The following is a 55,605-nucleotide window of genomic DNA, read 5'->3' on the forward strand; positions in this document are numbered from 1 at the left end:
CTGCGGCGTGCTCGAGGCCTGCGTCGAGGGCGGTATCCCGATCCTGCTCCTGTCGGCCGGCCAGGCCGGCGCGACAGCCCCCGCCGCGATCGCCGGCGCCGTCGTGCAGGCGGTGGCGGAAGTGCTGATGGGCCTGGTCTATGTCAACGCGATAAAACCCGGTCATCCGGCCATCTTCGGCACCTGGCCGTTCGTCTCCGACCTCAGGACCGGCGCCATGTCCGGCGGCTCGGCCGAGCAGGCGGTGCTGACCGCAGCCTGTGCGCAGATGGCGCAATATTACGACCTGCCCGGCGGCTCGGCCGCCGGCATGACGGACTCGAAGCTGCCAGACATCCAGTCCGGCTACGAGAAGGGCATCACCAATGTGATGGCAGGCCTCTCCGGCCTGAACCTTGTCTATGAATCGGCCGGCATGCACGCCTCGCTGCTCGGCTTCTGCCTCGAAAGCCTGATCATCGACAACGACATGCTCGGCCACTGCCTGCGCTGCGTGCGCGGCATCGAGGTGACCGACGAGGCGCTGTCGATCGACACGATCGCCGATGTCTGCCTCAAGGGTCCGGGTCACTATCTCGGCAACGAGCAGACGCTGAAGCTGATGCAGACCGAATATTTCTATCCTGCCGTCGGCGACCGTTTCTCGCCGAAGGAATGGAACGAGAAAGGTCGGCCCGACATATTGCAGCGGGCGATCGCCGAGAAGAAGCGCGTTCTGGCCGAGCGCTTCCCACGCCATGTGTCGCGACTCGTCGACGACAAGCTGCGCGCCCGCTTCGGCGAGATGATCAAGCTGCCTCGCAATAGGATGGGCGGCTGATCGCTGCGCTCTCGCAGCTCACTCCGCGCTCAACTCGTACCGCTCGACCACGTCGGCGTTGATCAGCTTCGCATGCAGCGTCATCAGCACGATCTGCGCATCGAAGCTGTCGCCGGCTTCGAGCGCGGCCTCGATGCGGCGCTCGGCCTCCAGCGTGCGCTCCCTGCCGTTGGCCTGCTCGAACACGTCCGGTCCAGCAACGCAATAGCTGCACAGTTGCGCCACCGATGAATAGGCTGCAGGCGGCGGCTCCTCCGGCCAGCGGTCGTTCATCAGATTGACGATGGTAAGCTTCACCCCTTCCGGCACCAGCGCCGGATGCAGATCGGCCGCGCGCAGGGCGTCGTCGAGCTGGCGCAGATCGCCAGAGCGGCCGAACATGCCGAGGAAGCCGAAGGAAGAGCGCCGTTTCGCCATAAAGGTCCCGTGTTCTCAGCCTGCCGGTATGACGCCTATCTGGATGCGCCGTGCGGCCGATACAAGGGCAAAAAGAAGGGGCGGCCCGCTCGTCGCAAGCCGCCCCTCGATTTCGCTAATCGCTAAACTCAGTGATTGTCGCGCGGCACGCCGCTGGTGTGCGCGACGTCCTGGTACTTCACCGCCGGCTTCAGCACCATGCCGGCCGAGAACTGGTCGACCATGCCGCGCTGGATCTCCTGCCACGGCGTCTGGTGCTTGGGATAGTGGTAGCCGCCGTTGGCCTGCAGCGCCGCGCGCCGTTTGGCGATCTCCTCGTCGCTGACGAGGATGTTGGCGGTGCCCTTCCTCAGGTCGATCCGAACGCGGTCGCCCGTCTTGAGCAGGGCGAGGCCGCCGCCGACGGCCGCCTCCGGAGAGGCGTTGAGGATCGACGGCGAGCCGGACGTGCCGGACTGGCGGCCGTCGCCGATGCAGGCCAGCGAATGGATGCCCTTCTTGATAAGGTAGGCCGGCGGCTGCATGTTGACCACCTCGGCGCCGCCCGGATAGCCGACCGGACCCGCGCCGCGCATGAACAGGATGGTGTGCTCGTCGATGCCTTGCGCCGGATCGTCAATGCGGGCGTGGTAATCCTCCGGGCCGTCGAAGACCATGGCGTTGCCTTCGAATGCCTCAGGGTCGTTCGGGTTGGAGAGATAGCGCTCGCGGAATTCCGGCGAGATGCCGCTAGTCTTCATGATCGCGGAATCGAACAGATTGCCCTTGAGGTTGATGAAGCCGGCATTGGCCTTGAGCGGCTTGGTGACGCTGCTGATCACGTCCGGGTTCTCGTTGACGGCGTCCTTGCAATTGTCGCCCATGGTCTTGCCGTTGACGGTGATCGCGTCGGGATGCGGCAACAGGGCGCCTTTCATCAGCTCGGCCACCACCACCGGCACGCCGCCGGCATGGTGATAGTCCTCGCCGAGATATTCGCCCGTCGGCTGGAGGTTGACCAGAAGCGGCACGTTGAGGCCGATATTCTGCCAGTCGTCATTGTCGAGCGGCACGCCGAGATGACGGGCAATGGCGTTGAGGTGGATCGGCGCGTTGGTCGAGCCGCCGATGGCCGAGTTGACGACGATGGCGTTCTCGAACGCCTTGCGGGTCATGATGTCTGAGGGCTTCAGATCCTCATGCACCATGTCGACGATGCGCTTGCCCGTCTCGTAGGCGATCTGGCCGCGCTCGCGATAGGGCGCGGGAATCGCGGCCGAGCCCGGCAACTGCATGCCGAGCGCCTCGGCCAGCGAGTTCATCGTGGTGGCGGTGCCCATGGTGTTGCAGTAGCCGGTCGACGGCGCCGATGAGGCTACGATGTCCATGAACTCGTTATAGTCGATCTCGCCGGCCGACAGGCGCTGGCGCGATTCCCAGACGATGGTGCCGGAACCGGTGCGCTTACCCTTGTGCCAGCCATTGAGCATCGGGCCGACCGAAAGCGCGATCGCCGGGATGTTGACGGTAGCCGCCGCCATCAGCAGCGCCGGCGTGGTCTTGTCGCAACCGATGGTGAGCACGACGCCGTCGAGCGGATAGCCGTAGAGCACCTCGACGAGGCTGAGATAGGCGAGGTTGCGGTCGAGCGCCGCGGTCGGGCGCTTGCCGGTCTCCTGGATCGGGTGGCACGGGAACTCAAACGGAATACCGCCCATCGACACGATGCCTTCGCGCACGCGCTTGGCGAGTTCAAGGTGATGCCGGTTGCAGGGCGAGAGGTCGGAGCCGGTTTGGGCGATGCCGATCAGCGGCTTGCCCGACATCAGCTCGGCGCGGGTCAGCCCGTAATTGAGGTAACGCTCGAGATAGAGCGCCGTCATGCCCGGATTGTCGGGATTGTCGAACCACTCCTGCGAGCGAAATTTCTTCTTCTTGGTGGGGGCGCCTGCCATCGTGGTCTCCGTATTTGTATGACAAATCGATATGACAATGCGTTCATGCAGGCAAGAGGCAGGTGCGTCGCGGACCCGGACTTTGGTGCGATAGACTTGTTTGAGGCCGCGCGCTACGACCAATCGACATCAGCAATCCGGGAGGTTTTGATGGCTTTGTTGATCGAAGGCGAGGAGCGGATCGCCGCACCCGTTGAGAAAGTGTGGAAAGCCCTCAACGATCCGGACATTCTCAAAGAGGCGATCCCCGGCTGCAAGAGCCTGGAAAAGAAATCCGACACCGAGATGTCCGCCACCGTGGTGCTCAAGATCGGACCGATAAAGGCGACCTTCAACGGCGAGGTGACGCTGAAGAACCTCAAGCCGCCGCACTCCTATACCATCCAGGGCGAAGGCAAGGGCGGCATCGCCGGCTTCGCCAAGGGCGGCGCCGATGTGACGCTCACCGCCGACGGCGCCGACACGACGGTGCTGAAATACGCCGCCAAGGCCGATGTCGGCGGCAAGATCGCGCAGCTCGGTAGCCGGCTGATCGAATCGACCTCGAAGAAGCTGGCCGGGCAGTTCTTCTCGACGTTCGGCGAGAAAGTCGGCGCCGCTTAGCTGGCGCCGCGCCTGAACAACACTCGGTTATCTAGCGCGGGCCGCCCTCATCCGCCGGCCAGGCAGGCCTACTCGAACACGATCGAGGGCACCGCGGCTTCGGCCGCGCCGCGCTCCTCCTGGACCCTGTCCCAGACCTTCGAGGCGATGTCGCGATAGATCTTGGCCTCGGCGCCATCCGGCTTGGAGGCGACGACTGGAGTGCCGGCGTCCGAGCTTTCGCGGATGCCCATTTCGAGCGGCACTTCGCCGAGGAAGGTGACGCCGAGGCGCTCGGCCTCGCGGCGCGCGCCGCCATGGCCGAAAATGTCGTAGCGCTTGCCGGTGTCGGGAGCGAGGAAGTAGCTCATGTTCTCGACGATGCCGAGCAGCGGCACGTCGACCTTCTTGAACATGTTCAGGCCCTTGCGCGCATCAATCAGCGCCAGATCCTGCGGCGTCGAGACTATGACGGCGCCGGCGAGCGGCACCTGCTGGGCCATGGTGAGCTGGGCGTCGCCGGTGCCGGGCGGCATGTCGACCACCAGCACGTCGAGCGGCCCCCACTCGACCTCGCGCAGCATCTGGGTGAGGGCCGACATCACCATCGGGCCGCGCCAGATCATCGGCGTCTCTTCGTCGACCAGGAAGCCCATCGACATGACCTTGAGGCCGTAATTCTGCATCGGCTTCAGGACCTTGCCGTCGACGGTCTGCGGCCGGCCATGGATGTTGAGCAGCCTCGGCATCGAGGGCCCGTAGATGTCGGCATCGAGCACACCGACCTTCAGGCCGTTGGCAGCAAGACCGAGCGCCAGGTTGACGGCGGTGGTCGACTTGCCGACGCCGCCCTTGCCGGAGGCGACGGCGATGATCGCGTCGATGCCGGGCACGCCGCGCTTGCCGTGGCTGTGGGAGGCGGGCGCCTGCGGGGCGGGACGCTGCGGCGCTGCCTGCGGGGCAGGCCTCGACGGCGCTGCCTGCGAAGACTGGCGCGGCGGAACCGGCGCTTCCATGCCGCCACCCTTCTTCTCCGCCGTCAGCGCGACGACCGCATTGGCGACGCCCGGTATGGCCTTGACCACACGCTCGGCGGCGGCGCGCAGCGGCTCCATCTCCTGGGCGCGGGCCGCGGGAACGGTGATCGAGAAGAACACCTTGGAGTCTGCGATGAAAATCTCGGAGACCAAGCCAAGGTCGACGATATTGCCGGTGAAGTCCGGCCCGTTCACCGTCTTCAGGCGCTCGATGACGATTTCTTTGGTGACGGCCATGATTTTTTCCTCGGGGTTTGGCGTCCAGATAGTGCAGTTTCCCGGCAGAACCAAGCCGTGGAGCAATGGCTCGCCCTGTGTGCTCCGGAAAACGACGGCTGGTGTCGGGTTTGCCGATCGGGACCCAGAACCCGAACCGGGGCTGGAGCTTGATCATGGCCAAACATGTCGCTCGCGCTATGTCGGTTACCATCAAGCATCAGCACGAACCGAAGAAGGAGACGGGTCATGCTCGAAAACAGCAATGCGACAGCCAATCTCGCGGTGAAGGACCTGGAGAAGGCCAAGGCCTTCTATGAAGGCATGCTCGGTCTCAGCCAAGTGGACGACATCGACGGCGAACTGATCGTCTACAAAAGCGGTGACACGCTCATCAACGTCTATCGTTCGCAATTCGCCGGCACCAACAAGGCGACGGCCGCAACCTGGGCAGTCGGCGACCAGATCGAGCCCATCGTCAAGTCGCTGAGGTCGAAGGGTGTCACCTTCGAGCACTACAATATGCCCGGCCTTGCGCTCGAGGGCGATATTCACGTCGGCTCCGGCGTGAAGGTCGCATGGTTCAAGGATCCCGACGGCAACATCCTGAACCTGGTCGGCGAATAGCTGCCGCTGTCAGGCGGATCCGGATCGTCTCATCCGGCCAATCGCGTAGCGAGATAGGTCAGCGCCGAGATCGCCGCCGTCGCCGGCAGCGTGATCACCCATGCCACGACGATGTTGCCGGCAATGCCCCAGCGCACGGCGGAGACTCGGCGCGCGGCGCCGACGCCGATGATGGCGCCAGTGATGGTGTGCGTCGTCGACACCGGGACGCCGAGCCAGGTGGCGGCAAAGAGGGTTATGGCGCCGCCGGTCTCGGCGCAAAAACCCTGCATCGGGTTCAGCCGGGTAATCTTGGAGCCCATGGTGTGAACGATGCGCCAGCCGCCGAGCAACGTGCCCAGCGCCAGTGCCGACTGGCAGGTGATGACCACCCACAGCGGCACGTAGAAGCTCTGGCCGAGCATGCCTTGCGAATAGAGCAGCACGGCGATGATGCCCATGGTCTTCTGCGCGTCGTTGCCGCCGTGTCCCAGCGAATAGAGCGAAGCCGAGAAGAACTGCAGCACGCGGAAGGCGTTGTCGACGGCGAACGGAGTCTGGCGCAAGAACAGCCAGGAGACGATGAGAACGAGCACGAGCGCCAGCACGAATCCGGTGGCCGGCGAGAGCACGATCGCCGCGACCGTCTTGCCCAGCCCGGACCAGACGATGGCGCCCGTGCCCGCCTTGGCGACGCCGGCGCCAACCAGTCCGCCGATCAGCGCATGCGAGCTGCTCGACGGAATGCCGGCGATCCAGGTGACGATGTTCCAGACGATGGCGCCGACAAGCGCGGCGAAGATCACCGCCGGCGTGACGATCTCCGCGTTGACGATGCCCTTCCCCACCGTCTCCGCGACATGCAGGCCGAAGAACAGGAAGGCGATGAAATTGAAGAACGCCGCCCAGAACACGGCGTAGTGCGGCCTGAGCACGCGGGTGGAGACGATGGTCGCGATCGAGTTGGCGGCATCGTGCAGGCCGTTGAGGAAATCGAAGAACAGCGCCACGGCGACAAGGCCGATCAGCAGGGGAAAGGCGATAGTGGCGTCCATCGCTACACGTTCTCGATGACGATGCCGCTGATCTCGTTGGCGACGTCCTCGAAGCGGTCGACGACCTTCTCCAGCTGGCCATAGATCTCCGAGCCGATCAGATAGGCCATGGCATCGCCGTTGCCGTGCTTCCTGAAGAGATCCTTCAAGCCCTGCTCATGCAGATCGTCAGCGCGCCCCTCGACGCGCATGACCTCCTCGGCGATGGCATTGAGGCGCGCGGCGTTCGCGCCGACCTTGCCGAGCAGCGGTATCGCCTCGGCGACCAGGCGGGCGGCCTGGACGATGACGCCGCCCATTTCCCGCATCAACGGATCGAACTCCCTCATCTCGAACAGCTTCACGGTCTTGACGGCCTTGTGCATCGTGTCGATGGCGTCATCCATCGACTGGATCAGATCCTTGATGTCGCCGCGGTCGAACGGCGTGATGAACGAGCGCCTGACGGCAAGCAGAACCTCCGCGGTGATGACGTCCGCCTCATTCTCGAGTTCGACGATCTTCTGGCTCCAACGCTCGACGTCGTTGCCGGCAAGCAATTGCTCCAAGGCTTCGGCGCCGCCGACGACAGTGCGCGAATGCCGCTCGAACAGATCGAAGAAGCGATCCTCGCGCGGCAACAACTTGCGAAACCAACCCAGCATCTCGTCCTCCTTACCGCGTTTCATCCACATAACCCCATGCAGAGCACGGGAAAACAGGTGAGCCGGCTTAAAAATGTGGACGAGACCCGATTTTGGTTGTGCCTTGCGAAGCGAGGCGATTTCTCCGACCTTGGACGAACCGTGGCGGATCGTATGGCATGATCGACAAGCTGGAATTCTTTATCGCTCTGGCCAAGGAGGAGCATTTCGGCCGCGCGGCCGAAGTGTGCGGCGTCACCCAGCCGACGCTGTCGGCCGGCATAAAGCAGCTCGAGGAGCAGTTGGGCGTCATGCTGGTGCTGCGCGGCTCGCGCTTCCAAGGCCTGACGCCGGAAGGCATGCAGGTGCTGGAGTGGGCGCGCCGCATCGTCGGCGACGCAAGGGCGATGAAGGAAGAGATGCGGGCGGCGCGTCGCGGTCTGTCGGGGCGCATCCGCATCGCGGCAGTCCCCACCGCTTTGGCCATGGTCGCGCGGCTGACGACGCCGTTTCGCGAAAAGCATCCCGGCGTCACCTTTTCGATCCTGTCGCGCACCTCGATCGAGGTGCTGACGCTGCTCGGCAATCTCGACATCGATGCCGGCATCACCTATCTCGACAACGAGCCGCTCGGGCGGGTGATTAGCGTGCCGCTCTATGAGGAGCGCTACCAACTGATCACCGCGATCGGGAACCCCTATTCCGACCGCGACAAAGTGACGTGGGCCGAGATCAGCCAGTTGCCGCTCTGCCTGCTGACGCCGGACATGCAGAACCGGCGCATCATCGACCAGCACCTGGCGGAAGCCGGGGTGCAGGTGCGGCCAACGCTGGAATCCAACTCGATGATCGTGCTGTTCTCGCATATCCGGACCGGCAAATGGTCATCGATCATGCCGCTCAACCTCGCGGAAACATTCGGCTTTTCGGAACCCATCCGGGCCATCCCGATCGTCGAGCCGGATGCCAGCCACACGGTCGGGCTGGTGGCGGCGCCGCGCGAGCCGCACACGCCGCTGGTGCAGGCGCTGCTGGACGAGGCAATGGCGCTGGCAGACGATTTCCGCGCCCACCGCTAGGCTAGACAATGCGGACCGATCGTCGTTGATAGAAATTTTCTATCGAGCAACGAAACGGCTTTATTGATTTCAGGGGTTTCCTCTGATTTCGTAAGGACTTAGCGATATTGCGCCCGGTGCATGCCATTACCCCGAAACCGCTCTATATCTAGGGGGTGACATACATTGGGTCGCCACGACCAGGGAGGGCGCTGCATGCCGATGCAGCCTGCAAGTACCGAGATCGCGTCGCGCACGGCGGCGATCATCGAGGAGTTGAAGGACCTCGAAGGTCCGCTGTTGCCGATCCTCCATGAGATCCAGGAAGAGTTCGGCCATGTGCCGCAGGCAGCACTCCCGGTCATCGCCGACGGGCTGAACCTCTCCAGGGCCGAAGTGCACGGCGTGGTCAGCTTCTATCACGATTTCCGCGGCCAGCCGGCCGGCCGGCATGTGCTGAAGCTCTGCCAGGCGGAAGCCTGCCAGTCGATGGGTTCGGAGGCTGTCGCCGCCAAGGTCAAGCAATTGCTCGGCATCGATTTCCACGGGACCACGCGCGACGGATCGGTTACACTGGAGCCGGTCTACTGCCTCGGGCTGTGTGCCTGCTCGCCGTCGGCGATGCTGGACGGCGAAGTAATCGGCCGGCTCGACGACGAGAAGATCGAAGAGATCGTCGCGGAGGTGCGTTCATGATCCCGCGCATCTACGTCCCTGCCGATTCCGGTGCTTTGGCGCTCGGCGCCGAGAAGGTCGCCAGGGCGATCGAGAAGGAGCTCAAGGAGCGCGGCGTCGAGGCCAAGATCGTGCGCAACGGCTCGCGCGGCGCCTATTTCCTTGAGCCGATGGTCGAGGTGGCGACCGCCGAGGGCCGCGTCGCCTACGGACCGGTCAAGCCGTCGGACGTCAAGGGCCTGTTCGACAGCGGCTTCCTCAAGGGCGGCCCGCACAAGCGCTGGCTTGGCGCGCCGGACAAGATTCCCTTCCTGGCCAAGCAGACGCGGTTGACCTTCGCGCGTTGCGGCGTCATCGATCCGCTCTCGCTCGACAGCTACAAGTCGCATGGCGGCCTGAACGGTCTACAGAAAGCTGTGGCGATGACGCCCGCCGACATCGTCAGCCAAGTGACGGAATCCGGCCTGCGCGGCCGCGGCGGCGCCGGCTTCCCGACAGGCATTAAGTGGAAGACGGTGCTGGATACGGCGGGTGACCGCAAATACATCGTCTGCAACGCCGACGAGGGCGACAGCGCCACTTTCGCCGACCGCATGATCATGGAAGGCGATCCCTTCGTGCTGATCGAAGGCATGGCGATCGCCGGCATCGCGACCGGCGCGACCAAGGGCTTCGTCTATATCCGCTCGGAATATCCGCATGCGGTGGCGACGATGAACAAGGCGGTCGCGATCGCCCGCAAGGCGGGCGTTCTCGGCGCCAACGTGCTGGGCTCCCCCAATACTTTCGACATGGAGATCCGCGTCGGCGCCGGCGCCTATGTCTGCGGCGAGGAAACCTCGCTCTTGAACAGCCTGGAAGGCAAGCGCGGCGTGGTGCGCGCCAAGCCGCCGCTGCCGGCGATCCAAGGATTGTTCGGCAAGCCGACGGTGATCAACAACGTCATCAGCCTGGCCTCGGTGCCGATCATCATGGACAAGGGCGCCGCCTACTACAAGGATTTCGGCATGGGCCGCTCGCGCGGCACGATCCCGATCCAGATCGCCGGAAACGTCAAGCATGGCGGCCTGTTCGAGACGGCCTTCGGCATGACGCTGGGCGAGATCGTCGACGAGATCGGCGGCGGCACGGCGTCGGGGCGTCCGGTGAAGGCGGTGCAGGTCGGCGGCCCGCTCGGCGCCTATTTCCCGCGCGCTCTGTTCGACACGCCGTTCGACTACGAGGCCTTCGCCGCCAAGGACGGGCTGATCGGCCATGCCGGCATCACCGTGTTCGACGACTCGGCCGACATGATGAAGCAGGCGCGCTTCGCCATGGAGTTCTGCGCCATCGAGAGCTGCGGCAAGTGCACGCCCTGCCGCATCGGCTCGACGCGCGGCATGGAGGTTCTCGACAAGGTCGCAGCAGGGATCGAAGCGGAGAAGAACCTCGCTCTGGTCACCGACCTCTGCAACACGATGAAGTTCGGATCGCTCTGCGCGCTGGGCGGCTTCACACCCTACCCGGTGATGAGCTCGATCACGCATTTCCCCGAGGATTTCAAGCCTGCGCCGGCGCGCGTGGCTGCTGAATAGGAGCTGGCAGATGAACATCAAGGCCGACTTCCCGACGCTCATCGAAGAGATCGATTACGGCACGCCGGAGTCGAAAGCGACGAAGCAGGTCACGCTGACCGTCGACGGGCAAAGCATTACCGTGCCGGAAGGCACCTCGATCATGCGCGCGGCGATGGAAGGCGGGGTCGAGATCCCGAAGCTGTGCGCCACCGACATGCTGGACTCCTTCGGCTCCTGCCGCGTCTGCCTGGTCGAGATCGAAGGCCGCGGCGGCACGCCGGCGTCCTGCACGACGCCGGTCGGCGAAGGCATGGTGGTGCGCACGCAGTCCGACCGGCTCGACGCCATCCGCCGCGGCGTCATGGAACTCTACGTCTCCGACCACCCGACCGGCTGGCACGAGAAGGCCGGCACCGGCGCCAGCGAGTTCGACGCGGTGGCGAAGTCGGTCGGCCTGACCGAGAACCGCTACGGCGTCGAGGGCCGCAACCACGTCAAGGAAGAAGGCGGCGTTGCGCCCGGCCATGGCTCGCTGGCCGTCGACTATATCGCCCGCGACGACTCCAACCCCTATTTCACCTATGATCCGGCGCAGTGCATCGTCTGCTCGCGCTGCGTGCGCGCCTGCGAGGAGGTGCAGGGCACCTTCGCGCTGACCATCGAGGGACGCGGCTTCGAGTCGCGCATGGTCGCCGGCATGCATGAGGATTTCATCGCTTCCGAATGCGTCTCCTGCGGCGCCTGCGTGCAGGCCTGCCCGACCGACGCGCTGCGCGAGAAGACGGTGCTCGAGAAGGGCATGCCGGAGCGCTCGGCCGTCACCACCTGCGCCTATTGCGGCGTCGGCTGCTCGTTCAAGGCGGAGGTGAAGGGTGACGAGGTCATCCGCATGATGCCCTACAAGGACGGCAAGGCGAACCACGGCCATTCCTGCGTGAAGGGCCGCTTCGCCTATGGCTACGCCACTCACAAGGACCGCATCCTGTCGCCGATGATCCGCGAGAAGATCAGCGATCCGTGGCGCGAAGTGAGCTGGGAAGAGGCGATCGCCCATACCGCCAAGGAATTCCGCCGCATCCAGTATCAGTATGGACGCGGCTCGATCGGCGGCATCACCTCGTCGCGCTGCACGAACGAGGAGACGTATCTCGTCCAGAAGCTGGTGCGGCAGGGCTTCCGCAACAACAATGTCGACACCTGCGCGCGCGTCTGCCATTCGCCGACCGGCTACGGCCTCGGCCAGACCTACGGAACCTCGGCCGGCACGCAGGATTTCGACTCGGTCGAGTTCACCGACGTCGCCGTCATCATCGGCGCCAATCCGGCGTCGGCGCACCCGGTATTCGCCTCGCGGCTGAAGAAGCGGCTGCGCCAGGGCGCCAAGCTGATCGTGCTCGATCCGCGCCGCACCGAGATGGTGAAGTCGGCGCATGTCGAGGCGGATTACCACCTGCCGCTGAAGCCCGGCACCAATGTCGCGGTGCTGACGGCGCTGGCGCATGTCATCGTCACCGAGGGCCTGTTCGACGAAGCCTTCATCCGCGAGCGGTGCGACTGGGCCGAATTCCAGGACTGGGCATCGTTCGTCGCCCTGCCGGAGAACAGCCCCGAGACCGTCGGCAAGCTGTCCGGCGTCGATCCTGAACTGATCCGCGGCGCGGCTAGGCTTTACGCCAAGGGCGGCAATGGCGCGATCTATTACGGTCTTGGCGTCACCGAGCACAGCCAGGGCTCGACCACGGTGATGGCGATCGCCAACCTTGCCATGGCCACCGGCAATATCGGCCGCCCCGGCGTCGGCGTGAACCCGCTGCGCGGCCAGAACAATGTGCAGGGCTCGTGCGACATGGGTTCCTTCCCGCATGAGCTGCCCGGCTATCGCCACATCTCGGGCGAGGCCGTGCGCGACATCTATGAGAGCCTGTGGGGCGTGAAGCTGGACAACGAACCAGGCCTGCGCATCCCCAACATGCTGGATGCCGCCGTCGACGGCTCGTTCAAGGGCATCTACATCCAGGGTGAGGACATCCTGCAGTCCGACCCCGACACCCAGCATGTCGCCGCCGGCCTCGCCGCGATGGAATGCGTCGTCGTGCACGACCTCTTCCTCAACGAGACGGCGAACTACGCGCATGTCTTCCTGCCGGGCTCGACCTTCCTCGAGAAGGACGGCACCTTCACCAATGCCGAGCGCCGCATCAACATGGTGCGCAAGGTGCTGGAGCCGAAGGCGCGTTACGCCGACTGGGAGGCGACGCAGGAACTTGCACGCGCCATCGGGCTCGACTGGAACTATACGCATCCGTCGCAGATCATGGACGAGATCGCCAAGACGACGCCGAGCTTCGCCGGCGTCTCCTTCGACCTGCTCGACCGTGTCGGATCGGTGCAGTGGCCCTGCAACGAGAAGTCGCCGCTCGGCACGCCGATCATGCATGTCGACGGCTTCGTGCGCGGCAAGGGCAAGTTCATCCGCACCGAATATGTGGCGACGGACGAACGGACCGGACCGCGCTACCCGCTGCTGCTCACCACCGGCCGGATCCTGTCGCAGTACAATGTCGGCGCGCAGACGAGGCGCACCGAGAACGTCATGTGGCATGCCGAAGACCGGCTGGAGATCCATCCGCACGACGCCGAAAACCGCGGCATCCGCGACGGCGACTGGGTGCGGCTGGCGAGCCGTTCCGGCGAGACCACGCTGCGCGCGCAGATCACCGACCGCGTCTCGCCGGGCGTCGTCTACACGACCTTCCACCACCCGGACACGCAGGCCAACGTGATCACCACCGACTTCTCGGACTGGGCGACCAACTGTCCGGAATACAAGGTCACCGCCGTGCAGGTGGCGCCGTCCAACGGCCCGACCGACTGGCAGAAGGACTATAACGAGCAGGCCCGGCAGAGCCGGCGCATCGCTCCGCTGCAGGCGGCGGAGTAGGACTTGGTCGCGCGCCGCAAGGCCACGACGCAGATCTCGCGGCTGGCGCACCGTGCCGGCGGCACCGCGGCCGCGAACCGCATGGTGCCGGAGGAGACGCCGGTGGCGTTCTCCTATGCCGGCACCACGCATGCGGTGATGATGGCGAGCCCCGCCGATTTCGAGGATTTCGCGCTCGGCTTCTCGCTGACTGAGGGCATAGTTTCCGCAGCGGACGAGATCGAGGCGATCGAGGTGGAGGACCTCGGTGCCGGCATCGACATCCAGATAAGGCTGAAGGACAAGGCCAACACGCGTTTCGAGGCGCGGCGGCGCCGGCTTGCCGGACCGGTGGGCTGCGGCTTGTGCGGCATCGAATCCATCGAGGAAGCGATGCGCTCGGTCGATGCGGTCGGTTCGTCAAAGCTTACGCTTGACGCCGAAGACGTCACCCGTTCGGTCAAGCTGCTGTCCAAGCTGCAGCCGCTGCACACGGAAACCGGCGCGGTGCATGCCGCAGGTTTCTACGTGCCCGGCAAGGGCATCGTGATGGCACGCGAGGATGTTGGCCGGCACAACGCGCTGGACAAGCTGGCCGGCGCGCTGGCGAAAGCCGGCATCGACGGCCCAAGCGGCGCCGTCGTGGTGACCTCGCGCGTGTCAGTGGAGATGGTGCAGAAGACTGCCGCCATCGGCGCGCCGATCATCATGGCCGTTTCGGCGCCGACGGCACTCGCCATCCGCACGGCCGAGGCCGCCGGCATGACGCTGGTGGCGCTGGTGCGCGGCGACGATTTTGATGTTTTCACCCACCCCGACCGGGTGGCTTCCGGAGTTGCCAAGCATGTCGCATGACGAAGACCACATCACCAGCACCAGGGAAAAGTTGGTGCGCATGGCCAACCAGATCGCCACCTTCTTCCATTCGAAGCCGCGTGAGGAAGGCATTACCGGCGTCGCCGAGCACGTCAACAAATTCTGGGACCCCAGGATGCGGCGGCAGTTGTTCGAAATGCTGGACGGCGACCCGGAGGATTTCGACGATCTGGTGATCGCCGCCTCGGCCAGGATCAAGCGGCCGCTGACGCCCGAACAGGCCGACAAGAGCCTCGGCTACGCAAGGCCGGCGGAGGCCGAGGGCGCCGTTCCGCACAAATAGCGCGGGAAGCGCCATCGGCGCCGAAGGTCTTACACCTCAGCTCTAAAGTTTGGCTGCCTTGAGCGGCACCGTTCTGCTATGGTCGACGACAGGAAGTCGTCTGGCCGGGCGGGGTAGCTTGCGTGAGGCCGATCGAGACCAGATACGCCCGCAGCGGCGATGTGCGGATCGCCTATCAGGTGATCGGCCAAGGCTCGTTCGATCTCGTCTTCGTGCCGGGCTTCATCTCCAATCTCGACTTGCAGTGGGAAGACGAAGGCTACAGCCGCCTCTTGAAACGGCTCTCCACCTTCTCGCGGCTGATCCTGTTCGACAAGCGCGGCACCGGGCTTTCCGACCGCGTCGACAGCCGTCACCTGCCCAGCCTGGAGACCCGCATGGACGACGTGCGCGCGGTGATGGACGCCGCCGGCAGCGGCCGCGCGGCGCTGCTTGGAGCCTCGGAAGGCGCGCCGATGGCGATGCTGTTCGCCGCAACCTATCCGGAGCGGACGCGGGCACTCGTGCTTTATGGCGGTTATGCGCATTTCCACAAATGGGTGATGCCGCCGGAGCGCCTGGAGGCCTTCATCGAAACGGTGGAAACCTCATGGGGCACCGGTGCGACCTTGCCCAATTTCGCGCCGGGTCGGGTGGACGACCTGTATTTTGCCCAATGGTGGGGACGGTTCGAGCGGCTGTCGGCCAGCCCGACCGCCGCGGCTTCCCTTGCGCGCATGAATGCCGGGATCGACGTGCGCGGCATTCTCTCCACAATCGCCGCGCCGACGCTGCTCATTCATCGCCGCAACGACACGCGCGTCGACCCGGAGGCCAGCCGCTTCCTCGCCAGGAAGATCCATGACGCACGCCTGGTCGAGATACCCGGGCGAGACCACCCGATCTGGACCGGGGATGTCGACCGCGTGGCCGACCTGATCGAGGAGTTCCTGACCGGCCAGCCGGCGGTCGCAGACACCGAGCGCGTGCTGGCAGCGCTGCTGGTGACGCGCATCTATGACACGGCCAAGCTCGGCGACCGCATGTGGAGCGAGCGGAGCCAGCGCTTCCAGGAGACATGGCGGCTGCTGGTCGGTCGCCACGGCGGGCGTGTCGCCGGCACGCAGGGTGAATTGATGATGTCACGCTTCGACGGACCGGCGCGCGCAATTCGCTGCGCGGCGGCGCTGCGCGACGCGGCGCAGCAGATCGGCGTGGCGAGCGCTCAAGGGGTGCATGTCGGCGAGATCGAGATGCGCGGCGCGCCGGCCGGCCTGACGGCGCGAGTTGCCATGCAGCTCGCAACCAATGCCGGACGCGGCGATATCCTGGCTTCGCGACTGGTCGCCGAACTTGCGATCGGCTCCGGCCTGCATTTCGCCGATGCCGGCCGCATCAGTCTTGACGAGCTGGGCGAGCCGCTGCCGGTGGTCCAGGCGACGTCGGAACAGCATCTGGAACCGGCCTGCCGCCCCAAACCCAAGGCCATGGAGCCGGCGGCGCTGACGGCGCGGGAGAGCGAGGTGGTGAGCCTGATCGCGGACGGCATGAGCAATGCGGCGATCGCCGCCGAGCTGAAGCTCAGCGAGCATACGGTCAAGCGGCACGTCGCCAACATATTGCTCAAGCTCGACCTGCCGTCGCGGGCGGCTGCGGCGGCCTTTTCGGCCAGGCATGCTGGCCCGGACGGGCCATGAGAGCCATGGCGCTTTCGAGCGAAGCGGTGAAGGCCGCTTGAGGATTACGAATTCTCCCATGCAGGCCAGGGCGATGTCGCCGTGAGGGCACTGCGAATGGAGGATGAAATGCTGACACTGAAAGGCAGGATCGGATTGCTGGCATTTGCTGCAGGCGCGTTGCTGGCCATCACCCCGGTGCGGGCCGAAGACGCTTCCGCCACCACCGCCTACAAGGACATCCAGGCAACGCTCGGCTCGGTGCCCGACATGTTCAAGACGCTGCCGGACGTCGCCGTTGCCGGCGCCTGGGCCGAGATCAAGGGCGTGCAGCTCAATCCCAAGACAGCGCTTGACGGCAAGACCAAGGAACTGATGGGCCTGGCGGTCGCTTCGCAGATCCCCTGCCAGTACTGCATCTATTTCCACACGCTGGCGGCCAAGGCCAACGGCGCGAGCGACGAGGAGATCAAGGAGGCGGTGGCGATGGCGGCGATCGTGCGCCACTGGTCGACCATGCTCAACGGCAGCCAGGTCGACCTCGCCACCTTCAAGAAGCAGACCGACGACCTGTTCGCGGCCGTCAAGGCGAAGTCGCAGTGAGAAGCTCCTGCCCGGCGATGTTCCGCCGGGCGGGGTTTCGCCCATCAACCGCCCGAAGAACGGGCACATGGAGGATGAAATGCTGACCAAGACGCAGACCGTGGACGGCGCAGCGATCAAGAAGGCGATCGAAGGCCGCGACGGCAAGATGCTGTCGAGCTTCTACAGCGACGATGCGGTCGTACGGGTGATCGACCGCAACAATCCGCCGAGCAAGCCGCGCGAGATCCGTGGCCGTGCGGCCATCAGCACCTTCTGGGACGACATCTGCAGCCGGGCGATGATCCATAAGGTCGATACCACCATCGCCGAGGGCGACAGCCTCGCCTTCACCCAGGCCTGCGCCTATCCGGACGGCACGAAGGTGTTCTGCGCTGCGATGCTGGAGCTGAAGAACGGCCGCATCGCGCGGCAGACGGTCGTGCAGGCCTGGGACGAGTAGGTCAAGAACGGACTTTATCTGCGAAACAGGGAGGAGAACCAAGATGTTCAGCGCAAGATGGCAGATCGACGCCAGGTTCGGTCACAAGCAGACCGCGCTCGAGCTGATGCGGAAATGGGAGCGCGAGATCGGCTCGCAGGTCGGGCTCGCCGACCTGAAGTTCCAACTCATGACCGGTTCTGTCGGCGCGCGCGAAGCGACGATCGAAGCCCACCACCAGGTCGAAAGCCTGGCCCAGTTGGAGGCGTTCTTCGCCAAGATCGCGAAGATCGACGCGCACGCCAAATGGGGCAAGGAGCTGGAGCCCTATGTCGTGTCCGGCACCAGCCTGTGGAATATCTACCGCATCGTCGAGTAATGGCCTGCGTTCTTCTCCCCGTTTCACGGGGAGAAGATGGCGGCAGCCAGATGAGGGGTAGAGCCAGCCTCCGCAAGGTTTGCGCCGCCCTCATCCGGCCCTTCGGGCCACCTTCTCCCCGTGGAGCGGGGAGAAGGATAAGCCACCGCGGCCTACATCAGGCCAAGCTGCTTGTAGAAGCCGAGTGCGTCGTAATAGTCGCTCTGGGTCGCGATCTTGCCGTCCTTGACCTGGAACATCGAGGCGCCGGTGAAGGAGAATTTCTTGCCGGTCGCGGCGGTTCCGTCTCCCCAGGCGCCCGTGTTGGTGCCGGAGAACTCCCATTCGAAAGAGACGCGGTCGCCGTCGACCAACGGCTTGCCCTTCATCGTCCAGACGGCGTCGGGGACGGCCTTGAGGAAGTTGTCGATGACGCCGGTCTTGGCGGCGTCCTTGCCCGCCACCGGCTTGCCTACGGACGCGTCGTAATAGGTGACGTCGTCGGCGAAGTAGCCGGCGGCCTTGGCCGAGTCATGCGCGTTCCAGGCTGCGACATAGGCCTCGACCACCGACTGCGCGGTGTCGGCAGCAAAGGACGGCGCCACAGCGAGAAGCGTGGCGGCGACGGCTGCTGATGTCAGAAACTGGCGGCGTTGCATTGTTGTTTTCCTCCCAGGTTGAATGCTTGCCTTCCTTCCTGTGCTTAGCCGTGCGCCACCATCACGTGGCGAACGGCGGTGTAATCCTCCAGCGCGTAGAGCGACATGTCCTTGCCGTAGCCGGACTGTTTCAGTCCGCCATGCGGCATCTCGTTGGTCAGCATGAAGTGGGTGTTGATCCAGGTGCAGCCATATTGCAGGCGGGCGGCCGTCGTCATGGCGCGCGAGACGTCCTTGGTCCAAACCGACGAAGCAAGGCCGTAGTCGCTGTCGTTGGCCCAGTTCACCGCTTCATCGACCTCCGAGAAACGAGTGATCGAGACGACCGGGCCGAACACCTCACGGCGCACGATCTCGTCTTCCTGCAGTGCGCCGGCGACGACCGTCGGCTGGTAGTAGAAGCCCGAGCCCTCGCCCGGCTTGCCGCCGGTGGTGATCTCGATGTGCTTCAGCTCCGAGGCGCGCTCGACGAAGCTCGACACGCGATCGCGCTGGCGGCGCGAGATCAGCGGCCCGATCTCGTTCTCGGTGTCGTCTGGCAAATTGTACCTGATGGTCGAGACCGCCGAGGAGAGATCGGCGACCAGCTTGTCGTAGATCTTCTTGCCGGCATAGATGCGGCAGGCCGCGGTGCAGTCCTGGCCTGCATTGTAATAGCCGAAGGCGCGCAGGCCACCCACCACGGCGCCGAGGTCGGCGTCGTCGAAGACGACAACCGGCGCCTTGCCGCCGAGTTCGAGATGCGTGCGCTTGACCGACTTGGCGGCCGCCTGCAGCACCTTCTTACCGGTAGCGACGTCGCCGGTGATCGAGATCATGTTGACCTTCGGGTGATTGATCAGCGTGTTGCCGACGCTCTCGCCGCGGCCGAGAACAACGTTGACGACGCCCTCGGGCAGGATCTCCGACAGGATCTTTGCCAGCTTCAGTGCCGTCAGCGGCGTCTGCTCGGACGGTTTGAAGACGACCGTGTTGCCGCCGCCGATCGCCGGCGCCAGCTTCCAGGCCATCATCATCAGCGGATAGTTCCACGGCGCGATCGAGGCGACGATGCCGATCGGATCGCGCCGGACCATGGAAGTGTGACCGGGCAGATATTCGCCGGCCACCTGGCCGGGCATGGAACGGACCGCGCCGGCGAAGAAGCGGTAGCAGTCGACGATCGCCGGGATCTCGTCATTGAGCACAGCGTTGATCGGCTTGCCGCAGTTCAGCGCCTCGAGCGCGGCGAATTCCTTTGCCTCGGCCTCGATGCGGTCGGCGATCTTCAGAAGATAGCCCGAACGCTGCGCCGGCGTGGTGCGCGACCAGCTGGCGAAGGCTTTTTCGGCTGCCAGCACCGCGGCATCGATCTGCGCCGGGCTCGCTTCCGGTAGGTTGAGAATGGTCGCCCCGGTCTTCGGATTGAGGATCGGCTCCTCGGTTTCAGTGCCCTTCTGGAATTTCGAGCCGAGCAGCATCTGGGTGTCCATGGACGTCACTCCCTTACGAACTTAGTTATTTGCCCGAACCGGCGATCTGGTCGCCGTCGCGGGTCAGGTAATAGGCGAGAAGGATCGGCAGCAGCGTCACCAGCACGACGACCATAGCCACGACATTGGTGACCGGGCGCTGGCGCGGACGGATCAGTTCTTCCAGCATCCAGATCGGTACGGTCTGCTGCTGGCCGGCGGTGAAGGTGGTGACGATGACCTCGTCGAAGGACAGCGCGAACGCGAGCATGCCGCCGGCAAGGAGTGCTGTGGCGATGTTGGGCAGCACCACATGCCTGAACGTCTGGAAACCGTCGGCGCCGAGATCCATCGAGGCCTCGATCATCGACCCGGACGTGCGGCGGAAGCGGGCGACGGCATTGTTGTAGACCACGACCACGCAGAAGGTGGCGTGGCCGAGCACGATCGTCCAGAACGAGAACGGGATGTCGGCGAGCGCGAAGGCGGAGCGCAGCGCAATGCCGGTGATGATGCCGGGCAGAGCGATCGGCAGGATAACGAGCAGCGAGATGGTCTCGCGGCCGAAGAAGCGGGTTTGCGAAACCGCGGCAGCGCAGAGCGTGCCGAGCACCAGCGCGATCGCCGTCGAGATGGCGGCGACGCGGATCGACAGCGACAGTGCCTCCCACACGTCCGGCCGGTTCCAGGTCACGGCGAACCATTGGGTGGTGAGCCCCGGCGGCGGCCAGACGAAGCTCTTCTCCTCGGTGGTGAAGGCATAGACGAAGATCAAGAGGATCGGCAGGTGCAGGAAGAGCAGGCCGCAGGCTGCGGCGATTTTCAGGCCGAGCGGAGCGGACTGGCCACGGTCAGAGCGCATCGAAGGCCCCCATGCGCTTGGCGCCCCAGAGGTAGAAGCCCATGATGACGATCGGCACGACAGTGAAGGCGGCGGCTAAAGGGATGTTGCCGGCGGTGCCCTGCTGCGAATAGACGGCCTGGCCGATGAACAGGCGCGAGGTGCCGATGATCTGCGGGATGATGTAGTCGCCGAGCGTCAGCGAGAAGGTGAAGATCGAGCCGGCGACGATGCCGGGCAGCGCCAGCGGGAACAGCACGTTGCTGAAGGTCTGGCCGGGCGAGGCGCCGAGATCGGACGAGGCTTCGACAAGATTGCCGGGCACGCGCTCCAAGGCCGCTTGCACCGGCAGGATCATGAAGGGCAGCCAGACATAGACGAAGACGATGAAGGTGCCGGTGAAGGACACAGAGAGCGAGTTGCCGCCGACGATGGGCAGCGAAAGCCAGCCATCGAGCACCCACAATAGGTTCAGCTTGCCGAGCAGCCAGGTAAGGATGCCTTCCTTGGCGAGGATGAGCTTCCAGGCATAGACCTTGACCAGGTAGCTCGACCACAGCGGCAGCATGACGCCGAGATAGAACAGCGCCTTCCAGCGGCCGCGCGCATAGCGCGCCGCATAGTAGGCGATCGGAAAGGCGATGACTGCGGAGGCCAGCGTGACGAGTGCGGCCATCGTCACCGTGCGCAGGATGATGTCGAGATTGGCCGCCTGCAACAGGTCGCCATAGGTCTTCAGCGTGAACTCCCGGTTGATGAGGCCGGAGAACTCGTCGATCGAGAAGAAGCTCTGCAAAAGCAGCGCGAACAGCGAGCCGATGTAGACGATGCCGAGCCACAGCACCGGCGGCAGCAGCATCAGGAGCAACAGGAGTTTCGGCCGGCGCCAGAAGAGGTCGGAGAACGCGCCGCGCAGGCCGCCGCTGCCCGGCAGGATGGCGGGCGCCGTGGCGCGTGGCATGGCGGCATCGAGGCTCATGCCGGCTCGTCCATCAGATGCAGGTGCTCGCGGTTGAAGGTGAGCGTGACGGCTTCACCCTCCGCCGGCAGCGCCGTGCCGGCCGGCACCATGGCGTGGAGCCTGAGCCCATCGACATCGAGCGCCAGCCTGGTCGTGGCGCCGAGATAGTTGGTCCCGACCAGGCGGGCGGCGACGCCGTCGCCGCTCGTCGCGCCCGAAACGCGGATGGATTCGGGGCGCAGGCTGCCCCAGCGGTGCTGGCCGGAGTAGCGCTGGACGAAATCCGGCGGCAGCACGTTGGAGGAGCCGACGAAGTCGGCGACGAAGCGCGTCTTCGGCCGCTGGTAGATATCCTCCGGCGTACCGACCTGCATGATCCTGCCGTCGTTGAAGACGGCAACGCGGTCGGCCATGGAGAGCGCCTCGCCCTGGTCGTGGGTGACGAAGACGAAGGTGATGCCGAGCACCTTCTGCAGCGACTTCAGCTCTTCCTGCATGTTCTCGCGCAGCTTGAGGTCGAGCGCGCCGAGCGGCTCGTCGAGCAGCAGCACCTTGGGCTGATTGACCAGGGCGCGGGCAAGCGCGACGCGCTGGCGCTGGCCGCCGGAGAGCTGGCCGGGGCGGCGGGCGCCGTAGCCCGGAAGCCGGACCATCGACAACGCCTCTTCCGCCGCCTTCAATCTCTCCGCCTTGCCGACGCCCTTGACCATCAGGCCGTAAGCGACGTTGTCCAGCACGTTGAGATGTGGAAACAGCGCGTAGTCCTGGAAGACGGTGTTGACGTTGCGGCGATAGGGCGGGACGCCCCCGGCGCGCTCGCCGAAGATCGAGATCGAGCCGGACGTCGGCTGCTCGAAGCCGGCGATCAGGCGCAGGCAGGTCGTCTTGCCGGAGCCGGACGGCCCGAGCATGGCGAAGAATTCGCCCGGCACGATCTCGAGATCGACCGCGTCGACCGCGCGCACGCTGCCGAAATGGCGCGAGACTTGTTTGAAGGAAACGGCGGAGGTCATGGGTCCTGTTAGTCAGTTACCGGGTCAGCGAAGGCGGGTTCGCACGACGCCCTGCCTCCCCTTGCGGGGAAGCCGCGGGTGGGGTTGCCCCCACCCCGACGCCGTGTGTCGACCCTCCCCGTGAGAGGGAGGGTTTAGAAACTCACCGCCCGCCGATGACGCCGATGTAATCCGACACCCAGCGATAGTAAGGCACGCACTGGTCGTTCTGGCTGGCGCATTTCGACACCGGCGTCTTCCAGAACTTGATCTTCTCGAAATTGTCGTAGCCGTTGGTCTTGCAGCCCTCGTCGCCGAGCAGTTCATTGCCCTTGCAGGCGGCGGGCACGACCGGCAGCGAGCCGAACCAGGACGACACATCGCCCTGGACCTTGGGCGACAGCGAGTGCTCGATCCACATATAGGCGCAGTTCGGGTGGGCGGCGTCGGCTTCCATCATGGTAGTGTCGGCCCAGCCGGTGACGCCCTCTTCCGGCACGGTCGAGGCGACCGGCTTCTTGGCGGCGACCAGCGTGTTCACCTGGTAGGGCCACGAGCCAGAGGCGACGACGCCTTCGTTCTGGAAGTCGTCGACCTGGATGGCGGCGTCATGCCAGTAACGGCCGACCAGCGTGCGCTGGGTGCGCAGCAGTTCGAGCGCCGCCTTGTACTGGTCTTCGCTGAGTTCGTAGGGGTCCTTGATGCCGAGCTCCGGCTTGTGGAACATCAGGTAGTTGGCGGCATCCGCGATATGGATCGGCCCGTCATAGGCCTGGACGCGGCCCTTGTTCGACTTCCCGTCGGGCAGCTTCATCTCCTCGAAGACGACGTTCCAGCTCTTGGGCGCTTCCTTGAAGACATCGGTGTTGTACATCAGGATGTTCGGCCCCCACTGGTAGGGAACGCCGTAGTGCACCTTGTCGACGGTGAACCAGGGCGCGTCCTTCAGGCGGTCGTCGACCGTCTTCCAGCTCTTGATGAGATCGGTATTGATCGGCTGCACGCGCTTGCCGGCGACCAGGCGCAGCGAAGCATCCCCCGAAGCTGTGACGAGATCGAAGCCGCCTTCGTTCATCAGCGAGACCATCTCGTCCGACGTGTTGGCGGTCTTGACGTTGACCTTGCAGCCGGTCTCCTTCTCGAAGGCCGTCACCCAGTCATAGTTCTTGTCGGTCTCGCCGCGCTCGATATAGCCCGGCCAGGCGACGATGTTCAGCTCGCCCTCGCCCTTGCCGAGCTCCTTGACCTGGGCGATTGCCTGACCCGAAAAGGTCAGCGCAACCGTCAACGCCGTGCATGACTTCAGGAATGCATTCATCATCGATCTCCCATTTGCGCGCATGACCCCGAAGCCGGTTCGGTTTCGGAATGGACCATGCGCAAACCCGAACGCCAGAGCATCATGTGCCCGGCCAGCCGCGTTCCCGAGCAGCTTTGTTCCCTGTGCGGAAAGTGCTGTGAAAAATCCGGTTTCGCAAATTCATTTATCAGAAAGCCGATATCGGTTTTTCCGATATTTCTCCCTTCAAGCCAGCGCCGTCACCAGCCAGCAAGCGGCATTGAAGCGAGCCTCGCCTTCCTCGACGAAAGGCGCAAACGCAGCAGGCAACACCGTGGTGATTTTTTCGGCCGTTGCCTGGTCAACCTCGCGCAGGGCGGCGCCGAGCGGCCCTAGCCGGGTAATATATGTCATCAGATCGCCTTCGGCGATCCGACAAAGGACGTCCGCCTTTGCGACTTCGATTGACGACCAGCCACTCGCTTCAAGGATCCGCTTCACCTTGGCGCCGTCGGCAAAGGCAAACTGCCCTGGCGCGTCCGGGTCTGGCAAAGGTGCGGGCAGAAGGAAATGCGCAGCCGCCCGCGCGGCGGTCGTCATGAAATCATTCTCAACCGGACTGCGCCAAGCAACAAAGGCGAGTTTGCCACTGCACCTTGCTGCCTGTCTTATGTTGGTGAACGCGGCCACGGGATCATCGAAAAACATGACACCAAAGCGCGAGACAACAGCGTCGAAGTGCCCGGATTCGAACGCATACGCCTGGGCATCGCCCACTTCAAAACTTGCGTTCGCTACCTTTTCCACCCGCGCCCGCTCCGACGCCAGTGCGACAAGCGCCCGCGAGATGTCGAGCCCAACACAACGTCCGTCGTTGCCAACGCGGCGCGCCATCGCCAGAGTTGTGGCGCCGGCGCCGCAGCCGATGTCCAGGACATCGCCTCCTTCCCCGGGATAGCCGGCATCCACGACCAGCCCCTCGAACGGCGCCAGTACTTCGTCGAGGATCGGCCGCAGCTCGACCCAGGCCTTTCCGCTGACGTCGTTCCAGAGCGCGGCTTGCCGTGTGTTTGGCTGCGCGGATTGCGGCATAACGGACCTCGCTTTCTATTGCTCTTACCGATCGTCGCAAGCACTCTACGAGTTCAAGCCGACTTGAGGTCAAGCATGAAAGATATGGACATTGTCGAGGTGTCGCGCCGCACCGGCGTGCCCGCCTCGACACTTCGCTACTACGAGGAGAAAGGCCTGATTGCCTCGATCGGCCGTCGCGGCCTGCGCCGTCTGTTCGATCCGGCCATCCTGGAACGGCTCGCCATGATCGCGCTTGGACGCGCTGGTGGATTCGCACTGGACGAGATTTCCGCGATGCTGACGCCCGACGGCCTGCCGAAAATGGATCAACGGCGCCTGGATGCCAAGGCGAACGAACTGGACAATACCATCCGGCGCCTGACGGCGATCCGAGAGGCTTTGCGTCACGCCGCCCGATGTCCGGCCGCCCGGCCAATGGAGTGTCCGACGTTCCGCCGAGCCGTCAGGCTTGCCGGCGCCGGGCGCTTCGAGGTTGCGCCGATCGGGCCGTTCAAGGCGGAGGTGGTTTCCGTCACAGGGCGCAAGCGCAAGTCTGGCGACGTCAGCCCGGAGTAGGCCACGCCAGAGCTATCGGCGAACCGTGCGCTGCGACTGGGCAAGGCCGATGAAGTCGCGCGCGGCCTGCGGCAGGCTGGAACCGCGGCGCCAGACCATGCCGACCTGGACGACCGGAAGCGACCCGGAAATATCGCGGGATTCGATGCGGTCGCCTTCGAGCGACCAGGGGCGGTAGACGAGATCGGGCAAGAGTGCCACGCCGGCACCGGTGGCGACCAGGCTGCGCACGGCTTCGACCGAGCGGGTGCGGAATGCGACATGGGGTCTCGCGCCGATCGCCGACAAGAGCTTGCCGGTGTTCTCCTCGATCTCGTCGACGGTCAGCATGATCAGCGGCTCGGACGCGATATCGCCGATCGAAATGATGTCGGCGCTGGCGAGCTTGTGGCTGAGCGGCAGCCAGAGCCGGTAAGCGGAGACCTCGAGGATCTCGGACTGCAGCGCAGTGCGGTCGCGCAGGTTGGAGGTGACCATGACGGCGATGTCGAGCTTGCCGCCGACCAGGAGGTGCTCGAGATAGTCGCCATTGTCCTCTATGGCCGAAACCTCGACGCTCGGATAGGCGCGGCGGTAGCGGGCCAGCAGATCGGAGAGCACATAGCCGGCAACCAACGAGGTGACGCCGAGCTGCAGCCGTCCGCCGGCCGTCAGCTGGTCGCCGAGGAAGGCGCGGCGCGCGTCGGAGACATCGGCCAGGATCTTGGTGGCGTGGCGCAGGAACTGGTGGCCCTTGTGGGTGATGTTCAAGCCCCGCGGATGGCGCTCGAACAATTCGACGCCGAGATCGCTCTCCAGCTCCTTGATCGCCTCTGTGACCGAGGATTGCGAGATGGAGAGGTTCTGCGCGGCGCCCGACACCGTGCCCTGCTCGGCGACGGCGACAAAGAACTGGAGCTGACGGATGGTGAAGGCCATTGGCGGACTAAACACTGACGCAGCGTAGAAGAAAAGCTGGTCGCGCCCTTGTCCGCTTTGTCCAGGTCTAGCCACGCGCCGATCCGAAGCGCGACCACCACAGGTGCCGGTAGCGCAGCCCAAGCAGCGCCGTCATTTCCAGGAGAACAACGATGACGATGATGCGAAAGGCGACGGCAAGCAAGTCGTGGCCGCTGTCGCGCATCGAATAGCCCGCGATCAGAAATCCGCTGTTCCAAATGGTCGCACCAAGCAGCGTGGCAAGGGCGAACGGCATGGCCGAGAGGCGCAACGCGCCGGCCAGGACGGGCAGATAGTTGCGCACGGTGGGCACGAACTGCGCGACGAGCGAGGCCCTGACGTGGTTGCGGCGGTAGGCTCGGGCGAGGCCGGCATAGGTGGCGTGGCGAAGAAACATGTATCTGCCGAAACGTCCGACTAGCGCGTCGGCACGCGCCGGCCCCAGCCAGCGCCCCATCGCGTACCAGAACAGGCAGCCCGTCATGGACCCGAACGTCGTCACCGCCAGCAAGATGCCGAGCATCGCAAGGTCCGGAACCCTGGTCATGCCCAGGAACAGCAGCAGCACATGCGACGGCGGCGCGGGCAGGATCCTTTCGGCGAATGCAAGGCAGGCGGCGCCGAACAGGCCAAGGCCCAGCAACGCCGACAAAGGATCGGTCATGAGAAGCGCCAGTCATAGGTGCTGAGGTTCTTGATCCTGGAAACCCGGTAGACCGTCGCCGGCGGGAAGTTGCGGAACGTGCGGCCGATGCGCACCGCCTCCAGGTCGAGCCTGTCGAGGATCGTCTGATCGAAGGGGCAACGGCCGCCGAACGTAAACTGGTAAAGTGCCCCGCCCGGCCGTAGATTGGCAAAGACACCTTCCAGTATCGCGAAGGTTCTGCGCGGCGATATCAGCCGGAACGGCAGCCCGCTGACCGCCGCGCCGACGACCGGGCCGTCGAACAGCGTCAGGTGGCGCAGGCCGACCGCATCCATTTCGAATATGCGGGCAGCCGGGAAGCGGCGCGTCAGCAAAGAGGCGAAGTCCGGATCGGCCTCGACCAGCGTCAGGTTCCGTTCCTGAACGCCGCGCGCCAGCAATGCGCGCGTGAACGGACCCGTGCCCGGTCCGAGCTCCAGCACCGGCCCCGTCTCGGGGCCGATCTCGCGGGTGATCAGCGACGCGAGGCTGGGGCTGGAGGGCGCGACAGAGCCGACCCGGAATGGCGCCAGCGTCCAGGCCCTGAGGAAAGACAAAGCGTCATTTGCAAGCATATTGACCTCATTTCTGTGCGGGCGATTCGCCTGCCCGGCATTCGGCAAGGTGCTGCTTGCTGCGACCGGATTGCATGGACATTGCGAAAGTCAAAGCCTCGCAAAAGAAAGCGCCGGCGGCCGCCTGCGCGGGTTGGCGCCATGTTTACGCAATCTTGGCGCGATAGCCGGCCACCAACTGCTGTTAAGAGGTGACGAATGCGAATCCTGCTGGTCGAGGACGAGCCGGAAATGGTTTCAGCGCTGCGGTCGGCGCTGAAGCGGCATGACATGGTGGTCGACCATGCGGCCTCGCTGCAGGCGGCAGAAGGTTTCGTCGCCGCCGATGGCTACGACGCCATCCTGCTCGACCGCCAGTTGCCGGACGGAGACGGGCTGGCGCTGGTGCCGCGCCTGCGCAAGGCCAGGAACACGACACCTGTGCTGATGCTGACGGCCAGGGGCGACACCGCCGACAAGGTCGACGGGCTCGACATGGGCGCGGACGACTACCTGGCAAAGCCCTTTGCCTTCGAGGAGTTGCTGGCGCGGCTGCGGGCGCTGCTCAGGCGTCCGGCGACGATCGAGACACAGGCGATTCGCGCCGGCCATCTGACGCTCGACGTCGGCCATCGCGAGGCTTCGATCCGCGGCGAACCGTTCACCTTGCCGCGCCGGGAACTGCTGGTGCTGGAGACGCTGATGCGGCGCACCGGGCGCATGGTGCAGCGCGAGGCCCTGATGGAAGCGGTGTTCGGGCTCGACGACGAGATCCAGTCCAACGCGCTCGACACCCATGTCTCGCGCCTGCGCCGCAAGCTGACGGAGGCCGACAGCGGCGTCGCGATCAACGGCATCCGCGGCGTCGGCTATCTGCTACGAGAGATCACATGAGCCTCAGCCGGCCGCGTTCGCTGAAATGGAGCCTGGTGCTGCGCATCGCCGTGCTGCAATGCGTGATGCTGACGCTGATCATCGCCGGCATCATCGGCGCCATGCTGGCCACTGGAATCATCCCGAACGATTACGAGGACGGCACGATGGACGTGCTGGCGGATGCGCTGGCGCGCGACGCCAAGGGCACGCTCGTGCTCAAGGACACGTCCGACCTGGCAAAGCTAAGGTCGAGCGTTCCGGACCTCTGGTTCATCATCCGCGACAAGCAAGGGCATCGACTGCAGGAAGGGGCCGTGCCGACTGCCTACCAGCCCTTTGTCGGTCTGCTGGACAACATCAGCGACGCCCGCATCGATCCCTCTATAGGCGAAGCCTCGCCGCCCGGCGGCAAGGTCCGCTGGACCGATACGGCGGCCGGCAATGTCCAGATCATGTGCGGCACGAAGGGCGAGCTTTCCTTGCTTCGCGTACTTGGACAGGCGCCAAATCTGTTCCTCGCGGGGATATTGCCGCTGGCGGGTCTGATGGCGCTGGCAACGCTGTTCGTGACTCCCTGGGTGGTGCGCGGCGCCCTTTCCAGCCTGGGGCGCGCGGCCACCGCGGCCGGTCAGATCGACATCGACAAGCGCGGCGTGCAACTGCCTCTGGAGGGCGTGCCAAAGGAAGTCATGCTGCTGGTCACCGCCGTCAACGCCGCGCTGGCGCGGCTCGACGCGGGCTATGAGCGCCATAAGCGCTTCCTGACTGATGCCGCGCACGAGCTCCGAACGCCCGTCGCCATCCTCAACACGCGGCTGGCCTCGCTGCCGGCGACGCCGGAGCGGGCACGGCTGCTGCAGGATGCCGCCCGGCTGTCGACGCTTGCCGACCAGTTGCTCGACCTGCAGCGCCTCGACCGCCAGGCCGAGCATTTCCGGCCGGTCGACCTGGTCGCCGTGGCGCGCAATGTCATGGTCGACCTGGCGCCGATGGCGTTCGCGGCCGGCTACGAGATGTCGTTCGAGCCTACGAAGGACAAGCTCGCCGTGCGCGGCGACCGCACGGCAATCGAGCGCGCCGTGACGAATCTCGTCCAGAACGCCATCGACCATGGCGGCAATGCCGGCCTCATCACCGTCAGCGTCCGCTCGCCCGCCGTGATCGAGGTGCTGGACGAGGGCGGCGGCGTGCCGGCCGCGGAACGGGAGCGCATCTTCGAGCCGTTCTACCGGCTGCGCCCGCAGGACCATGGCGCCGGCCTCGGCCTCAACCTGGTCCGAGACCTGATGCTGCGGCATGGCGGCAAGGTGGAGGTGCTCGACGGCAAGGCAGGCGGGGCCTGCTTCAGGATGATTTTCCCGCCCGCGCCGCGTGACTGAGACGAGGCCGGATCGCCATTGCAGCTTGAGGAATTGACATCGGTGCTATTTGTAACTAACTAAGTTACATGAAACGCAACAGCCGACTGTCTTCCACCCTGCACATTCTCGTCCACATGGCGGAAGCGCCGGAGCGGGCGCTGACCTCCGAGCAGCTTGCCACCTTCATCCATACCAACCCGGTCGTCGTGCGCCGCACGATCGCCGGCCTGCGCGAGGCGGGCATCGTCAGCTCCTCGCGGGGCCATGGCGGCGGCTGGCAGCTCGGCCGCGCGCCGGAAGAGATTTCGCTGGCCGAAATCAGCGTCGCGCTCGGCGAGACGCTGCTGCCGTTCAGCACCGAGCCGGAAAGTCCCGGATGCCTGGTCGAGCAGGCGGTGATTGCCGTGCTCGACGATTTTCGCCTCGAAGCGGAAAGGCTGCTCGCCGAAAAGCTCAGCCACATCACGCTGGCCGACCTGACGGCCGATTTCCGCCGCCGCTACGACCTGATCGGAGTTTCGAGCCATGCACTATGATGTCATCGTCGTTGGCGGCAGCTTCGCCGGGCTCTCCGCCGCCATGCAGCCGGCGCGGGCGCGGCGCAAAGTGCTGGTGATCGATGCCGGCGAGCCGAGGAACCGGTTTGCCGGGCATTCGCATGGTTTTCTCGGCCAGGACGGACGCACGCCATCCGCCATTCTCGACGAAGCCAGGCGGCAATTGCTCGCCTACCCTACCGCCAGGATCATTCCCGGACGTGCTGAACGGGCCGCCATCACCGGAAACGGCTTCGAGGTCCGGACGGAGGATGGAGAGACATTCGAGGCGACGCGGCTAGTGCTCGCCACCGGCGTGCGCGACATCCTGCCGAATGTTCCGGGGCTGGCCGGCTTGTGGGGCAGGAAAGTGCTGCACTGTCCGTACTGCCATGGCTACGAGGTGGCCGGCGGCCCGCTCGGCGTGCTGGCAACCGGGCCGATGTCGATGCATCAGGCGGAGCTGATCTCGGACTGGGGCGCCGTCACACTTTTCGCCAATGGCCAGTTCGAGCCGGACGTCGACCAGAGGCGAACCTTGGAAAACCGCAACATCCTCTTCGAGCAGTCGAAGGTGATCGAGCTGCAGGAGAATGACGCAGGCGGGCTCGTCGTCCGGCTGGATGACGGTCGGAGCGCTGGTGTGCGGGCGGTCTTCACCGCGCCGCACAACGTGATGGCGAGCCCACTCGCCGAACAGCTGGGCTGCGCCTTCAACGAAGGCCCGCTCGGCCGGGCGATCGTGGTTGACGACAAGCAGCAGACGTCCGTGCCCGGTGTCTTCGCGGCCGGCGACGCGGCCCGGCTGATGCACAACATCGCTTTCGCGGTATCCGGCGGCGCCATGGCCGGGGTCGCCGCGCATCAATCGCTGGTCTTCGGCTAGGCCGCGGCGATGCTGAGCCGCGCCCCAGCCTGGCTGAGCGCGGCGGCGATGTCCGCCGGCGGCGGCTGGTCGGTGGCGAGTTCGGAAAAGCCGTCGAAGCCGCAGACCTGAACCAGCCCCTGCCTGCCGAACTTGGTGTGATCGGTGATGACCAGCGAGCGCTGGCCGCGCGACAGCACCATGCGGGCGAATTCGGCCTCCTCCAGCTCATAATCGGTGAGGCCGGCGACGGCATCGACGGCGCCGATGGAGATGACGGCGTGGCTGACCGAGAACCGGCTGACGAAATCGATCGCGGTGACGCCGAAGGCCGCGCCTGAATCGCTGCGCAGCTCGCCGCCTGCCATATAGACCTTGTTGCCGTTCACCGTCGCCAGCGTGCGGGCGATGTCGGACGAGTTGGTGACCACAGTCAGGCGGCGATGGCCAAGCAGCTCGCGCGCCAGGAACGAAGTGGTGGTGCCGGTGTCGAGCATGATCGACTCGCCGTCGCGGATGGTGGCCGCGACCATGCGGGCAATCAGGCGCTTGGCCTCGGCATTCTCGCGCATGCGGCGCTCGAACGGTGCCTCGCCGGCCATCGACGGCAGGCTGACGGCGCCATGCATCTTGAGCAACGCCCCGTCATCGGTGAGCGGTTTGACGTCGCGGCGAACGGTCTCCAGCGACACGCCGAGCCGCTCTGCCAGGCTGGCAATGGTGATGGTGCCCTCCTCGTTGAGGAGCCGCAGGATCTCGCCATGCCGTTTCGAGTGGATCATGTGGATGCCCAGGTTCTTGACCGATTCTAAGGCATTCCTAACGCTTTTAAAGAAATTGCTTCTATATTCGGGCAAAACACCCAAAAAAGGTCACAGCGCTTTATTGACAGCAATGTCTCGCTGGCGTGAGATTGACGAAGTGACAGGCTCGGAACTGCCCCGGGAGGACGATGGCAGAACCACAATCGACCGACCAGATCTTCTGGAACGTGCCTGGCGCGAGCTTTTTTCGAATCCGCGGGGGCGGATGCCGGGATCCTGAACCTGGCCAAGGGGCTCGTCGGTGCGGTGCGGGATATCGATCCCGGCGTCCCGCACCGACGAGGCTCCTCTGTTCTCTCATCGCTTTGTCGAAAACCGGCGCCTCGTCAAAAGCCGGCTGAAGCAGGAAAGGCTCCGTGAACGCCCCCGTGATCGCCGAAGACCGCATCCGCGCCCTGCCCTGCTGGAACGGCAGCATCGAGATCGAGCCGCTGCCGGGAGGCTTGAGCAACGCCAACTACGTGGTCACGGACGCCGCCGGGCGGCATGTCGTGCGCTTCGGCCAGGACTTTCCGTTCCACCATGTGTACCGCGAGCGCGAGGTGATGACGGCGCGGGCGGCACATGCGGCGGGCTTTGCGCCTGCCGTGCATTTTGCCGAGCCCGGCATTCTGGTGACCGCGTTTCTCGGCGCCCGGACCCTCCTTGCCGAGGATGTGCGCGCCGATCTCGGCCGCGTGGCGGCGCTGCTGCGCGGCTTCCATCGCGAGATGCCCAACCACGTCTCCGGCGCCGGCTTCATGTTCTGGGTGTTCCACGTCATCCGCGACTACGCCCGCACGCTGTACGAAGGCGGCAGCCGCAAGAGGGGCGAGCTGCCACGTTATCTGGCTCTGGCCGACGAGCTCGAACGGGCGCAGAAGCTCCTGCCGATCGTCTTCGGCCACAACGATCTTTTGCCGGCGAACATCCTCGACGACGGCAAGCGGCTGTGGCTGATCGATTTCGAATATGCCGGCTTCAACACGGCAATGTTCGATCTCGCGGGCGTCGCGTCCAATGCCAGCATGAGCGATGACGAGTCCTTCGCCTTCCTGACCGCCTATTTCATGAAGGAGCCGGATGGCGAGATCCGCCGGTCGCATGCCGCCATGCAATGCGCTTCGCTGCTGCGCGAGGCGATGTGGAGCATGGTCTCCGAGCTCTATCTCGACGCGCCCGGCATCGACTACGTCGCCTACACCGAAGAGAACCTGGTGCGGCTCGACGCGGCGCTGGACAACTACCGGACGAAATACGGGACCAAGCCATGACGTTGCCCAGCCATGCCGGGGTCGTCGTCATCGGCGGCGGCATCATCGGCTGCTCGACCGCCTATCATCTGGCGCGCGACCATAAGGCCGACGTGGTGCTGCTGGAGCAGGGCAAGCTGACCTCGGGCTCGACATGGCACGCAGCCGGCCTGGTCGGGCAGTTGCGCTCTTCGGCCTCGATCACGCGCGTGCTCAAATATTCGGTCGAGCTCTACAAGGGCCTCGAGGCCGAGACCGGGCTTGCCACCGGCTGGAAGATGACCGGGTGCCTCAGGCTCGCCACCAACGCCGACCGCTGGACCGAGTTCAAGCGGCTGGCGACGACGGCAAAAAGCTTCGGCATGGACATGCAGCTTCTGTCGCCGGCCGAGGTGAAGCGCATGTGGCCGCTGATGGAAACCGGCGACCTCGTCGGCGCCTCCTGGCTGCCGACCGACGGCCAGGCGAGCCCCTGCGACATCACCCAGTCGCTCGCCAAAGGCGCGCGCATGTACGGCGCGAAGCTCTACGAGGATGTGCGCGTCACCGGTTTCGAGATGAAGGACGGCCGCATCACGGCGGTGAAGACCGAGAAAGGCGACATCGCCTGCGACAAGGTGGTGAACTGCGCCGGACAATGGGCGAGGCAGGTCGGCGCGATGGCCGGCATCAACGTGCCGCTGCAGCCGGTCAAGCACCAATACATCATCACCGAGAAGATCGAAGGGCTCGCCAACGACGCGCCGACGATCCGCGATCCCGACCGCCGCACGTATTTCAAGGAGGAGGTCGGCGGGCTGGTGATGGGTGGCTACGAGGCGAACCCGCAGGCCTGGGCCACCGGTCATCCCGGAGGCGACGTGCCCAGCGACTGGGAGTTCCGCCTGTTCGACGACGATTACGATCACTTCGAACAGCATATGCATCAAGCGATCGAGCGCGTGCCCGCGCTGGCCGATGTCGGCGTCAAGCAGATGATCAACGGGCCGGAAAGCTTCACGCCTGACGGCAATTTCATCCTCGGCGCAGCACCGGAATGCTCCAACATGTTCGTCGGCGCCGGCTTCAACGCCTTCGGCATCGCATCGGGCGGCGGCGCCGGCTGGGTGCTGGCGCAGTGGGTGGTCGATGGCGAGGCGCCGCTCGATCTGTGGGTGGTCGATATCCGGCGCTTTTCCAACCTGCACCGCGACCGCGACTGGGTCCGCGACCGCACGCTTGAAGCCTATAGCAAGCACTACACGATCGGTTTCCCGCACGAGGAGTATCTCTCGGGCCGGCCGCGCATCGTCTCGCCGCTCTTTGAGCGGCTGAAGGCGCACCGCGCCGTGTTCGGCTCCAAGCTCGGCTGGGAGCGGCCGAACTGGTTCGCTCCCGACGGGATGGAGCCCGAAGACATCTATTCGATGGAGCGGCAGAACTGGTTTTCGCCCGTTGGCGACGAACACCGGCATGTGCGCGAGAAGGTCGGCATCTTCGACCAGTCCTCGTTCGCCAAATACGAGATGACCGGCACTGATGCGCTAAAGGCGCTCGACTGGATCTGCGCCAACGATGTCGACAAGCCGGTCGGACGGCTGACCTACACGCAGCTTCTCAACACGCGCGGCGGCATCGAGGCGGACCTCACCGTGGCGCGGCTTGGCGAGGACCGGTTCTACATCGTTACCGGCACCGGCTTCCGCACCCATGATATGTCATGGATCGGCGACCATATCGGCGAAGGTCTCGAGGCCAGGCTGAAAGACGTCACCGAGGAGTTCGGCACGCTGTCGCTGATGGGGCCGCGCGCCCGCGATGTGCTGTCGGCGGTGACGGACGCCGATGTCGCCAATGCTGCCTTCCCCTTCGGCCACGCGCGCGAGATCCAAATTGCCGGCCACACGGTGCGGGCGCTGCGCGTGACCTATGTCGGCGAGCTTGGCTGGGAACTGCATGTGCCGATCGCCGCCACCGGCGAGATCTTCGACGCGCTGATGGCGGCAGGAGAACAAGACGGCATCCGGCCGGTCGGCTACCGGGCGCTGGAATCGCTTCGGCTGGAGAAAGGCTATCGCGCCTGGGGGTCGGACATCACGCCAAACGACACGCCGCAGGAAGCAGGTCTCGGCTGGGCGGTGAAGCTTCGCAAGAACACCGATTTCGTCGGGCGGCGGGCGCTGGAGGCGGCCGCCGGTAAGCCGCTGACAAAACGCTTTGCCGGCTTCACGGTCGACGATCCGGATATCGTTCTGGTCGGACGCGAGACGATCCTGCGCAATGGCGAGCCGGTCGGCTATCTCACCAGTGGCGGCTACGGGTACACGCTCGCGAAGAACATCGGCTACGGCTATGTCCGCAACCCCGACGGCGTCGGCGACGATTTCCTTGCCTTGGGCGACTACGAGCTGGTGGTGGCGATGGAGCGCACGCCGGCAAAAATCCATCTCGAGCCGATGTATGACCCGGGTGGTGAGAAGATAAAGGCCTGATCCGCGGAAGGCAGGTCAGGCGACGCGCAGCACCAGGCCACGGCTCGGCACCGTGTCGGCCTCACCGGGCATCGAGGCGTAGGGCCGCGACTCCTCGACGCGCGTTATGACGCCCCGTTTCTCCAGGTCGGCGATGCGCTCGGCAAAGCCGGCCTGCCAGAGCGTGTTCTTCACCGTCAGCACGATGATGCCACCTGGACGGCAGATACGGATAAGCTCGTCCAGCCCCTCAACGCCGACATGGCCCGAGGTGAAGACGCCGGCCGAGACGATGCCGGCATAGGCGCCGTCGGCGAAGGGCAAGGCCGCGCCCAGCGCCAGGCGATGCAGCGCCGTATACACGCCTTTGGCGGCCGCCTTGTCCAGCATGCCTTGCGAGATGTCGAGCGCCTCGACTTGCGGGTAGCCGGTGATGGCCAGCCACTCGCCGATCAGGCCGGTGCCGGCGCCGGCATCGAGCACAGGCTCGGCGCCGCGCGGCAGATGGCGGGCGAGCAGCGCGAGACAGATCGTTGGGTGGCGATAACCGGCGGCCGACATGTCGGCGTCATAGGTCTCGGACCACCTGTCGTAGATCGCCGCCACTTCGTCCGGCCGGGTTGACGCATAGGCGGCGCTCAGCGCGCTGTTGTGCTTGCCGTCCGTCATTGCCCCTCCGCGCCCCTCCACCGATTCGCGTCCCCCATGGTAGCCAAGCGGCGAAAACTGTGGAACCGTTCCGCCATTAAAGATGGCGTGATGGTAAAGGGGGATGACGATGGACGACGCGCGCGCGGCGCTGGCCGCCATTCCAGCGCTGGCCGGTTATGACGGACCGCTGGAGCGGCTGGGTGGCCTGACCAACCTCGTCTACAGGGCGGGTGACATCTGCCTGCGCATTCCCGGCAAGGGCACGGAGGAATACATCAACCGCGCCAATGAGGCGGTCGCGGCGTACGAGGCGGCGAAGGCCGGCGTCAGCCCGGAGGTGCTGCATGTCGATGCCGCAAGCGGCATTATGGCGACGCGCTTCATCGCCGGCGCCGAGACGATGTCGCCGGAGAAGTTCAAAACGCGCAAGGGGAGCCCGGCCCGCGCGGGCGAGGCCTTCCGCAAGCTGCACAACTCGGGCGCCGTCTTTCCTTTCCGCTTCGAGCTGTTCGCGATGATCGACGACTATCTGAAGGTGCTGTCCACCAAGGATGTCGCGCTGCCTCCCGGCTATCACGACGTGGTGCGCGAAGCCGCAGTGGTGCGCGAAGCACTTGCCGCCCATCCGATCCAGCTTGCGGCCTGCCATTGCGATCCGCTCTGCGAGAATTTCCTCGATACCGGCGAGCGGATGTGGATCGTCGACTGGGAATATTCCGGCATGAACGATCCGCTGTGGGATCTCGGCGACCTCTCCGTCGAAGGCGGGTTCGACGTCGTCCAGGACGAAGAGATGATGCGCGCCTATTTCGGCGGCAAGGCGAAGCCGGCCGAGCGCGGCCGCATCGTCATCTACAAGGCGATGTGCGATCTTCTGTGGACGCTGTGGGGTCTGATCCAGCTTGCCAACAACAACCCGGTCGACGATTTCAGAGCGTATGCCGACGGACGCTTCGCCCGCTGCAAGGCGCTGATGGAGACGAAGGAATTCTCGCTCCATCTGGCGGCAATACGAGAGGGCTAGTTGACGCCCTTCGGGACGTTCTCCGGCGGAACCGCGGTTTCCACCACCTTCTGACGGTGGAAGATGAAGATGCCGGCGAGCACGACGATCGCCGAGCCGGCCAGTAAGCGCGGGCTGGGCATATCGCCGAAGAAGACCAGACCGAAGACAATGGCCCACAGAAGCAGGCTGTAATGCAGCGGCGCCAGCGTCGAGGCAGGCGCCAGCTTCAGCGCCCGGGTGATCATTAGATGGGCGGCGCAGGAGACGACGCCGAGCAAAAGCATGGCGCCGAAATCGAGCGCGGTGGGGGTTCGCCAGGCGCCGATGGTGAGAACGCCGCCGACAATCAGCGTGCCGATGGTCTGCCAGGTGACAAGTGTCGTGTCGCTCGTTCCACGCAAGCGCCGGCCGAGGATGATGGCGAAGCCGAAGGCGATGCTGCCGATCAGCGCATAGGTCGACGACAGCGAGAACGCCGCCGGCGAAGGCTTCAGGATGATCAGCACGCCGCAGAAGCCGACCAGGATCGCCAGCCAGCGGCGCCAGCCGACCTTCTCGCCGAGCAGGAGGTGGGAGAGCGCCGCGACATAGATCGGCCCGGCCATGTAGAAGCTCATCACGTCGGCGAGCGGCAGATAGACGACGGCGGCGTAGAAGAGCCCGGTGTCGAGCGTGGTTGCGACAACGCGCAGGAGCTGCAGCATCGGCTTCTCAATGTCGAACAGCTTGCCCGCACCCTGGCTGGCGATCATCGGGCCAAGCACGATGAAGGCGCCGATGGAGCGGATCAGCACCACCTGGCCGACGGAGAAGGAAGCAACCAGCCATTTGCCCATCGCGTCGTTGAGCGCAAACATGAAGTCGCCGGCCAGCATCAAAAGGATGCCGGCGAGCAGGACGTTCCTGATCGTGAAATTGCGGGCGAAGGACTGAGCCATGCCGGCTCCCTAGCCGCAAGCCGGCGATTTGACGAGCGAAATCCGGAGGAACCGGTAAGACCAGCGCCGGAAATCGGCTGGTTCTAGCCGGCCCTGTGCCGCCTGTTCACCTGTGCCGGGCGACCGGCGATCGACAGCCGCGTCTCCTGCTTCGTCCGTTCGGCAACCACCTTTCCCCTGGCGATGACGCAGAGACGCTCGGGGCGCAGGCGCACGGCCTCGATCGGGTTGCCGGCATCGAGTACGACGAGGCTGGCCCGCTTGCCGACCGCCAGCCCGAGGTGATCGAGGCCCATGATGGCGGCGTTGACATTGGTGACCATGTCGAAGCAGCGCGCCATGTCGGCGGGACTCGACATCTGGGCGACATGCAGGCCCATGAAGGCGACGTCGAGCATGTCGGCGGTGCCCAGCGAATACCAGGGGTCGAGCACGCAATCCTGGCCCCAGCCGACGCGGATGCCGAGCGCCAGCATCTCCTTCACCCGGGTCATGCCGCGACGCTTGGGGAAGGTGTCGTGGCGCCCTTGCAGCATGATGTTGATCAGCGGGTTTGGGATAGCCGATACGCCGGCCTCGGCGATCAGCGGCAGGAGCTTCGAGACGTAGTAATTGTCCATCGAATGCATGGAGGTGAGGTGCGAGCCGGCCACCCTGCCCTGCAGCCCGAGCCGCTGCGTCTCATAGGCGAGCTGCTCGATGTGGCGCGACAGCGGGTCGTCGGTCTCGTCGCAATGCATGTCGACCATCAGGCTGCGCTCGGCGGCGATCTCGCAAAGCTCCGTCACCGAGCGCGCGCCGTCGGCCATGGTGCGCTCGAAATGCGGGATGCCGCCGACAATGTCGACGCCCATGTCCAGCGCGCGGATGGTGTTTTCGCGCGCCGTCGGCGAGCGATAAAGCCCGTCCTGCGGAAAGGCGACCAATTGCAGGTCGATATGGGGCGCGACCGTCTTCTTCACGTCGAGCAGCGCCTCGACGGCGAGCAGCCGGTCGTCGCAGACATCGACATGGCTGCGGATGGCGAGCAGGCCCATCGACACTGCCCAGTCGCAATAGGCGAGCGCGCGGTCGCGCACGGCCTCATGCGTCAAAAGCGGCTTCAGCTCGCCCCACAGCGCGATGCCTTCGAGCAGCGTGCCCGACGCATTGATGCGCGGGATGCCGTAGGACAGCGTAGCGTCCATATGGAAATGCGGATCGACGAAGGGCGGCGAGACGAGATTGCCGCGCGCGTCGATCGCGGCACCCGCGGTGACATTGAGCTCGGGCTCGATGGCCACGATCGTCTCACCGGCAATGCCGATATCGGCAACCCTGCCGTCCGGCAGCGTGCCGCCGCGCACGATGAGGTCGAAATCCATCTGTCGTCGTCCCTCCATAGAATCGGCCGCTATCGTGGCCGAAAAGACATCCCGCCATAGCCACTTGCTTGTCTTGGCGGCGAACGGTTCCATCCGTCGGCAACACGCTCTATAAGCCGCCTCTCGCCCTCGTGGCGAATCCGAAATTCATAGCCATGGGATCGGCCGTTTGTTTCGTTTCTTCCGTTCGACGGAAAACCAGCGCCTCGTCGCGAGGCTGGTGAGGGAATCTTTCCGGGAGCACAAGTTCGGCTATGGCGCCGCTATTGTGTCGATGCTGGTAGTGGCCGCCATGACCGGCGCCAGCGCCTGGATCCTGCGCGAGATCACCAACGAATTCGTGATCTACAAGAGACTCGACCGCGTCAATATGATTGCGCTCGGGGTCGCGGTGATCTTCGTCCTCAAGGGCGTCGCCAATTTCGTCCAGGCCTATTTCATGAGCCGGGTCGGCAACGCCATCATCGCCGACCGGCAGCGCAAGATCTATGACCGGATTCTGGCGCAAGGCATCGAATTCTACCATTCGACCTCGTCGTCCGACCTGATCACCCGCATGACCAACAACGCGCAGGCCGCGCGCAGCGTCCTCGACCTGGTCGTCACGTCCTATGTGCGCGACCTGGTGACGCTCATTGTGCTGGTGATGGTCATGGTCTGGCAGCAGCCGGCGCTGTCCCTGATCTGCTTTATCGTCGGCCCGGTGGCCATTTATGGCATCAACCGCATCTTGAAGCGTGTCCGCAAGATCGCCCAGATGGAATTCCGCTCGCTCGGCCAGATCGTGCATGTGATGCAGGAGACGGCGATCGGCGTGCGCGTCGTCAAATCCTTCAATCTCGAAGGCGCGATGCGCAAGCGCATGCACAAGGCCGTGTCGGACGTGCAGAACCGCGCCAACAATATCGCCACGCTGGAAGCCGCCACCAGCCCGGTGATGGAAACGCTGGCCGGGCTGGCAATCGCCGGTGCCGTACTCGTCAGCGGCTTCCTGGTGCTGGAAGGCGGCCAGATGCCGGGCAACATCATGGCCTTCATCGCGGCGCTGTTGCTCGCCTATGAGCCGGCAAAGCGCCTGGCGCGCGTGCGCATTTCGCTGGAAACCGGCATCGTCGGCGTGCGCATGATGTTCCAGCTCGCCGACAGGCCGCTGACGCTGGCCGAAAAGCCCGACGCCAAGCCGCTGCAGCCGGGCCCGGGCGAGATCCGTTTCGACAACGTCAGCTTCGCCTATCCGGAAAGCCCGCCGGTGCTCGAGGGTTTCGACCTGACGCTGGCGGCCGGCAAGATGACGGCGCTGGTCGGGCCGTCGGGCAGCGGCAAGTCGACGATCCTCAACCTGATCATGCGCATGTATGATCCGCAGAGCGGCAAGGTGATGTTCGACGGCCAGGATATCTCCTACGCCACGCTCGATTCGCTCAGGCAGAAGATCGCCTATGTCAGCCAAGACACGTTCCTGTTTGCCGGCACAGTCATGCACAACATCCGCCTGGGGCGCGAGAGCGCGACCGACGAAGAGGTGATCGCCGCCGCCAAAGCGGCCAACGCGCACGACTTCATCAGCGCCATGGCGAAGGGCTACGCCACGGAAGTGGGCGAGAACGGCTCGCTGCTCTCCGGCGGCCAGCGCCAGCGCATCTCGATCGCGCGCGCCATGCTGCGCGACGCTGAAATCCTGTTGCTCGACGAAGCGACCAGCGCGCTCGACGCGGAGTCCGAGGCGCTGTTCCGCGACGCGCTTCAGCAGCTCACGGTCGGGCGCACGACGATCGTCATCGCGCACCGGCTCTCGACCGTGCACCAGGCCGACACCATCGTGGTGCTGGAAGACGGCAAGGTGCGGGAAAGCGGCCCGCACAAGAGACTGCTCAAGCAGGGCGGGCTTTACCAGAAACTTTACGAATATCAGCTGATGCCGTAGCGCCCTTCCCTTCTCCCTTGTGGGAGAAGGGGGAACCTTGCTTACTCCGGCACTTTCCTCACCGCCCCCTTATCGGCGCTGGTGGCGAAGGCGGCGTAGGCGCGCAACGCGGTCGTCACCTTGCGCTTGCGTATTTCTGCCGGCTTCCAGGCGTCCGCGCCCTTCGCCGCCATCGCCTTGCGGCGCGCGCCGAGCTCGGCCTCGCCGACGGCCAGATGGATCTTGCGGTTCGGGATATCGATCTCGATCGTGTCGCCTTCCTGGACGAGCCCGATCAGCCCACCTTCGGCGGCTTCCGGCGAGACATGGCCGATCGACAGGCCGGAGGTGCCGCCCGAGAAGCGGCCGTCGGTGATCAGCGCGCAGGCTTTGCCGAGGCCCTTCGACTTCAGATAGCTGGTCGGATAGAGCATTTCCTGCATGCCGGGACCGCCGCGCGGACCCTCGTAGCGGATGACGACGATGTCGCCCGCCTTGATCTCGTTGCCGAGAATCGCCTTGACCGCATCGTCCTGGCTCTCGAAGACGCGAGCCGGACCGGTGAACTTCAGGATCGACTCGTCGACGCCGGCGGTCTTCACGATGCAGCCGTCGAGCGCCAGGTTGCCTTTCAGCACGGCAAGGCCGCCATCCTTCGAGAACGGCGTCTTTGCCGAGCGGATGACGCCCGTCTCGCGGTTCGTGTCGAGCTCGTCCCAGCGGCGATCCTGGCTGAAGGCGACCTGCGTCGGCACGCCGCCTGGGGCGGCGCGGAAGAACTCGCGCACGTTCTCGGCCGAGGTGCGGGCGATGTCCCAATGGTCGAGCGCTTCGCCGAGCGTTGCCGTATGCACGGTCGGCAGGTCGCGGTTGATCAGGCCTGCGTCGTCCAATTGGCCGAGGATGGCCATGATGCCGCCGGCGCGGTGGACGTCCTCCATATGCACGTCGGCCATGGCCGGCGCCACCTTGCACAGCACCGGCACCTTGCGCGACAGCCGGTCGATGTCCTCCATTGTGAAGTCGACCTCGCCCTCATGCGCGGCAGCGAGGATGTGCAGCACCGTGTTGGTCGAGCCGCCCATGGCGATGTCGAGCGCCATGGCGTTCTCGAAGGCACCCTTGGTGGCGATGCTGCGCGGCAGCGCGCTGTCGTCCTCCTGCTCGTAATAGCGCTGGGCGAGATCGACGATCAGATGCCCGGCCTCGACGAACAGGCGCTTGCGGTCGGCATGGGTGGCCAAGGTCGAGCCGTTGCCGGGCAGCGACAGCCCAAGCGCCTCGGTCAGACAGTTCATCGAATTGGCGGTGAACATGCCGGAGCAGGAGCCGCAGGTCGGGCAGGCAGAGCGCTCGATGACCTTGACGTCCTCGTCGGAGATCTTGTCGTCGGCGGCGGCGACCATGGCGTCGACCAGGTCGAGCGCCTGCGCCTTGCCGGCCAGCACCACCTTGCCGGCCTCCATCGGACCGCCGGAGACGAAGACGGTCGGGATGTTGAGGCGCAACGAGGCCATCAGCATGCCGGGCGTGATCTTGTCGCAATTCGAAATGCAGACCATGGCGTCCGCGCAATGCGCGTTGACCATGTATTCGACGGAGTCGGCGATCAGTTCGCGCGACGGCAGCGAATAGAGCATGCCGTCGTGACCCATGGCGATGCCGTCATCGACGGCGATGGTGTTGAACTCCTTGGCGACGCCGCCGGCCTTCTCGATCTCGCGCGCGACCAGCTGGCCAAGGTCCTTCAGGTGTACGTGGCCCGGCACGAACTGGGTGAAGGAATTGACGACCGCGATGATCGGCTTGCCGAAGTCACTGTCCTTCATGCCGGTGGCGCGCCACAGGCCGCGGGCGCCGGCCATGTTACGGCCATGGGTGGTGGTGCGGGAACGATAGGCAGGCATCGCATTCCTTGCTGGCTGGCCGCGCCGGTGCGAGGCGGGCGCTGATCTTTGGTCGGCAGCGGTTATAGCCGTCACGGTGCCGCGTTGCCACAATTTTGCGCTGCGCCAGGAAGCCTGGTTGACCTCCCATGTTTGCTCGTATATAGCCAATTAGGTATATATCCATTTGGCTATGAAATATGAATCAGCTCGACGCCACCTTTGCAGCGCTTTCCGACCCGACGCGACGCGCCATCCTTGCACGACTCATCCAGGGCGAGGCCTCGGTGATGGAACTGGCCGAGCCGTTCGCGATGAGCCAGCCGTCGATCTCGAAACATCTCAAGGTGCTCGAGAATGCGGGACTGATCTCGCGCGGCCGCGATGCCCAGCGCCGCCCATGCCGGCTCGAAGCGAAACCCTTGGCCGAGGCCACGGAATGGCTGGAGCGCTATCGCAAGATCTGGGAAGGCAATTTCCAGCGGCTCGATGCGCTGCTCGGTGCCCTGCAAGCCAAGAAGAACCCGGGCGAGGCGGAACAATAGGCAAAGCCGGGCACATTCGGCCTATCGGAAAAGTCGCAGCCCGTGTCGGATCGAGGCCCGACCGAGCGTCCTTGGGTCCAGGAAACGCAAGCGGAAGAGGACATCGATGAGTACGACGAGACTGCCAGGCCCAACCGTGGCAACGCCGACCGTGACAACCCCCAGCGATCGCGAGGTCCGGATAACCCGCACGTTCGATGCGCCGCGGCCGATGGTGTTCGACTGCTGGACCATTCCGGAACTGCTCAAGGGCTGGCTGCATGGCCCGGACGGCTGGCGGCTCGAGATTTGCGAGATCGACCTCAAGGTGGGCGGCGCGGCGCGCTATGTCTGGCGCCACCGCGACGGGCAGGCAATGGGCATGAGCGCCACCTATCGCGAGATCGTGCGGCCGAGCCTGATCGTCGCCACGGAGCTGTTCGACGAAGACTGGACCGGCGGCGAGACGCTGGGAACGGTTGTGTTCACCGAAGTCAACGGCAAGACGCTGCTGACGCAGACGATCCTCTATGCTTCGCAGGCGGCGCGCGACGGCGCGCTTGGCACCGGCATGACCAGCGGCATGGCCGACAGCTATGCCCAGCTCGATGACCGTCTTGCGTCCCTACAGCATGGCGCCAAGGGGGCCGCCTGATCCCTCTCACGACAGAGCACGAAGGAGAAAACGATGCAGAAGATCACCACTTTCCTGTGGTTCGACGGCCAGGCCGAAGAGGCGATGAACCACTACATTTCGATCTTCCAGAATGCGAAGGTGCTGAGCCTGACGCGCTGGCCGAAGGGCCACCCCCTGGAAGGCAAGGTGCTGGTCGTTTCGTTCGAGCTCGACGGCGTGCCGTTCCTGGCGCTGAACGGCGGCCCGCAATACAAGTTCACCGAGGCGATCTCGCTGTCGATCGATTGCAAGACGCAAGCCGAGGTCGATCATTTCTGGGCAAGGCTTACCGAAGGCGGCGGCGAGCCCGGCCCTTGCGGCTGGCTGAAGGACAAGTTCGGCGTGTCCTGGCAGGTGGTGCCGGAACAGTTGCCGCGGCTGCTTCAGGATCCCGACCGGGCCAAGGCAGGCCGCGTCATGGAAGCGATGATGCAGATGGGCAAGATCGAGATCGGCAAGCTCGAAGAGGCGGCGAAGGGGTGAGGAGGCTTCCCCTTCCCGCCTTGCGGGAGAAGGGGAGTTGACGCTCACGCCGCCTTGTCGCGGACCTGGTAATCCTTGACCGCCGTGAAGCGGATCGCCTTCCAGCGCTCGGCTTCGTAGTTCAGCGAGAAAGCGTGCTGGGCAAGGAAGACCGGATCGTTGTCGAGGTCGCGGGCAATGTCGCCGCGATGGCCTTCGATGAAGCGCTGCACCTCCGCCCTGTCGTCGGCCGAAATCCAGCGGCAGACGGAAAAGCGCGACATCTCGAAATCCACGGGAAGCGTGTATTCGATGTTCAGCCGCTCCTTGAGCACATCGAGCTGCAGCGCGCCGACAACGCCAACGATCGCCGGCGACCCATCCTCCGGCGAGAAGAGCTGCACGACGCCTTCCTCGGCCATCTGGTGCAGCGCTTCCTTCAGCTTCTTGGCCTTCATGGCGTCGCCGAGGCGCACCCGGCGCAGGATTTCCGGGGCGAAGTTGGGCACGCCGCGGAACAGGATCTCCTCGCCCTCGGTCAGCGTGTCGCCGATGCGCAGCGTGCCGTGATTGGGGATGCCGACGACATCGCCGGCAAAGGCCTCGTCGGCGGTGACGCGGGTGCGGGCAAAGAAGAACTGCGGCGCCGACAGGCTCATCGGCTTGCCGGTTCGCACCAGCTTGGCCTTCATACCGCGCTCCAGCTTGCCCGAGCAGACGCGGACGAAGGCGATGCGGTCACGGTGGTTGGGATCCATGTTGGCCTGGATCTTGAAGACGAAGGAGGTCATCTTCTCCTCGGTCGCCTCCACCGTCCGTTCATCGGCTTCCTGCGCGCGCGGCGGCGGCCCAAAGGCGCCGAGCGCCTCGATCAGATCGCGCACGCCGTAATTGCGCAGCGCCGAGCCGAAATAGACCGGGGTCAGATGGCCCTCGCGGAAAGCGTCGACATCGAGAGGTCGGCACGCTTCCCGCGCGAGCTCCAGTTCCTCGATGAAGTCGTTGCGCTCGTTCTCCGGCAACAGCCCCGCGACGCGGTTGGAATCCGGGCCATGAACCGGCGTGCGTTCCTTCTCGTCGTCGCTTCTGCGCACGGCGTTCTGCGCCAGATGGTAGGTACCGGAGAAAGTCTTGCCGCGGCCGATCGGCCAGGTGACCGGCGCGGTGTCCAGCGCCAGCTTCTGCTCGATCTCGTCGAGGATCTCGAAGGGATCGCGGCTCTCGCGGTCCATCTTGTTGACGAAGGTGATGATCGGAATGTCGCGCAGGCGGCAGACCTCGAACAGCTTCAGGGTGCGCGGCTCGATGCCCTTGGCGGCGTCGATGACCATGACGGCGGAGTCGACCGCCGAGAGCGTGCGGTAGGTGTCGTCGGCGAAATCTTCGTGGCCGGGCGTGTCGAGCAGGTTGAAGACGTTGTCCCCATACTCGAAGGTCATCACCGAGGTGACGACGGAAATGCCGCGCTCGCGCTCGATCTTCATCCAGTCGGACCGCGTCTGGATGCGGTCCTTCTTAGCCTTGACCTCGCCGGCAAGCTGGATAGCGCCGCCGAACAGCAGCAGCTTTTCGGTGAGCGTGGTCTTGCCGGCGTCGGGGTGGGCGATGATCGCGAAGGTACGGCGGCGCGATACCGCCTGTTCGATGTCTTCTGCCAAGTCGTGGAATCCTGTCTGTGGCGCGGGCTTCTAGCAGCGCTTTCCCGCGCTGTCGACGGTTTTGGCCGGACCGGTTCTGCGCCGGGAAGCCGCCATTGGCCAGGAATCACGGCTCGTCAGGTCGCAATTCGATCGCTGTATCCCCTGCCGAACCTGGTGGCTGACCAGATCTCCACGCGGCTGATGCCGATGTCACGCAACAGATGATCCGGCAATTCGTCCAGCCACACGCGGTCCCTGCGAATACGCAAGGTGCGCGCAACGGTTCGTCTGGCTGAACGCCACGCCTCGATGCTTGCGGCCAACAGGCGTCCGGGCGCAGGCCGATTGGTGATGCGTTGTTGCCAAAAAAGTGTCATGTCGTTCTCCCTTCGATTGACCGATAGAAATGGGAGGGCCAACGGCTGACCCTCCCAAAGGGATCGCCGATAAGAGGTGAGGACGAATCGTGGTTGCGGCCGATAGGCCGACGACCCATCCTCCCCATCAGGCGGCGTATGCCGTCGTCGGATCGAACAGGCGCTTGACCTGCGTGATCTTGGTTGCCGGGAAGCCGCTCATCTTGGCGTGGCGCTGGATGATCGCCTCATCCTTGGCGAGGTAGACGCAAAAGGTCTTGTCGTCCGTCACGAAGGATTCCACCCACTGGATGTCCGGGCCGAGCTCGGCGAGAACGGCATTCGAGGCCTTGGAGGCGTCGCGAAGCTGCTCGCGCTCGAAGGTGCCAACCTTGGGAATTTCCCGTTCGATGATGTATTTGTGCATTTCACAATCTCCTTGATCTGGGGTTCAAATGCCCTCTGGACGCCCGACCAGGTCGGGTGCCGGTGACATCCCTGGGGCCGCTGAGCTAAACTGCAGCTTGGCTCGCCAGGCAGATGGAGAATTACGGAAGAGGCGGCCAACAGTCCTTACGTCGCTCTTATCTTGTTCTGATCCTTCGCCTATTGCCGATACAGGGATTGCTGCCGATGGGAATCTATCGCTTCGGTGACTTCGAGCTTAACGAAAACTCTCGCGCCCTTCGTCTCGCCGGAAGCGAGATCGAGGTGCAGCCCCTGGTCTTCGATTTCCTCGCCATTCTGCTGCGGCACCAGGACCGGGCCTTGAGCAAGAATGAGCTACTCGAAACGCTCTGGCCGGGCGTGACGGTAACCGAGGCTTCGCTGCAGCGCGTCGCGAGCCTTGCCCGTAGCATACTTCGCCAGGGCGGCATGGAGACGGCGCTGCGCAACCTGCCCCGTTTCGGCTACCGCATCTGCCTCGACCAGTTGGCCGCTTCGGAAAACGGGCCGGCTCGGGCCGATGGCGGCGACAAGCTGTCGAGCCCCGGCTCAGCAATCCTGTCAGCACGCACAGCCGTTGCAGGCAGAAAATGGTACGAGGCCGCAACGTCCTTCGCCAAAGCGGATGCCGTCGGCGAGCTGCTGACGGCCGATCTCGAAGAATGGGCATTGGCGCTGGAATGCATGGGGCGGCCGGCCGAAGCCATTCCACTCCTGGCGCGCGCGGTGACGGAATACGGTGTCGCCGGCGAGCGCCTGCGTGCTGCGTCCCCGGCAATCACCCTTGCCAAGATCCATCTGGAAAGAGGTGAGCTAGCCGTCGCAAAGGGCTGGCACAAGCGTGCTGCGCAACTGATCGATACCGCCGCCGACAGCAGGGAGCACGGCCTGTGGTGCTGGATGGGCGCGCGCATCATGGGCGCGGAAGCCGAGCCCGAGCAGGCGCTTGCACTCGCCGAGCAGGCGTTCGAGGTCGGCAGGCGGCTCGAAGACCCGGTCGTGGAGTCGCTCGGGCTGATCTATCGTGGCTTCTTCAAGCTCTGCCTTGGGGAAACCAAGTCCGGACAGGAAGATCAGGATTTTGCAGCCGCGCTTGGTCTTTCCAGCGACGTGGACCCGATCGTCGGCGGCATCCTCTATTGCAACATTCTCTGGGCCTGCAGGAATTTCGGCGACTGGTCGAGAGCCAACCAATGGACGTTTGGTTACGAAGACTGGTGCAGAGGACACGGGCTGGAAGACCTGTCGGGCTCGTGCCGGCTGCACCGTGCCGAGGTGCTCGGCGTTCACGGCACGCTGAAGGAGGCCGAGGCGCTGGTGCGGGCCGCGCTCGACCAGCTTGCGCTCGATGCGCCCTGGGCGACGGGTGACGCGCTGCGCGTGCTGGGTGACATTCATCTCGCCGCGGGCGATTTTGCCGAGGCTGAGACAGCCTATCGCGCATCCCATGCCGCGGGCTGGGACCCGCAGCCCGGCCTTGCGCTGCTGCAGCTCGAACAGGGGCAGGCGGAGGCCGCTTTCAGCGCTCTTGAGCGCTCCCTGGCGGGGAACGGCTGGCCAACCCTGCAGCGGCGAGGCACGGTCCTTGCCACTCTCGCCAAGGTAGCGGCGCGCACCGATCGACGCGAGCGTGCGAAAGAGGTCATAGTCGAATTGGAGACCCAGCCGCAGCGCTGGCCGATGGCCTCCATCCGGGCGCTGACCGCTGAGGCCAAGGCAGAGCTTTTGATACAGGAAGAACGCCTGACCGAGGCTGCTCGGGAGCTGCAGGCAGCATGCTCGCGCTGGAGTGAGGTCGGCTCGCCGATCAATGTCGCCGACGCCAGGCTTTCGCTCGCGGCGCTGCTCATTCAGCTCGGCGATCGGACCGGCGCGGAGCTGGAGCTCGCCACCGCGCTGGCGGCTGCAAAGAAGGTCGACTCCGCACGACTCATGCGGCGCTGCGAAGAGCTGGAGGGTCTGCTTGCGGGGACCCAGAAAATAGCGACGGGCATCGTGCAGGCGCTTCGAGCTTGAGGTCTGGCCAGCGCGGTGGCATGACGGGATAAATCTCCTCCGAAGGTCCAGCATGAGCAGCGCAAAACAAGTCGTCGTCATCGGCGCCGGCATCATCGGCGCTTCGATCGCCTGGCACCTGACGAAGGCCGGTGCGCGGGTGACGGTGGTTTCGGAAAGCGGCGCCGGCGGCGTCGCCACCCCCAACTCCTTCGCCTGGATCAACGCCAGCTGGGGCAATCCGGAAGTGTATTTCCGGCTACGCACTCGCGCCATGGCCGAATGGAAAAGGCTGGCGAAGGACGTGCCCGGGTTGCCGCTCGCCTGGTGCGGCGGCCTGTGCTTCGACCTGCCGGCGGACAGGCTGGAGGCCTATGCGGCCGAGCATTCGTCATGGGGCTACGGCATCGAGCGGGTCGGTCGTGAGCGCGCCGGCGAGATCGAACCCAACCTCGTCGAGCCTCCGGATTTCGCCGTCTACGTTGCGGAGGAAGGCGTGGCTGAGCCAGCGGCAACCGCCAAGGCACTGCTGGCGGATGCAGAGCGGCTCGGTGCGCGGGCGATGACCGGCACAGTGGAGAGGCTGAAGTTCGTCAACGGAAGGGTCAGCGGCGTGGTCGTGGCGGGCGAAACCATCGACACCGACGAGGTGGCCGTTGCAGCCGGCACCGGTACCCCGGCCATTGCTGCAACAGCCGGCATCAAGCTGCCGCTCGACACACCGCCAGGCCTCATCGTGCATTCGCGCCCCTACAGGAAACTGCTCAACGGGCTGGTGCACGCGGAGAAACTGCATATGCGCCAGACGGCCGAGGGCCGCATCATCGCCGGCTCGGATTCCGCCGGCGGCGATCCGGGCGAAAATCCGGCAGCAACCGCTCGCGAATTGTTCACGGTGACGAAGGCAGCTTTGCGCGACGCAGGCGGGCTGGAGTTCGATTTCCACACCGTCGGCTACCGCCCTATCCCGGTCGACGGTTTTCCGATCATCAGCCGCGCCGGAGGCGTCGGCGGCCTCTACATCACCGTCATGCATTCCGGCATCACGCTGGCTGCAGCGGTCGGCTTGTTTGCCACCCGTGAAATCCTTGAAGGCGAGCGCGATGCGCTGCTGACGCCTTACGGGCTGGAGCGTTTCGCTCAATAACCCCGCGGACGGCGAAACCCGCCGGCAAACGGCGCCATCGCCGCAGCGATGCCGAGCAGCCTCGCCTCCGACCATCGCTTACCGACAAGTTGCAGGCCGATCGGCAAGCCGTTGCTGTCCTGCCCGCAAGGGAATGCAAGCGCCGGGTGGCCGGAATAGTTGAAGACCGCGCCATAGGCCGGCAGCATCCAATAGCTCTCATCCTTGCCGTTGACCTTGAGCGGGCTGTCAGGCTTGCAATGCGCAAAGGCCGTGGTCATGGCGACCGGACAGAGCAGGGCGTCGCAGCTTTCGAAGAAGCTCTCCCAGGCGAGGATCGACCGGTCGCGGCGGGCAAGCGCCGCGAACCAGCTCGACACCGGCGTCGGTTGCTCGGGCGGTTCCGGCTGCGCCGCCTCCAGCATCATGCCGATCAGCCTGCCGCCCTCGGCGAGGTCGTCGTGCAGGTCGAGCCCGGGCAATTTCGCTTCCTCGACGCTGGCACCGGAGGATGCCAATTGCGAAGCCAGGCTTTCGACGGCAGCGCTGATTTCGGCAGCGACCGGAAAGCCGGGGAAGGTGCTGGCGAAGGCGATGCGCAGCGATTTCAGCTCGAGCCTCGGTGTCGGGTCAACCGGCATCGGCGCCAGATCGGTGTCGGCTCCGTCCGGCCCGGCGATGATCCGGTAGGTCAACGCCAGGTCCTCCGGATCGCGAGCAATCGGGCCGACACAAGACATCAAGCGGACACTGCGCGGAATGCCGCCCGGATCGGGGAAAGCGCCGGCCAGCGAGACACGATTCTCGGTCGGCTTCAGGCCGTAGACGCCGCAGAAGGCAGCCGGCAGGCGGATCGAATCCTGCATGTCGGTGCCGACTTCGAACGGCGTCATGCCTGCCGCGACCGCCGCCGCGGCGCCACCGCTGGAGCCCCCCGCCGTGCGCGACGGATCCCAGGGGTTGCCGGTGCGGCCGAACAGCGGATTGTCCGACTGCCAGTCACCCAGCATGGTGGCGACATTGGTCTTGCCGACCAGCACGGCGCCCGCCGCCTTCAACCGGGTAACGACCGGACTATCCTTCCTGGCCGCATAGCCGGCAAAAGGCGGGAAGCCGGCCGTCGACTTCATCCCGGCAGTCTCGTGCGCGTCCTTCAGCGTGAAGGGTACACCATGCAGCGAGCCGAGCGTGTCGCCGCGCGCCACTGCGGCGTCAGCTTGCCTGGCGCGCTCGCGCGCGCCCTCCCGGTCAAGGATGACGACGGCATTGATCGCCTCGTTGTGTTTGTCGATCTGGGCAAGGTGCGCATCGAGCGCCTCGACCGCCGAGATTTTTCGGGTGGCGATCGCAGCGGCGAGTTTGGTGGTTGAGGAGAAGGCGATATCCAACGTCAATGCTCCAGCTTGGCCGCGCCGCCCGGCATGAAATGGCGGATTGGCGAGCGGCTTCAAGCCAAGTTCAGCATTCAAGGCTGGGTGGCGCTTGATCGAAATTGCGCTGCAGAGCTCTGCGAGGTCAGCGCTGGCCCCTCTGTGCCGCGAACTAACCTATCTTCATTGCCTAAATGGCCAGCGCCAGTTTGGCGACAGCCGGCGCGAAGGGACGGATCGCCATGCCACCGACGGTCATGGTGACGAAGCTCGACGGCGGGATTGCCTGCCACTCGCCGCCGTCGCGGTCGAACGGCTCGGACACCACGCAGCGACCGCCATTGCGGAAGACGGAGGTGTAAAGCGTGGGTGCATGGTCATCGGTGGCGTAGCGCACGGCATGGAGCGCCTGGCCGTCCGAGAAGGCGGCGGTGAGTTTCAGGGAAGGCTCGAAACCGGCCCGGCGCGACGTCTCGAGCACCCGGCTGGTGGCGCGCGACACCGCGCCCTGGGGGTCGGCCGACAGACCCTCGTCGATCATCAACAGGAAGAAGAGTTCGGAATCGGTGGTGCCTTCGCGCTGGTCGAAGACTGCGTCGGAGAGCGAGTTCTCGAGCGCGCGGCGGATTTTTTCGAAGCCGCCGATCTGGCCGTTATGCATGAAGGACCAGCGGCCGGAAATGAAGGGATGGCAGTTCATGCGGCTGGTGGCGCCGCCGGTCGAGGCGCGCACATGGGCAAGGAACAGGCCGGACTTGATCTGCCGGCAGAGGCTTTTCAGGTTGGGATCGGACCAGGCTGGCAGTATGTCGCGATAGAGGCCGGGCTCGGGCCGGTCGCCATACCAGGCAAGGCCGAAGCCATCGCCGTTGGTCGGCGACTTGGCCTCCTGGGCGCAATGGCTCTGGGCGATCAGCGAATGGCAGGGCGCGGTGACGATGTCTTCGAGGAAGACCGCTTCACCGAGATAGGCCGCCCACCGGCACATCGCATTCCACCATTTATCGGGCGCGATCCATCAGAGCCGTCGGCTCCTTGACCGCATGTGAGCCTCTGTTGTGCGTGCGCTCGTAGAGCTCGCGAACGATTCGGCTGGCCGTAGTCTCAAACAGAAATGGCAAGAAAGCGTGAACGAGCGCGGCACCCGCGGCCATCGACAGGCGGGAACAGAACCAGGCGGCAAAGGCCATATGGCCGAAATAGGTCTCGCCCACCTTGGCCGGGTGAGACGTGAAGAGCGCTGTGAGCCGTGTCGTCATGATGGTCCCTCCTGCCGGGATGAGCCCCGATTCTGTGTATGCTGCCATGGGGCGAAGGTTCATTGGTCTCAAATTGTCCTTGTATCGAAGCCAATTTTGGGACATTTGTCCCACGATGTCCCTTGAACTCGATGCGATTGATCGAAGATTGCTGGCGGAGCTCCAGCGCGACGGCACGCTTTCCGTCGACCAGCTGTCAGAGCGCGTCGCGCTTTCGCGCAACGCCTGCTGGCGGCGCGTCAAGCGGCTGGAGGAGGAGGGCATCATCACCGGACGCGTGGCGCTGGTCGATGCCGACAAGATCGGGCTCGGCCTCTCCGTGTTCATCCTGATCCGGACCTCGAACCACGACCCGGACTGGTTGCAGAAGTTCCGGGCGGCGGTGACCGGCTTTGCCGAGATCACAGGCGTCTACCGCATGTCCGGCGATCTCGACTATGTGCTGAGGGCCCGCGTCGCCGACGTCAAAGCCTATGACCGGCTCTACCAGCGGCTGATCGCCAAGGTGCCGCTGTCGGACGTCTCGGCCTCCTTCGTGATGGAAGAGATCAAGGAGACGACCGTAGTTCCGGTAGAGCTGCGCTGAGACCGGCGGAACCACGCCGAAAGAAAGACGTTGAAAGGCTTGCAGCCGGGTTGACTGAATCGGCACTCGCGCCGATAGGAATGGGCTCATGCGCACCGCTGTCTATCCTTCCTCCGTCATCGGCCCCGCCGTCGGTTTCGTCAGGCTTCCGCATGGCGAGGGCTTGCCGCTGCCTGCCTATGAAAGCGCTGGCGCTGCCGGCATGGACCTGCGGGCCGCGGTGCCGGAGGATCGGCCGCTGCTCATCCTGCCGGGAAAGCGCGCGCTGGTGCCGACCGGACTGATCCTGGAAATCCAGGAAGGCATGGAAGGCCAGGTGCGGCCGCGTTCCGGCCTTGCCTTCAAGCATGGTCTGACCGTTCTCAACACGCCCGGCACCGTCGACAGCGACTATCGCGGCGAGGTGAAGGTGCTGCTCGTCAATCTCGGCGACGAGGATTTCGCGGTGACCCGCGGCATGCGCATCGCGCAGATCGTCTTTGCCGCGGTGACGCAGGTGGCCAGCGAGGAACGGTCGCTTGCCGGCGGCACGGCGCGCGGCGCCGGCGGTTTCGGGTCGACCGGCACGGCCTGATGCAAGTTCCAAAGCTGGTCATCTTCGACTGCGACGGGGTTCTGGTCGATACCGAGAACCTTGCAAACCGGCGCCTCGCCGAATGGCTTTCCGGGGCCGGCTTTCAAACCACATTCGAATATTGCCGCAAGCATTTTTCCGGGCGCAGCATGGCCTCGGTGCAGAAAGAGATCGAAGCGGAGACCGACGTCAGGCTCGGCGCCGATTTCGTCGAGCGCTGGAATGCCGGCCTGCCTGACCTGTTTGCGCATGGCGTCGAGGCGATCCCCTATGTGCGCGACTTCATCGAGAAGGTGCGGGCCGCCGGCATCGCCTATTGCGTCGCCTCCTCGGCGCGGGTGTCGAAAATGCATATCACGCTCGGGCAGACCGGCCTGCTGCCGCTGTTCAAGCATGCCATGTTCTCCTCGACCATGGTCAGCCGCGGCAAGCCGTTCCCGGACCTGTTCCTCCATGCCGCAACGACGATGGGCTTCGCGCCGGCCGATAGCATCGTCATCGAGGACAGCGTCGCCGGCACGCAGGCAGGTATTGCCGCCGGCATGCGCGTCTTCTCCTACCATGCCGATCCATTCTCCGACCCAAATGGCCTGGCCGCGGCCGGCGGCATATTGTTCGACGACATGCGGGAACTCGCCGGGCTGGTGCCGATCCACTGAGTTCATTTCTGCCTGAAGGCCCGGCTGTGCGTTTCGAAAGTCCGTGCTAGAGCGGTTCACCGTTTCACGGAAACGCCGAACCGCTCTATCTCATTGGTTTGACGCAATTCCGGACGAAAAACCGTTTCACCCTTTTCCTGGAATTGCTCTAGCGTGCGCTCTCTCGAGGGGGCGCCGCACACATGATCTCCATCTTTCTTCGCTTCTTTCTCGCTTGCCTGATCCTGCCGTTCCTTTGGGCGGCGGCAAATGCACAAGTCGTGAGCCGTCCGGATCCCGGCGACACCGTTCCTGGGCATCAGGGCGTTACCTATCTCGACCTTGCCGACATGG

The 55,605-nt window shown here is 65.0% G+C and carries 57 protein-coding genes (2 of these 57 only partly in view); 31 read left to right on the top strand and 26 right to left on the bottom strand.

The window, feature by feature from the left end; translation table 11 throughout:
• On the top strand, nt 1–820 hold the 3' portion of the coding sequence (locus EN853_RS03210; RefSeq protein WP_127857823.1) for a trimethylamine methyltransferase family protein. It extends 770 nt beyond the left edge of the window; the window shows 820 of its 1,590 coding nt (coding positions 771–1,590); the start codon falls outside the window, past its left edge; its stop codon occupies nt 818–820.
• A gap of 18 nt (nt 821–838) precedes the next feature.
• Here EN853_RS03210 and EN853_RS03215 read toward each other — a convergent pair whose 3' ends face one another.
• Entirely contained in the window at nt 839–1,237 is a 399-nt protein-coding gene (locus EN853_RS03215; RefSeq protein WP_127857824.1) for a hypothetical protein, read from the bottom strand.
• 128 nt (nt 1,238–1,365) lie between these two features.
• Nucleotides 1,366–3,171 (bottom strand): IlvD/Edd family dehydratase, encoded by a 1,806-nt coding sequence (locus EN853_RS03220; RefSeq protein WP_127857825.1) that lies wholly within the window; start codon nt 3,169–3,171, stop codon nt 1,366–1,368.
• Between the two features lie 150 nt (nt 3,172–3,321).
• Between EN853_RS03220 and EN853_RS03225 the strand changes: the two genes are divergently transcribed.
• Nucleotides 3,322–3,774: a carbon monoxide dehydrogenase subunit G gene (locus EN853_RS03225; RefSeq protein ID WP_127857826.1), complete on the top strand. Its 453-nt coding sequence runs from the start codon at nt 3,322–3,324 to the stop codon at nt 3,772–3,774.
• A 68-nt stretch (nt 3,775–3,842) separates the two neighbouring features.
• Here the strand turns inward: EN853_RS03225 and EN853_RS03230 are convergent, their stop codons facing one another.
• Nucleotides 3,843–5,030, bottom strand: a complete 1,188-nt coding sequence (locus tag EN853_RS03230) for an Mrp/NBP35 family ATP-binding protein (protein ID WP_245516811.1) — start codon at nt 5,028–5,030, stop codon at nt 3,843–3,845.
• A gap of 225 nt (nt 5,031–5,255) precedes the next feature.
• Here EN853_RS03230 and EN853_RS03235 point away from each other — a divergent pair, with 225 nt between their 5' ends.
• Nucleotides 5,256–5,633 (top strand): VOC family protein, encoded by a 378-nt coding sequence (locus EN853_RS03235; protein ID WP_127857828.1) that lies wholly within the window; start codon nt 5,256–5,258, stop codon nt 5,631–5,633.
• Nucleotides 5,634–5,662: 29 nt separating this feature from the next.
• On the opposite strand, the gene EN853_RS03240 is transcribed toward EN853_RS03235, so the two are convergent.
• Both EN853_RS03240 and EN853_RS03245 read right to left on the bottom strand, forming a co-directional pair.
• A complete protein-coding gene (locus EN853_RS03240) occupies nt 5,663–6,667 on the bottom strand; it encodes an inorganic phosphate transporter (protein ID WP_127857829.1) in 1,005 nt (334 codons plus the stop codon).
• A gap of 2 nt (nt 6,668–6,669) precedes the next feature.
• Nucleotides 6,670–7,311, bottom strand: coding sequence for a DUF47 domain-containing protein (locus tag EN853_RS03245; protein WP_127857962.1), 642 nt, complete (start codon nt 7,309–7,311; stop codon nt 6,670–6,672).
• Nucleotides 7,312–7,469: 158 nt separating this feature from the next.
• On the opposite strand from EN853_RS03245, the gene EN853_RS03250 reads away from it, so the two are divergent.
• The 10 genes from EN853_RS03250 (at nt 7,470) to EN853_RS03295 (ending at nt 17,716) form a co-directional block, all read left to right on the top strand.
• Nucleotides 7,470–8,369, top strand: a complete 900-nt coding sequence (locus tag EN853_RS03250; protein ID WP_127857830.1) for a LysR family transcriptional regulator — start codon at nt 7,470–7,472, stop codon at nt 8,367–8,369.
• A 195-nt stretch (nt 8,370–8,564) separates the two neighbouring features.
• The gene (locus tag EN853_RS03255) at nt 8,565–9,044 is read left to right on the top strand and encodes a formate dehydrogenase subunit gamma (protein ID WP_127857831.1); all 480 of its coding nucleotides are present in this window, start codon (nt 8,565–8,567) and stop codon (nt 9,042–9,044) included.
• On the top strand, nt 9,041–10,597 hold the full coding sequence (locus EN853_RS03260; protein ID WP_127857832.1) for an NADH-quinone oxidoreductase subunit NuoF: 1,557 nt from the start codon (nt 9,041–9,043) through the stop codon (nt 10,595–10,597). The genes EN853_RS03255 and EN853_RS03260 overlap by 4 nt, the downstream gene beginning before the upstream one ends.
• 10 nt (nt 10,598–10,607) lie before the next feature.
• On the top strand, nt 10,608–13,520 hold the full coding sequence (gene fdhF, locus EN853_RS03265) for a formate dehydrogenase subunit alpha (protein WP_127857833.1): 2,913 nt from the start codon (nt 10,608–10,610) through the stop codon (nt 13,518–13,520).
• Nucleotides 13,521–13,523: 3 nt separating this feature from the next.
• On the top strand, nt 13,524–14,354 hold the full coding sequence (fdhD, locus tag EN853_RS03270; RefSeq protein WP_127857834.1) for a formate dehydrogenase accessory sulfurtransferase FdhD: 831 nt from the start codon (nt 13,524–13,526) through the stop codon (nt 14,352–14,354).
• Nucleotides 14,344–14,658, top strand: coding sequence for a formate dehydrogenase subunit delta (locus EN853_RS03275; RefSeq protein WP_127857835.1), 315 nt, complete (start codon nt 14,344–14,346; stop codon nt 14,656–14,658). Before fdhD ends, EN853_RS03275 begins: the two co-directional genes overlap by 11 nt.
• Nucleotides 14,659–14,780: 122 nt before the next feature.
• Nucleotides 14,781–16,334 carry an alpha/beta fold hydrolase gene (locus EN853_RS03280; RefSeq protein ID WP_127857836.1) on the top strand — a complete coding sequence of 518 codons (1,554 nt, stop codon included), beginning with the start codon at nt 14,781–14,783 and terminating at the stop codon, nt 16,332–16,334.
• Between the two features lie 108 nt (nt 16,335–16,442).
• Entirely contained in the window at nt 16,443–16,916 is a 474-nt protein-coding gene (locus EN853_RS03285) for a carboxymuconolactone decarboxylase family protein (RefSeq protein WP_127857837.1), read from the top strand.
• Between the two features lie 79 nt (nt 16,917–16,995).
• A complete protein-coding gene (locus EN853_RS03290) occupies nt 16,996–17,358 on the top strand; it encodes a nuclear transport factor 2 family protein (RefSeq protein ID WP_127857838.1) in 363 nt (120 codons plus the stop codon).
• 43 nt (nt 17,359–17,401) lie between these two features.
• Nucleotides 17,402–17,716: a hypothetical protein gene (locus EN853_RS03295; protein ID WP_127857839.1), complete on the top strand. Its 315-nt coding sequence runs from the start codon at nt 17,402–17,404 to the stop codon at nt 17,714–17,716.
• 152 nt (nt 17,717–17,868) lie between these two features.
• On the opposite strand, the gene EN853_RS03300 is transcribed toward EN853_RS03295, so the two are convergent.
• From EN853_RS03300 to EN853_RS03330, 7 genes are all read right to left on the bottom strand, one after another.
• The gene (locus EN853_RS03300; RefSeq protein WP_127857840.1) at nt 17,869–18,354 is read right to left on the bottom strand and encodes an ester cyclase; all 486 of its coding nucleotides are present in this window, start codon (nt 18,352–18,354) and stop codon (nt 17,869–17,871) included.
• 44 nt (nt 18,355–18,398) lie between these two features.
• Nucleotides 18,399–19,826 (bottom strand): gamma-aminobutyraldehyde dehydrogenase, encoded by a 1,428-nt coding sequence (locus EN853_RS03305; protein WP_127857841.1) that lies wholly within the window; start codon nt 19,824–19,826, stop codon nt 18,399–18,401.
• 25 nt (nt 19,827–19,851) lie between these two features.
• Nucleotides 19,852–20,667, bottom strand: a complete 816-nt coding sequence (locus EN853_RS03310; protein ID WP_127857842.1) for an ABC transporter permease — start codon at nt 20,665–20,667, stop codon at nt 19,852–19,854.
• The gene (locus tag EN853_RS03315; RefSeq protein ID WP_189343858.1) at nt 20,657–21,607 is read right to left on the bottom strand and encodes an ABC transporter permease; all 951 of its coding nucleotides are present in this window, start codon (nt 21,605–21,607) and stop codon (nt 20,657–20,659) included. Before EN853_RS03315 ends, EN853_RS03310 begins: the two co-directional genes overlap by 11 nt.
• A gap of 14 nt (nt 21,608–21,621) precedes the next feature.
• Nucleotides 21,622–22,620 carry an ABC transporter ATP-binding protein gene (locus tag EN853_RS03320; RefSeq protein ID WP_127857844.1) on the bottom strand — a complete coding sequence of 333 codons (999 nt, stop codon included), beginning with the start codon at nt 22,618–22,620 and terminating at the stop codon, nt 21,622–21,624.
• Between the two features lie 142 nt (nt 22,621–22,762).
• Nucleotides 22,763–23,917, bottom strand: a complete 1,155-nt coding sequence (locus tag EN853_RS03325; RefSeq protein WP_127857963.1) for an ABC transporter substrate-binding protein — start codon at nt 23,915–23,917, stop codon at nt 22,763–22,765.
• Nucleotides 23,918–24,124: 207 nt separating this feature from the next.
• Nucleotides 24,125–24,970 (bottom strand): class I SAM-dependent methyltransferase, encoded by an 846-nt coding sequence (locus EN853_RS03330; RefSeq protein ID WP_127857845.1) that lies wholly within the window; start codon nt 24,968–24,970, stop codon nt 24,125–24,127.
• Between the two features lie 75 nt (nt 24,971–25,045).
• Here EN853_RS03330 and EN853_RS03335 point away from each other — a divergent pair, with 75 nt between their 5' ends.
• A complete protein-coding gene (locus tag EN853_RS03335; RefSeq protein WP_127857846.1) occupies nt 25,046–25,528 on the top strand; it encodes a helix-turn-helix domain-containing protein in 483 nt (160 codons plus the stop codon).
• A gap of 12 nt (nt 25,529–25,540) precedes the next feature.
• Here EN853_RS03335 and EN853_RS03340 read toward each other — a convergent pair whose 3' ends face one another.
• From EN853_RS03340 to EN853_RS03350, 3 genes are all read right to left on the bottom strand, one after another.
• A complete protein-coding gene (locus EN853_RS03340) occupies nt 25,541–26,446 on the bottom strand; it encodes a LysR substrate-binding domain-containing protein (RefSeq protein WP_127857964.1) in 906 nt (301 codons plus the stop codon).
• Between the two features lie 67 nt (nt 26,447–26,513).
• Nucleotides 26,514–27,131, bottom strand: a complete 618-nt coding sequence (locus tag EN853_RS03345; RefSeq protein ID WP_127857847.1) for a DedA family protein — start codon at nt 27,129–27,131, stop codon at nt 26,514–26,516.
• A complete protein-coding gene (locus EN853_RS03350) occupies nt 27,128–27,727 on the bottom strand; it encodes a methyltransferase domain-containing protein (protein ID WP_127857848.1) in 600 nt (199 codons plus the stop codon). The genes EN853_RS03345 and EN853_RS03350 overlap by 4 nt, the downstream gene beginning before the upstream one ends.
• Nucleotides 27,728–27,925: 198 nt before the next feature.
• Here EN853_RS03350 and EN853_RS03355 point away from each other — a divergent pair, with 198 nt between their 5' ends.
• The 4 genes from EN853_RS03355 to EN853_RS03370 all read left to right on the top strand — a co-directional run bounded on the left by EN853_RS03355 (nt 27,926) and on the right by EN853_RS03370 (nt 31,365).
• A complete protein-coding gene (locus EN853_RS03355; protein WP_127857849.1) occupies nt 27,926–28,600 on the top strand; it encodes a response regulator transcription factor in 675 nt (224 codons plus the stop codon).
• Nucleotides 28,597–29,961 carry a HAMP domain-containing sensor histidine kinase gene (locus EN853_RS03360; RefSeq protein WP_127857850.1) on the top strand — a complete coding sequence of 455 codons (1,365 nt, stop codon included), beginning with the start codon at nt 28,597–28,599 and terminating at the stop codon, nt 29,959–29,961. The genes EN853_RS03355 and EN853_RS03360 overlap by 4 nt, the downstream gene beginning before the upstream one ends.
• Nucleotides 29,962–30,029: 68 nt before the next feature.
• Nucleotides 30,030–30,479, top strand: a complete 450-nt coding sequence (locus tag EN853_RS03365; RefSeq protein WP_127857851.1) for an Rrf2 family transcriptional regulator — start codon at nt 30,030–30,032, stop codon at nt 30,477–30,479.
• Complete coding sequence (locus EN853_RS03370; protein ID WP_127857852.1) at nt 30,469–31,365, top strand: NAD(P)/FAD-dependent oxidoreductase; 897 nt, start codon at nt 30,469–30,471, stop codon at nt 31,363–31,365. Before EN853_RS03365 ends, EN853_RS03370 begins: the two co-directional genes overlap by 11 nt.
• Here EN853_RS03370 and EN853_RS03375 read toward each other — a convergent pair.
• Nucleotides 31,362–32,126 carry a DeoR/GlpR family DNA-binding transcription regulator gene (locus tag EN853_RS03375; protein ID WP_127857853.1) on the bottom strand — a complete coding sequence of 255 codons (765 nt, stop codon included), beginning with the start codon at nt 32,124–32,126 and terminating at the stop codon, nt 31,362–31,364. The genes EN853_RS03370 and EN853_RS03375 overlap by 4 nt on opposite strands.
• A gap of 410 nt (nt 32,127–32,536) precedes the next feature.
• On the opposite strand from EN853_RS03375, the gene EN853_RS03380 reads away from it, so the two are divergent.
• Both EN853_RS03380 and EN853_RS03385 read left to right on the top strand, forming a co-directional pair.
• On the top strand, nt 32,537–33,421 hold the full coding sequence (locus EN853_RS03380; RefSeq protein ID WP_127857965.1) for a phosphotransferase family protein: 885 nt from the start codon (nt 32,537–32,539) through the stop codon (nt 33,419–33,421).
• Entirely contained in the window at nt 33,418–35,871 is a 2,454-nt protein-coding gene (locus EN853_RS03385; protein WP_127857854.1) for an FAD-dependent oxidoreductase, read from the top strand. The genes EN853_RS03380 and EN853_RS03385 overlap by 4 nt, the downstream gene beginning before the upstream one ends.
• A 15-nt stretch (nt 35,872–35,886) precedes the next feature.
• Here EN853_RS03385 and EN853_RS03390 read toward each other — a convergent pair whose 3' ends face one another.
• The gene (locus EN853_RS03390; protein WP_127857855.1) at nt 35,887–36,519 is read right to left on the bottom strand and encodes a class I SAM-dependent methyltransferase; all 633 of its coding nucleotides are present in this window, start codon (nt 36,517–36,519) and stop codon (nt 35,887–35,889) included.
• Nucleotides 36,520–36,622: 103 nt separating this feature from the next.
• Here EN853_RS03390 and EN853_RS03395 point away from each other — a divergent pair, with 103 nt between their 5' ends.
• The gene (locus EN853_RS03395) at nt 36,623–37,525 is read left to right on the top strand and encodes a phosphotransferase family protein (protein ID WP_127857856.1); all 903 of its coding nucleotides are present in this window, start codon (nt 36,623–36,625) and stop codon (nt 37,523–37,525) included.
• On the opposite strand, the gene EN853_RS03400 is transcribed toward EN853_RS03395, so the two are convergent.
• Together EN853_RS03400 and EN853_RS03405 are read right to left on the bottom strand one after the other, a co-directional pair.
• Complete coding sequence (locus tag EN853_RS03400; RefSeq protein ID WP_127857857.1) at nt 37,522–38,445, bottom strand: DMT family transporter; 924 nt, start codon at nt 38,443–38,445, stop codon at nt 37,522–37,524. The two genes, EN853_RS03395 and EN853_RS03400, sit on opposite strands and share 4 nt — an antisense overlap.
• Before the next feature lie 83 nt (nt 38,446–38,528).
• Nucleotides 38,529–39,809, bottom strand: coding sequence for an amidohydrolase family protein (locus EN853_RS03405; RefSeq protein WP_127857858.1), 1,281 nt, complete (start codon nt 39,807–39,809; stop codon nt 38,529–38,531).
• Between the two features lie 169 nt (nt 39,810–39,978).
• Here EN853_RS03405 and EN853_RS03410 point away from each other — a divergent pair, with 169 nt between their 5' ends.
• Nucleotides 39,979–41,733, top strand: a complete 1,755-nt coding sequence (locus EN853_RS03410; protein ID WP_127857859.1) for an ABC transporter ATP-binding protein — start codon at nt 39,979–39,981, stop codon at nt 41,731–41,733.
• Nucleotides 41,734–41,774: 41 nt separating this feature from the next.
• Here EN853_RS03410 and ilvD read toward each other — a convergent pair whose 3' ends face one another.
• A complete protein-coding gene (ilvD, locus tag EN853_RS03415; RefSeq protein WP_127857860.1) occupies nt 41,775–43,619 on the bottom strand; it encodes a dihydroxy-acid dehydratase in 1,845 nt (614 codons plus the stop codon).
• 179 nt (nt 43,620–43,798) lie between these two features.
• Between ilvD and EN853_RS03420 the strand changes: the two genes are divergently transcribed.
• The 3 genes from EN853_RS03420 (at nt 43,799) to EN853_RS03430 (ending at nt 45,281) form a co-directional block, all read left to right on the top strand.
• Nucleotides 43,799–44,143 carry a metalloregulator ArsR/SmtB family transcription factor gene (locus tag EN853_RS03420; RefSeq protein WP_127857861.1) on the top strand — a complete coding sequence of 115 codons (345 nt, stop codon included), beginning with the start codon at nt 43,799–43,801 and terminating at the stop codon, nt 44,141–44,143.
• A gap of 106 nt (nt 44,144–44,249) precedes the next feature.
• On the top strand, nt 44,250–44,777 hold the full coding sequence (locus tag EN853_RS03425) for an SRPBCC family protein (RefSeq protein WP_127857862.1): 528 nt from the start codon (nt 44,250–44,252) through the stop codon (nt 44,775–44,777).
• Nucleotides 44,778–44,810: 33 nt separating this feature from the next.
• Nucleotides 44,811–45,281, top strand: coding sequence for a VOC family protein (locus EN853_RS03430; protein ID WP_127857863.1), 471 nt, complete (start codon nt 44,811–44,813; stop codon nt 45,279–45,281).
• Nucleotides 45,282–45,325: 44 nt separating this feature from the next.
• On the opposite strand, the gene EN853_RS03435 is transcribed toward EN853_RS03430, so the two are convergent.
• From EN853_RS03435 to EN853_RS03445, 3 genes are all read right to left on the bottom strand, one after another.
• A complete protein-coding gene (locus EN853_RS03435; protein WP_127857864.1) occupies nt 45,326–46,918 on the bottom strand; it encodes a peptide chain release factor 3 in 1,593 nt (530 codons plus the stop codon).
• Between the two features lie 116 nt (nt 46,919–47,034).
• Nucleotides 47,035–47,277: a DUF1127 domain-containing protein gene (locus EN853_RS03440; protein ID WP_127857865.1), complete on the bottom strand. Its 243-nt coding sequence runs from the start codon at nt 47,275–47,277 to the stop codon at nt 47,035–47,037.
• A 127-nt stretch (nt 47,278–47,404) separates the two neighbouring features.
• Complete coding sequence (locus tag EN853_RS03445; protein ID WP_127857866.1) at nt 47,405–47,683, bottom strand: DUF4242 domain-containing protein; 279 nt, start codon at nt 47,681–47,683, stop codon at nt 47,405–47,407.
• A 206-nt stretch (nt 47,684–47,889) separates the two neighbouring features.
• On the opposite strand from EN853_RS03445, the gene EN853_RS03450 reads away from it, so the two are divergent.
• The gene (locus EN853_RS03450; protein ID WP_167524357.1) at nt 47,890–49,719 is read left to right on the top strand and encodes a winged helix-turn-helix domain-containing protein; all 1,830 of its coding nucleotides are present in this window, start codon (nt 47,890–47,892) and stop codon (nt 49,717–49,719) included.
• Between the two features lie 52 nt (nt 49,720–49,771).
• On the top strand, nt 49,772–50,845 hold the full coding sequence (locus EN853_RS03455; protein WP_127857868.1) for an FAD-binding oxidoreductase: 1,074 nt from the start codon (nt 49,772–49,774) through the stop codon (nt 50,843–50,845).
• On the opposite strand, the gene EN853_RS03460 is transcribed toward EN853_RS03455, so the two are convergent.
• The 3 genes from EN853_RS03460 to EN853_RS03470 all read right to left on the bottom strand — a co-directional run bounded on the left by EN853_RS03460 (nt 50,839) and on the right by EN853_RS03470 (nt 53,453).
• Nucleotides 50,839–52,212, bottom strand: a complete 1,374-nt coding sequence (locus EN853_RS03460) for an amidase family protein (RefSeq protein ID WP_127857869.1) — start codon at nt 52,210–52,212, stop codon at nt 50,839–50,841. The two genes, EN853_RS03455 and EN853_RS03460, sit on opposite strands and share 7 nt — an antisense overlap.
• Before the next feature lie 172 nt (nt 52,213–52,384).
• Nucleotides 52,385–53,182 carry a class II glutamine amidotransferase gene (locus EN853_RS03465; protein ID WP_127857870.1) on the bottom strand — a complete coding sequence of 266 codons (798 nt, stop codon included), beginning with the start codon at nt 53,180–53,182 and terminating at the stop codon, nt 52,385–52,387.
• Nucleotides 53,183–53,195: 13 nt separating this feature from the next.
• Nucleotides 53,196–53,453 (bottom strand): DUF6356 family protein, encoded by a 258-nt coding sequence (locus EN853_RS03470; RefSeq protein ID WP_127857871.1) that lies wholly within the window; start codon nt 53,451–53,453, stop codon nt 53,196–53,198.
• 115 nt (nt 53,454–53,568) lie between these two features.
• Here EN853_RS03470 and EN853_RS03475 point away from each other — a divergent pair, with 115 nt between their 5' ends.
• From EN853_RS03475 to EN853_RS03490, 4 genes are all read left to right on the top strand, one after another.
• A complete protein-coding gene (locus tag EN853_RS03475) occupies nt 53,569–54,039 on the top strand; it encodes an Lrp/AsnC family transcriptional regulator (RefSeq protein ID WP_127857872.1) in 471 nt (156 codons plus the stop codon).
• 88 nt (nt 54,040–54,127) lie between these two features.
• On the top strand, nt 54,128–54,613 hold the full coding sequence (dut, locus tag EN853_RS03480; RefSeq protein ID WP_127857873.1) for a dUTP diphosphatase: 486 nt from the start codon (nt 54,128–54,130) through the stop codon (nt 54,611–54,613).
• On the top strand, nt 54,613–55,272 hold the full coding sequence (locus EN853_RS03485) for an HAD family phosphatase (RefSeq protein ID WP_167524358.1): 660 nt from the start codon (nt 54,613–54,615) through the stop codon (nt 55,270–55,272). Before dut ends, EN853_RS03485 begins: the two co-directional genes overlap by 1 nt.
• Nucleotides 55,273–55,454: 182 nt before the next feature.
• Nucleotides 55,455–55,605, top strand: the 5' end (the start) of a protein-coding gene (locus EN853_RS03490; RefSeq protein WP_127857875.1) for a hypothetical protein. 674 nt of this gene lie beyond the right edge of the window; the window shows 151 of its 825 coding nt (coding positions 1–151); its start codon is at nt 55,455–55,457; its stop codon lies beyond the right edge, outside the window.

Origin of the sequence: Mesorhizobium sp. M1C.F.Ca.ET.210.01.1.1, from assembly GCF_004791585.1 — a bacterium.
GTDB lineage: Bacteria > Pseudomonadota > Alphaproteobacteria > Rhizobiales > Rhizobiaceae > Mesorhizobium.

Coding starts and splice junctions, on each gene's coding strand:
- EN853_RS03275 (WP_127857835.1), top strand. CDS start 14,344: ATGTCGCATGACGAAGACCACATCACCAGCACCAGGGAAAAGTTGGTG.
- EN853_RS03445 (WP_127857866.1), bottom strand. CDS start 47,683: ATGCACAAATACATCATCGAACGGGAAATTCCCAAGGTTGGCACCTTC.
- EN853_RS03390 (WP_127857855.1), bottom strand. CDS start 36,519: ATGACGGACGGCAAGCACAACAGCGCGCTGAGCGCCGCCTATGCGTCA.
- EN853_RS03240 (WP_127857829.1), bottom strand. CDS start 6,667: ATGGACGCCACTATCGCCTTTCCCCTGCTGATCGGCCTTGTCGCCGTG.
- EN853_RS03355 (WP_127857849.1), top strand. CDS start 27,926: ATGCGAATCCTGCTGGTCGAGGACGAGCCGGAAATGGTTTCAGCGCTG.
- EN853_RS03285 (WP_127857837.1), top strand. CDS start 16,443: ATGCTGACACTGAAAGGCAGGATCGGATTGCTGGCATTTGCTGCAGGC.
- EN853_RS03250 (WP_127857830.1), top strand. CDS start 7,470: ATGATCGACAAGCTGGAATTCTTTATCGCTCTGGCCAAGGAGGAGCAT.
- EN853_RS03345 (WP_127857847.1), bottom strand. CDS start 27,131: ATGACCGATCCTTTGTCGGCGTTGCTGGGCCTTGGCCTGTTCGGCGCC.
- EN853_RS03470 (WP_127857871.1), bottom strand. CDS start 53,453: ATGACGACACGGCTCACAGCGCTCTTCACGTCTCACCCGGCCAAGGTG.
- EN853_RS03450 (WP_167524357.1), top strand. CDS start 47,890: ATGGGAATCTATCGCTTCGGTGACTTCGAGCTTAACGAAAACTCTCGC.
- EN853_RS03325 (WP_127857963.1), bottom strand. CDS start 23,917: ATGAATGCATTCCTGAAGTCATGCACGGCGTTGACGGTTGCGCTGACC.
- EN853_RS03425 (WP_127857862.1), top strand. CDS start 44,250: ATGAGTACGACGAGACTGCCAGGCCCAACCGTGGCAACGCCGACCGTG.
- EN853_RS03215 (WP_127857824.1), bottom strand. CDS start 1,237: ATGGCGAAACGGCGCTCTTCCTTCGGCTTCCTCGGCATGTTCGGCCGC.
- EN853_RS03340 (WP_127857964.1), bottom strand. CDS start 26,446: ATGGCCTTCACCATCCGTCAGCTCCAGTTCTTTGTCGCCGTCGCCGAG.
- EN853_RS03305 (WP_127857841.1), bottom strand. CDS start 19,826: ATGGACACCCAGATGCTGCTCGGCTCGAAATTCCAGAAGGGCACTGAA.
- EN853_RS03260 (WP_127857832.1), top strand. CDS start 9,041: ATGATCCCGCGCATCTACGTCCCTGCCGATTCCGGTGCTTTGGCGCTC.
- EN853_RS03225 (WP_127857826.1), top strand. CDS start 3,322: ATGGCTTTGTTGATCGAAGGCGAGGAGCGGATCGCCGCACCCGTTGAG.
- EN853_RS03315 (WP_189343858.1), bottom strand. CDS start 21,607: ATGCCACGCGCCACGGCGCCCGCCATCCTGCCGGGCAGCGGCGGCCTG.
- EN853_RS03290 (WP_127857838.1), top strand. CDS start 16,996: ATGCTGACCAAGACGCAGACCGTGGACGGCGCAGCGATCAAGAAGGCG.
- EN853_RS03370 (WP_127857852.1), top strand. CDS start 30,469: ATGCACTATGATGTCATCGTCGTTGGCGGCAGCTTCGCCGGGCTCTCC.
- EN853_RS03300 (WP_127857840.1), bottom strand. CDS start 18,354: ATGCAACGCCGCCAGTTTCTGACATCAGCAGCCGTCGCCGCCACGCTT.
- EN853_RS03395 (WP_127857856.1), top strand. CDS start 36,623: ATGACGATGGACGACGCGCGCGCGGCGCTGGCCGCCATTCCAGCGCTG.
- EN853_RS03465 (WP_127857870.1), bottom strand. CDS start 53,182: ATGTGCCGGTGGGCGGCCTATCTCGGTGAAGCGGTCTTCCTCGAAGAC.
- EN853_RS03485 (WP_167524358.1), top strand. CDS start 54,613: ATGCAAGTTCCAAAGCTGGTCATCTTCGACTGCGACGGGGTTCTGGTC.
- fdhF (WP_127857833.1), top strand. CDS start 10,608: ATGAACATCAAGGCCGACTTCCCGACGCTCATCGAAGAGATCGATTAC.
- EN853_RS03360 (WP_127857850.1), top strand. CDS start 28,597: ATGAGCCTCAGCCGGCCGCGTTCGCTGAAATGGAGCCTGGTGCTGCGC.
- EN853_RS03295 (WP_127857839.1), top strand. CDS start 17,402: ATGTTCAGCGCAAGATGGCAGATCGACGCCAGGTTCGGTCACAAGCAG.
- EN853_RS03365 (WP_127857851.1), top strand. CDS start 30,030: ATGAAACGCAACAGCCGACTGTCTTCCACCCTGCACATTCTCGTCCAC.
- EN853_RS03255 (WP_127857831.1), top strand. CDS start 8,565: ATGCCGATGCAGCCTGCAAGTACCGAGATCGCGTCGCGCACGGCGGCG.
- EN853_RS03405 (WP_127857858.1), bottom strand. CDS start 39,809: ATGGATTTCGACCTCATCGTGCGCGGCGGCACGCTGCCGGACGGCAGG.
- EN853_RS03220 (WP_127857825.1), bottom strand. CDS start 3,171: ATGGCAGGCGCCCCCACCAAGAAGAAGAAATTTCGCTCGCAGGAGTGG.
- EN853_RS03335 (WP_127857846.1), top strand. CDS start 25,046: ATGAAAGATATGGACATTGTCGAGGTGTCGCGCCGCACCGGCGTGCCC.
- EN853_RS03475 (WP_127857872.1), top strand. CDS start 53,569: ATGTCCCTTGAACTCGATGCGATTGATCGAAGATTGCTGGCGGAGCTC.
- EN853_RS03440 (WP_127857865.1), bottom strand. CDS start 47,277: ATGACACTTTTTTGGCAACAACGCATCACCAATCGGCCTGCGCCCGGA.
- dut (WP_127857873.1), top strand. CDS start 54,128: ATGCGCACCGCTGTCTATCCTTCCTCCGTCATCGGCCCCGCCGTCGGT.
- EN853_RS03235 (WP_127857828.1), top strand. CDS start 5,256: ATGCTCGAAAACAGCAATGCGACAGCCAATCTCGCGGTGAAGGACCTG.
- EN853_RS03375 (WP_127857853.1), bottom strand. CDS start 32,126: ATGATCCACTCGAAACGGCATGGCGAGATCCTGCGGCTCCTCAACGAG.
- EN853_RS03330 (WP_127857845.1), bottom strand. CDS start 24,970: ATGCCGCAATCCGCGCAGCCAAACACACGGCAAGCCGCGCTCTGGAAC.
- ilvD (WP_127857860.1), bottom strand. CDS start 43,619: ATGCCTGCCTATCGTTCCCGCACCACCACCCATGGCCGTAACATGGCC.
- EN853_RS03385 (WP_127857854.1), top strand. CDS start 33,418: ATGACGTTGCCCAGCCATGCCGGGGTCGTCGTCATCGGCGGCGGCATC.
- EN853_RS03420 (WP_127857861.1), top strand. CDS start 43,799: ATGAATCAGCTCGACGCCACCTTTGCAGCGCTTTCCGACCCGACGCGA.
- EN853_RS03310 (WP_127857842.1), bottom strand. CDS start 20,667: ATGCGCTCTGACCGTGGCCAGTCCGCTCCGCTCGGCCTGAAAATCGCC.
- EN853_RS03455 (WP_127857868.1), top strand. CDS start 49,772: ATGAGCAGCGCAAAACAAGTCGTCGTCATCGGCGCCGGCATCATCGGC.
- EN853_RS03245 (WP_127857962.1), bottom strand. CDS start 7,311: ATGCTGGGTTGGTTTCGCAAGTTGTTGCCGCGCGAGGATCGCTTCTTC.
- EN853_RS03430 (WP_127857863.1), top strand. CDS start 44,811: ATGCAGAAGATCACCACTTTCCTGTGGTTCGACGGCCAGGCCGAAGAG.
- EN853_RS03400 (WP_127857857.1), bottom strand. CDS start 38,445: ATGGCTCAGTCCTTCGCCCGCAATTTCACGATCAGGAACGTCCTGCTC.
- EN853_RS03320 (WP_127857844.1), bottom strand. CDS start 22,620: ATGACCTCCGCCGTTTCCTTCAAACAAGTCTCGCGCCATTTCGGCAGC.
- EN853_RS03350 (WP_127857848.1), bottom strand. CDS start 27,727: ATGCTTGCAAATGACGCTTTGTCTTTCCTCAGGGCCTGGACGCTGGCG.